The sequence below is a fragment of the uncultured Phascolarctobacterium sp. genome, from assembly GCF_937920985.1.
Lineage (GTDB): Bacteria > Bacillota > Negativicutes > Acidaminococcales > Acidaminococcaceae > Phascolarctobacterium_A.
Genome location: NZ_CALDXR010000004.1, coordinates 1 through 50,470, shown reverse-complemented (window position 1 = coordinate 50,470; position 50,470 = coordinate 1). Strand labels below are relative to the sequence as shown.

The following is a 50,470-nucleotide window of genomic DNA, read 5'->3' as shown; positions in this document are numbered from 1 at the left end:
GCGTAGTGGACTTTCACCACCTAGTTATCGCCCATGCTGGGCGCACCAGCAAAAAAATTGTGCGGTCGTAAAAAGCCGCACAATTTTTCTTTGCTCAATTTCTTTAGAAGCCAGCTGAGTTTTTGCACTATTATGCCTTACCTTTAATAATTTCACCCCATCCTACCCAAATTTTCCCTTTCGGGTGGGGCGCTGACACTCTTTTTGCGCTATAATGAAGGCAAGATAAGGAAGGGAGATGTTCCTATGTTTAAAGAAAACGACGAATGTTGTGCTATACAATGCGAAAAATGCGGCGGCACCATGTATTCCGACGCTGCCAGCACCAGCTTCATCTGCTCCTTCTGCGGCAGCAAGGAGCCTTGGCCGAACAGCGAAAATATTCTTGATAGCGAAATCAAGTATCGCCATAAGCCTGTAGAAGTTGTCAACGGTCTGGTAAAGCTGGGCCACGTATACTTTATGGAGCCTTTGCCCGAAATGCTCAAAAACGATACTCAAAGCATCGAAGATAAGCTGGGCGTTTTCAGCGCCCTCAGCACCAAGACTTACGAAGAAAGCCACACTATCAAGCTGCCCTGCCCGCTCTGCGGTGCCGATGTTACCGGCGAATCCACGCAGACTATTTTTACCTGCGAATACTGCGGTCACCGTCTGACGCAGGAAGAACTAAAGGCCGGCGGCTACAACAAGGACCAGCTCATCGGCGCAGGCTCCCGCAGCTACCCCTCCATCGCCCTGCCCTTCAAGCTCACTAAGGAGCAGGCCTTCGGCAGAGCACAGCTGCTGATGAAGCGTGAGCCGATGTCCTTCAAGGGTGCGGAAAAGGCCATCAAGGAAAAATTTACCGCCTTTTATACTCCCTATACACTTGCGGACCTGCGCGTCAAAGCGCAAATCTCCAGCAACAAGGGGGACTGCGAAATTTATCAGGAAGTTTTGAACTGGGTATATCCGCAAACCTACGTCTTTGACGAAAACGCCATCGATATGGTTGCTCCCTGGAACTTTGATGAGTTCGCCCCCTTCGACCCGGTATTTTTGGAGGGCGACGTGCATATCACCACCCGCAGCAACCTTTTCCCGGTGCAAAAATATCTTGACCGCATGATTAATGAGCAGCTTTGCAATAAGCTCTGCGAAAATTACGGCTTAAAGGATGTTAAGATTGAAAAATGGGCACGCAATCTCCGCAAGCATTCAGCTGACATCATGCTGCCGATTTATTATGTTGACTATACCGACAACAGCGCCGGCGAACGCTTCGTCATCGTAGTCAACGGTCAGACCGGCGCTGCCAGCGCCCGCTTCGTCAACAGCAAGGACAAGGTACGCAGCCTGCAGCTTCCCGCCAACAGCAAGCTGCCGCGCTTTGCAGAAACAACGCTGCGCACACCGCCGATGATTGTGCGTTACGTAAAGCCCAAATTTCTGCATGAGGTAATCCCGCCGGAAAAGGGCTTCAAAAAGAGCCTCTTCCAAATGCTCAAATTCTGGTAGAAAACGGGTTATTTTGTGTATAATTGTTGTAAAGCATAGAGTGTCTGGTCTCCTTTGTAGATTATGTTGTTTTGGTCGATAATATTTTACTACAATTCCAACACTTATTTATAGAACCTAAAAATCCCCTGACGCCAGCTTCATAGCAAGCATCAGGGGAAATTCCGGCAGCTCAGAAGAAACCGAGCTAACATCCGCTCTTAATAATTTATCGTATGAATTTCAAAATAAGCCTGCGGGTTTTTACAAATCGGGCAAACCTCCGGAGCCTTCGTACCTACAACGATATGTCCGCACTTGCGACACTCCCAAATTCTTACCTCGCTCTTAGCAAATACCTGCTGTGCCTCTACGTTGTGCAGCAACGCACGATAACGCTCCTCATGACGCTTCTCAATAGCTGCTACGCCACGGAACTGCTCTGCCAGCTCATAGAAGCCTTCGGCATCTGCCTCTTGGGCCATACGCACATACATATCCGTCCATTCGTGGTTCTCTCCCTCAGCAGCGTGCAGCAGATTTGCCGCAGTATCGCCAAGCTCGCCCAAAGCCTTAAACCATAGCTGTGCATGCTCCTTTTCGTTCTCTGCTGTCTGCAAGAACAAAGCAGCAATCTGCTCAAAGCCTGCTTCCTGCGCTACTTTAGCAAAATAAGTATACTTATTACGAGCCATAGACTCGCCAGCAAAGGCCTCTAACAGATTCTTCTCCGACTTTGTGCCAGCATAAGGATTCTTTGCCTTGTCGCCAGGAGTATCCTCGATTTTTACAAACTTATCTGCACCCTGCTTACAGATTGGGCAGACAAAATCAGCAGGCAGCTCCTCGCCTTCGTAGATATAACCACAAATTGAACATTTCCACTTCGACATTTTCTTTCTCGCTCCTTTTGTTAAATCTGCGCTGCGGTCCTGATACGTAGTATGCAGCATTGCTTCAGCCAGCTCGCTCAATGGTGCATCATAAAACTCCTTATAAAGCTGCTGAATTTCTTTATTTTCGTGAGACAGGTGTAGCTCCATTTCTGCATCCCGCTCATAAAGACCTTCGATACGGGCCTTGCGTGCTGCGTCAGCATCATAGGCAAAATCCTTCGGCTGCCCGCCGCCGCCGATGCAGCCGCCCGGACAGGTCATAACCTCTATAAAATGATATTTTTCAATGCCACCAGCTATAAGCTTGCGGACGTTTTCCGTTCCGTGAACCACTGCCACATTGATAACCCTGCCTGCTATATCCACGCTGGCCTCACGCAATCCATCATAGCCACGCACTGGCTCGAGCTTGAGTATTTCCTTAGGTGGCTGCTCACCCGTAAGATAAGCATAAGCAGTCCTGAGAGCTGCCTCCATCACGCCGCCTGTATTGCCAAAAATAACACCTGCACCAGAGGCCTCGCCCATAAATTTATCAAAATCGCTGTCCTCCAGGCTGGTAAAATCAATGCCTGCTTCCTTCGCCCACAGTGCCAGCTCCCTCGTCGTGATGACATTATCCATATCCCGCAATTCAGCTATACCCAACTTCTGCCCGGCAGCGTTCATTTTCTCACGGCGAATCTCAAATTTTTTCGCCGTGCAGGGAGTTAAGGCGACATTAACAATCTTCCTCGGATCAATGCCCATTTTCTGTGCGAAATAGGTTTTAATCGTCGGTCCCTGCATCCCTATCGGACTTTTAGCTGTAGAAACATGCGGCAGGAGCTCAGGGTAATAGGTTTCTGCAAACTTCACCCACGCCGGACAGCAGCTTGTAAACTGCGGCAGCGGCTTGTCAGTTTCACCTTTAATACGGGCAAGAAGCTCGCTTGCTTCCTCAACAATTGTTAAATCAGCCGCAAAGTTCGTATCCAGCACATAATCAACGCCCAGAGCACGCAAAAGCGCAACCATCTTCCCCTGCACGAACGCCCCCTTAGGCAGGCCGAATTCCTCGCCCAAAGCCACGCGTACAGAAGGTGACGTACTGACAATGACGATTTTGTCCTTATCCTGCACGGCAGCCTTAACCTCTGGATATTCATATACCTCGGTGATGCTGCCAACAGGGCAGACATTAGCACACTGACCGCAGTGAATACAGATAGCTCTGTCTCCGGTCTGCTCCAGCGCATAGGTTCCCAACACACCAACAGGACTTGTGCAGACATTACTGCACTGACCGCATTTGATGCACAATGACTCATTACGGACAATACTGGGATTATCCACTTCAATAGGCACCCTCACGGAAGTTGATAAATGCTTGCTCACAATATCATCTCCTCCAATATGAAATTTTAACAGCGCTCCCTTGACCTTTTATAAAGCACTATTATATCGTTTACATTATAACTCATTCCCAGCGTCTGTCAACAACTTATATTAATAAAAAATAATTTTACTTTAAAGGAAACTTTTCTCTAAAGCTCACTTCACCAGCCCCATCAGCGCCTAGAAAACCTGCGGCATGACCAGCGCTGGCAGCATATTCAGCAACTTGCATTCACGCAACTGCCAAACACATAAGCCTGAGCTCATGAGAAAAATGCATACTTGTCCATTCTATACGTCCCACGCTATCGCCTCCCCGTAACTAGGCATAAATCAGCTTTGCTGTCAGCAGCCTGCAGCTGCCCGCCAACAGCAAGCTGCCGCGCTTTGCCGAAACAACGCTGCGCACACCGCCGATGATTGTGCGCTATGTTAAACCCAAATTCCTGCATGAGGTAATTCCGCCGGAGAAGGGCTTCAAAAAGAGTCTTTTCCAGATGCTTAAATTCTGGTAAAAATCCGGCTATAGCCGGAGCATAATAAGCCACCTCCTTGTACAAAAAAGCAGAGAGCTGTGTTTCACGTGAAACACGGCTCTCTGCTTTTATCGTTACTGCAGGAAGCTTCCTGCCTTATCTTTTTTAGAACAGGGGCTTGCTGTTGCCACCCTTCGGCTTCTTCTGGTTCTTGATGCGCAGGCTGACGATAACCTCATCGCCCTCTACCGTCTGCTCCATGTTAACGGGAATACCAACGTCCTTAATAGCGTTGACAACCTGCTTAATACTGTTCAGGTAGATGCGGACGTCGTTGACAATTACCATGCGGCGGCGTTTTTCCTGCTGCTTGTCATCAAGCAGCTTGCTGATATATTCTTCAGTCTGGCGCACACTGTAGTTCTTGGCCACAATAACCTCCAGCACCTCCAGACGCTTGGCATCATCATCCAGCTTCAGCAAGGCGCGTGCATGACGCTCGCTCAGGCCGGCATCCACCAACACCTTGCGTACAGCAGGCGACAGGCGCAGCAAACGCAGCTTGTTGGCGATGGTGGACTGCTTCTTGCCTACGCGCGCAGCCATAGCCTCCTGCGTCAGGTGGAACTGCTCCATCAGCTGTTCGTAGCCCTCTGCCTCCTCCAGAAAATGCAGGTCCTCACGCTGCAGGTTTTCAATCAGCGCAATCTCTGCAATCTGCTGCGTAGTATAATCGCTGATAATCACCGGTACCTCCGTCAGCTTCGCCATACGGGAAGCACGCAGGCGGCGCTCACCGGCAATCAGCAGATAACGACCGTCCTCTGTCGGGGATACCAAAAGAGGCTGCAGCACGCCATATTGGGCGATGGAAGCAGATAGCTCCTCTAAGGCTGCCTCGTCAAAGCTTTTGCGTGGCTGATACGGGTTAGGGAAAATCTGCCCGATAGGCACCTTCACAACCTTCACCTCATTTACGGCCTTACGCTCACCAATAATACCGCAATCTGTATCTAATACCGAAAATCCATCATCTACTAACATTTGCTTCCCCCTATCTAGCGCCTAAGGGCTGTTTTTCCGGCGTACCTGCCTTACGCGGGTACTGCGCCGGTGTTGTTTTGATTTTAGCTATCTTTATTATAGCACGTCCATCGTCAAGACCGGGTAATTTTACAGGCTCTGCACTAATAATTTTGCCGCCGAGAATTTTTACCGCAGCCTCACCCTCGGTAATTTCCTCAGCAAACTTGCTGCCCTTCAGGGCGATAAACTGACCACCCTTTTTGGCCAGCGGCAGGCAATATTCGCTCAGCACGCTCAAACGTGCCACCGCGCGCGCCGTTACATAATCATATTTTTCGCGATGCTTTTTATCGCGACCGGCATCTTCCGCACGCAAATGCTCACAACGGATGCCCTTCAGCCCCAGCTCCTCAATCACCTGCTGCAAAAAGCGCAGGCGCTTGCCCAGGGAATCAATCAGTGTCACCTTCAGCTCGGGGCAATAAATTTTCAGCGGTACACCGGGAAAGCCCGCGCCCGTGCCCACGTCTGCCAGGGTTTTGCCGGCCATCTCCGCCTCGTAGGCCAGCAGGCTGTCTACCATATGCTTTACGGCAACCTCCTCAGGCTCGGTAATCGCGGTAAGGTTCATCACCTTATTGGTTTCCACCAGCAGCTCGTAATAACGGCTGAACTGCTCCAGCTGCAGCGGCGTAAAGCTCAAACCGGCCTCCGCACCCTTTTCGGCTAAAATTTCTGCAAAGGTCATTCTTCCTGCTCCTTTCGGCGTTTCAGCTCCAGCGCAATCATCAGCACACTGATGTCAGCAGGCGAAACACCGCTGATACGCGATGCCTGACCGATATTCGCCGGACGTACCTTGTCCAGCTTTTCAGCGGCCTCGCTGGAAAGCTCCTTAATCGCACGATAATCTATATCATCAGGCAGGCGCTTGTTTTCCAGCTTCATAAAGCGCTCAACCTCCTGACGCTGTTTCGTAATATAGCCCTCATACTTAGCGAAAATCTCGGCCTGCTCCGCTACCTGCGGTGCCAGCTCCGGCAAGTCAAATGCCTGCTGCAGCTTGCTGTAGGTAACCTCCTTGCGGCGCAGCAAATCCAAAAGATTGCTGCCGCTGCGCAGCGGCGCCGTACCCATAGCCTCCAGCTTAGCATTGTTTTCCGCACTGGGAGAAATATTCTGCTTGCCCAGCTCGCTCACCGTGCGCTCCAGCGCACTGCGCTTTTCGGTGAAAATGCCGTAGCGCTTATCATCAACAAGACCAATAGCCCTGCCCTTTTCCGTCAAGCGCAAATCCGCATTATCCTGACGCAGCAGCAGGCGGTATTCCGCACGCGAGGTCATCATTCTGTAAGGCTCGGACGTGCCCTTGGTAACAAGGTCATCAATCAGCACGCCGATATACGCCTCATCACGGCGCAGCACCAGCGGCTCGCGTCCGTTAATCTTCATCATCGCATTGATCCCTGCCATCAGACCTTGGGCAGCAGCCTCCTCGTAGCCGCTGGTGCCATTGGACTGACCGGCACTAAACAAGCCGCTGATGGCCTTATGCTCCAAAGACGGACGCAGCTGCAGCGGATCAAGGCAATCATAATCTATGGCATAGCCTGCACGCATCATCTTGCAATGCTCCAGACCGGGAATCGTCTGCATAAACTGCAGCTGAATATGCGCCGGCAAAGAAGAGCTCATGCCCTGTACATACATTTCATTGGTGCTGCGTCCCTCAGGCTCAATAAACAGCTGATGACGCTCCTTATTGGCAAAGCGCACAATCTTAGATTCGATAGACGGGCAGTAACGCGGGCCGACACCCTCAATCATACCATTATACATACCGGATAAATGCAGGTTATCGCGGATAATCTTATGTGTAGCCTCATTCGTATAAGTCAGGTAGCAGGGCACCTGCTCACGCGTTTTGATATCGCTGATAAAGGAGAAATTGCGCACCTCCTCATCGCCATACTGCGGCTCCATCTTGCTGTAATCAAGACTGCGGGCATCAATACGCGCCGGCGTACCGGTTTTGAAGCGCATCAGCTCCACGCCGTTCTCCAGCAGCGAAGCAGACAGCTTCTGCGCACTGCGCAGACCGTTCGGACCGCATTCATAATTAACCTGGCCGTAAACAATACGGCCGCGCAGATAAGTACCGGTAGCCAGAATAACGCACTTCGCCTCGAAAACCTCGCCCGTTTCGGCCTCCACGCCAACAACCGCACCGTTTTCCACCAGCAGCTTATCAATCATCAGCTGCTTCAGCTCCAGATTCTCCTGATTCTCAACAATCTTTTTCATCAAAGTGTGATAAAAAGGCTTATCCTCCTGACCGCGCAGAGCATGCACGGCATAGCCCTTACCGGTATTCAAAAGACGCATCTGGATACACGCCAAATCCGCACTGATACCCATCTGGCCGCCCAAAGCATCAAGCTCACGCACCAGATGTCCCTTAGCAGGACCGCCGATAGACGGATTGCACGGCATCAGCGCCACATTATCCAGAGACAGCGTCGCCAGCAGCGTCTTGCCGCCCAGGCGGGCAGCAGCCAGCGCCGCCTCCACGCCTGCGTGGCCGGCACCAACCACAATTACATCAAATGTATCTGTAATATAACTCATCTTAATAGACCTCTTAAAAATATATGTATTAGTGAACGCACAACAAAATTTTTCATTGCAGAGCGATACGTTAATTGCAACGCACAACCCACTTCAGCCTCGCCTCGCTACGCTCGGCACCTTCCCCAAGGGGCAGGCAAGAGGGTTCATAGAACACAATTAGCTGAAAGCCCGAACTAGCAATTAATATATCAACAACCCTCAGTCATCGCCTACGGCGATGCCAGCTCCATTGCAGGGAACATATAAAAGGCTAGTAGTTGACACCAACTTAAGCAATTAACATATCGTGTAAGGAATAGCAATTTTAGCAAATGAGTGTCTGGTACCATAGAAGTGTCGCAACTGTTTGAGCGCTAAGCCAACTACTTTAGCATTATTTCTTTGCATAGCGCGAGTTTTGCGGCACTTCGTCCTGGTTCCACACGAAATTTGCGTTGTGCCCTATGGCACGGGAAAATTGCTTCTGACTGGAACGATATTTAATTGCGGCGCACAACCCCTCTCCGTCATCGCTTCGCGATGCCACCTCTCCCCAAGAAGAGGCCAGAAGAAAGCTTAAAGCAAAAGACATGTTAACTGCAAAATGAAACAACCCTCAGTCATCGCCTACGGCGATGCCAGCTCCCTTGCAGGGAGCATATAGAAAGTTAGAGTTTCAATATATCATTATATCTTCCCTGAAAGGGAAGGTGGCTGCGAGCTTCAGCGAGCAGACGGAAGGGTTGCGTCGCTTCCCCCTACTTACCGATACAGAACCTCTCAAAAATCTCATTGATAATCTCATCCTGCACCGTATCACCCGTAATCTCCCCTAACAGGTCAATCGCCGAGCGCACATCAATCACAATACAATCATACGGCAAATAATCCTGCGCCGCAACCTCCGCATCCTGCAAACCAGCCAGCGCCTCACGCAGCAAACGCTCCTGACGCGCATTCTGAATATACGCACCATCATCAAGCGTACCCTTACTGCCATAAACATAACTCTTCAGCCAGGCAGTAAACGCCTCAATACCAACAAGAGTCTTGGCAGAAAGCGTCATCACCTTATCAGCACCAAAACGCTCACGCAGCTGCACCAAATCAACCTGCTGCGGCAAATCGCTCTTATTCACAATCACCACACAGGGCTTCCCGGCCGCAGCCTCTAAAATCGCCTCATCCTCAGCCGTCAGGCCCTCGCTGCCATCAATCACGCAGATAACCAGCTCCGAATCCGCCAACAGCTGGCGGCTCTTCTCCACGCCGATTTTCTCCACAAAATCCTCGGTAGCACGAATGCCTGCAGTATCCGCCAGCACCAGCGGCACACCATCAAGCAGCAGCTGTTCCTCAATAACATCACGCGTCGTACCGGCGTACTGCGAAACAATCGCGCGCTCCTCCCGCAGTAAAGCGTTCAGCAGACTAGACTTACCCACGTTCGGACGTCCCACAATAGCAGTACGCAAGCCCTCGCGCAAAATCTTGCCCGTATGCGCATGCGCCAGCAAATGCTCAATGCCGCTGCACACAGTAGTCAAGCTCTCCTGCACCCTGCCATAGGTAACATCCTCGATATCCTCCTCCGGATAATCAATCACAGCCTCCAGATTAACAACCACATCCACAAGCTGCTTACGCAAACTGCGCAGCTCACCTGCCAGCTGGCCCTGCTGCTGACGCGCAGCCAGCTTCAGGCTCGTCTCACTGCGCGAACGGATAATATCCATAACCGCCTCAGCCTGCGTCAGGTCAATCCTGCCATTCAAAAACGCGCGCTTCGTAAACTCGCCAGCCTCTGCCGGACGCGCACCGGCAGCAAAAGTCAGCTGCAGAATCTTCTGCAGCGGCTGCACACCGCCGTGGCACTGGATTTCCACCACATCCTCCGCCGTATAGGAACGGGGAGCACGCATATACACCGCCAGCACCTCATCTACCAGGCTGCCGTCCACATCATAAACATGGCCATAAGCAAGCGTATTCACCGGATATGCACCCAGCGCCCTGCCCGAAGCCGCCTTAAACAAGGACTCTCCCACTGCCAGCGCCTCAGGTCCGCTAATACGCACAATACCTACAGCACCCTCGCCAAGAGCCGTAGTAACAGCACTAATTGTATCCTCAGCCATATGACACCCCTTCTTTTATCTGTACCGCACAAAAAGCTCAGTACGGAAAAAAGGCTGCCGCAAATAAGCCTCTAATTAACTTAACGCGACAGCCTTGCTTTATATTTTATTTTTTCAGCTCGATAACCACATGACGATAAGGCTCATCGCCCTCGCTCAGAGTAGTAACACGACGGTCACCCTGAAGTGCCATATGGATAATCTTGCGCTCGTGCGGATTCATAGGCTCCAGGGCTACGCGCTCACCGGTACGTTTAACCTTATCTGCCAGACGTGCAGCCAGGCGGTTAAGAGTCTCAATACGGCGGTCACGGTAATCCTCCACATCAATGATTACACGCACACGCTCGTTGCTGTTCTTATTAGCAACAAGATTAGTCAGGTATTGCAAGCTGTCTAAGGTCTGTCCATGCTTGCCGATTAAAATACCCATATCATCACCATGCAGGCGGAAGGTAACGCTGCCGTCATTTTTGTTGATGAATTTTTCCATAGCAACCTCAATATGCATAGCATTGAAGATTTTCTGCAAAAATTCCTTAGCAGCAGCAACTGCCTCATCACTTACATTGTATTTACGCGGTTCGCGGTTCTGACGTTCGCGGCGCTCGCTCTTCAAAGCATTCAGCGCTGCAATAGCATCATCCACTGCGTCATCCTTAGCATCTGCAGCCTTCTTCTTGAAGTCTTCAGCAGCTACAGCAGCATCAGCCTTCACAGCATCTGCCTTTTTAGCCAGAGCACCGGCAGCAACAGCAGCGGCCTCCTTCACTGCAGCTACAGCGTCAGCAGCAGCCTCGCTTACTGTTTTCTCAGCAACGGGTGCAGCCTCTGCAGGTTTTTCTTCAACTGCAGGCTTAACGCTTACGCGTACACGGGCATCCTTACGGCCAAAGCCTAAAAAGCCCTTCTTTGCTTCTTCTAATACTTCAACAACAGCCTCATCAGCTGTAACATTCAGTTCTGCCAAAGCTGCTGCAACAGCTTCGTCCACACTCTTACCGGTCTTTTCAACAAAAGCCATCTTTACCAACTCCTATACGCTTACACGTTATTTAGCCGCAGCTCTGTTCATAATAGACTGCTGTGCAATCTGCATAATATTCATTACAACCCAATACAGAACCAGGCCTGCAGGGAAGGTCAAGCTGATATAACCGATGAACAACGGCATGAAGTACATCATCATCTTGTTCTGTGCACCACCGCCGCTTGCCGGCATAGTCTGCTTAGTCTGAATAAAGGTAGTCAATGCGGAAAGCACCGGCAGAACATAGGTCGGATCTGCCTTGGAAATATCAGCCAGCCATAAAAAGCTGGTAATGAGTTCCGGATGTGCTGCATAGTTGTAATCACGGATACCGTAGAAAATACCAATCATGATCGGCATCTGGATGAGCAGAGGCAGGCAGCCTGCCAGCGGATTAACGCCTTCGCTCTTATATAAATTAGCTAGCTCCATATTCAGGCGCTGTTTATCATCCTTATATTTTTCCTGCAAAGCCTTCATCTTCGGCTGAATTTCCATCATAGCCTTAGTTGACTGAATCTGCTTTTGAGTCAGCGGATACATAATCAGCTTAATAATAATGGTCATTAACACAATAGCCAGGCCAAGGTTCGGTATACCAATGCTCTCAGTAAAGTTATAGAGCACAGTTAACACCTGTTGTACGATATTAGCGAGAAAATCCAAGATATCACTCCTTAATAAACAAAGTGTTATAGCTTAATAGTATGCTTACGGCACCGGGTCATAGCCACCGGGATGAAAGGGATGGCATTTAGCAATACGCTTAATCGCCAGCCAGGTACCCTTCACCGGTCCCTTCTTCTGAATCGCTTCAATAGCATACGCTGAACATGTAGGATAAAACCTGCAGGTCGGCGGTTTCAGCGGTGATATAAAAATCTGATAGAATCTTATACACAAAATCAGTAACCTGCTCATAGCCTTCTATCCTTATTACTGCAGCAGAGCTGCCCTTTTTGCCAGTCTTAAAAATACACGCTCAAAAGTCTTGTAGTCAGCCTTTGTCAGCTTCTTGCGAGCCACCCAAACTATATGATAGCCCTTTTTGAGTTCTGCCTTATGCATGCGGAATACCTCACGCATCATACGCTTAACACGATTGCGCACCACAGCGCAGCCAAGCTTTTTGCCCACTGCCAAACCAATTTTTATATCCTCGCCCTGTTCCGGAAGAATATAAAAAACCGACATAGCGTCAACAACAGTGCGTCCTTTAACATAGACAAGCTGGAAACTTTTCTTCGATTTAAGTCGATTTAATTTTTTTAAAGTAAACTTTTTCTTTTGCATCAAATGCACACCTGCCCGCATGGAAAAAATAGGCCACTTGCGCGGCCTATTTTATAATGTTATGCAGACAATTTCTTTCTGCCTCTAGCACGTCTTCTTTTGAGAACTTGACGACCGCCCAAAGTTTTCATTCTTTCTCTGAAACCATGAGTTCTTTTTCTTCTGAGATTGTTAGGTTGAAAAGTACGCTTCATTCAGTATTCCCTCCTTATCCACCGCAAAATTTTATCAATTTCTAATGTATGTGAATATTGATAGCTGTTATTTGTTATACCAACGCGGCTGTAACGCGCTTTTTCAGCACCTGCAGCACCACGCAAGGTATTACTAACTTATTATATGGGAAAATAAAAACTTCGTCAAGTAAAAACCGCTATTTTTCTGCCAACTGCGAAATTTTTCTTGGGAAATTTGCGAAGTTATCCACAGTCTGCTAAAATATATATGGAAATTTAGCTTCTCTTGTAATTTAACCGGCGCTTACACGCCCTTCCGCGGGCAATGCAGGCTGTCGTTTTTATTTTTCTAATTTTAGCGAGAAAGGATGTATCTATATGAATTCCTATGATTTAGCGGAAATCTGGGTCAGATGTAAGGACAAATTAAAGGAATCCTTTAATGAAAAGGTTTTTAACGTCTGGATAAAACCTATTATGCCGTTAGAGGTGACAGATACCTACTACAAAGTAGCTGTCAAAAACGATTTCTTTAAAACTATGCTGGAGGAAAACTACGCTCAGGTTATCGAAGGCGTCCTTGCAGGCATTATGAGCAAAAACATCAAGCTCATCATCGAAACCATGGACAACGGCAGCAGCGACAATTCTCCGGCCGAAGAGCTGCCCGCTATACCTGCCAAGCGTGAACAGCAGCAGCTGTTTAACGAAAACACCTCTGTGCAGCAGCCCGATGAAAGCAACCTGAACCCTAAATACGTTTTTGAAACCTTTGTCATCGGCAACTCCAACCGCTTTGCCCACGCAGCAGCGCAGGCAGTAGCCAATGACCCGGCGCACGCCTACAATCCTCTCTTCCTTTATGGCGGCGTTGGTCTGGGAAAAACACATCTGATGCACGCTATCGGCAACCGCATCAAGCAGAATAATCCCAGCATGAAGGTACTGTACACCTCCAGTGAAAAATTCACCAACGAAATCATCAACTCTATTCAGAACAAAACCACGGAAGCCTTCCGTCAGAAATATCGCAATATCGACTGTCTGATTATCGACGATATCCAGTTTCTGAAGGGAAAGGAGCAGACGCAGGTAGAATTCTTCCATACATTTAATGCACTGAAGGATGCCGATAAGCAGATCATCATCTCCAGTGACCGTCCCCCCCGCGAAATTGAAACGCTGGAAGACCGCCTGCGTTCCCGTTTTGACCAGGGACTGACAGCTGACATCCAGACACCTGACCTGGAAACACGTATGGCCATCCTGCGTACCAAGGCAGCATCCGACAATATCACCCTGCCTACCGATGTCATCACCCTGCTGGCAACCAACATCGCCACCAACATCCGTGAAATCGAAGGCGCCTACAACAAAATAGTAGCATATACCTCCCTGATGCATATGCCCATCACTGTAGAAACTGCGCAAAAGGTTCTCGCAGACATGGGCAACGATATCAAACTCAAAAGCAAAACCATCACCTTTGAAGGCATCATCAAGGTTATTGCTGACCACTACAATGTAAAGCAGGATGAGCTGTTCAATAAGAAGCGTACCCAGAACATTGCCTTCCCGCGTCAGGTAGCTATGTATCTTTGCCGTGAACTGGCTGATTTATCTTATCCGCGTATCGGTGAACTCTTTGGCGGACGTGACCATACCACCGTTATCCATGCTTATGAAAAAATCAGCAAATGCAAAAACAGCAGCCTCGCCTTCCAAAACGAGCTGCAGGAAATCATAGAAATCTTACGGCAATAACAGTAAAAAAGTTATCCACAAAAACTGTTGATAACTTGCCCCTAAACTGTGCATAACTTTGGGGCACCAGTTGATAAAATTTTTCCCTGTAGATTGTGTGTATATTATTTCCCGGTTATCAACAGCTTTATATACATGGGAAATAACCCATCACGACTGAGCTTGCGGTACTTTTCCACATAACTAACAGGCTCTACTACTACGTCGACTACTTTTTATATATTATAACAGTATTAAAAAACCAAGGAGGACTGTGAACAAATGATAATTTCCTGTAATACCAACAGCTTAAATAAAGCCATCCAGACAGTTCAAAGAGCAATTATTTCCAAGCCAAGCACACCTATCTTTTCCGGTATTCATGTAATCGCATCAGCTGACAAGCTGGAAATACAAGCTATGGATTTAAACATGGCTATTTCCTGCACCATTGATGCTGAAATCAGCGAACCGGGGGAAATAGTTGTTTCTGCCAAGCATTTTGCTGACCTTATCCGTAAATTGCCCGGTGAAAGCCTGACTATCAGCAAAAATGCTGAAAAGCATGCTATTAAAGTAAGCTCCGGTAAATCTGAATATCAGCTCTTCTTAATGAATGAAGATGATTATCCTAAATTTCCCACCTTTGATGCAGACAGAACCATTGCACTTGATGACAGCATGATTAAGGAGCTGATTAAAAAGACGATCTTCTCCTGTTCTACTGATGAAGCAAGACCTCTGTTTACCGGTATCCTCGTAGAGGCTAAAGACGGCAAAATTACCTTTGTCGGCACCAATACCCATCGTCTGGCTATCAAATCTCTGCCTTATGAGGGAAATGAAGCTATCAGCATGATTATCCCTTCCAAGGTACTGACGGAAATTTCCCGTAATCTGACCGGCGAAGTACCGCAGCAGGTAATTATTTCCCTGCTCAATAACCAGATTATGGTTGTAATTGATAACGTTGTTATCGTTTCCCGCCTGATTGAAGGCCAGTTCCCGGATTACCGTCGTGTTATCCCGCCTAAATTCGCTCTGACCAGCAAGGTCAACATTAAAGAGCTGGCAGGCGCTGTTGAACGCGTGGCACTCTTCTCTACTGACGGAGACTACAGCATTATAAAAATGAGCGTAGCTGCTGAGGAAATTACTATTACCAGCAGCAGCCCGGATGTTGGTACCGGCCTGGAGGTTGTTGCCTGCCAGACTGTTGGTGACCCGCTGAATGTTGCCTTTAATGCTAAGTATATCCTGGATATTCTGAAGAACCTGGAAGCAGAAGAAGCAGTTTTATCCATGAATACCTCTCTCAGCCCTGTTTGCGTTACCTGCGCTGAAGAGCCTGATTATACCTATATCGTTACTCCGGTACGCGTTGTTTTCTAAGGAGCGGCTATTATGCAAAAAGAAACTGTAGAAATCAGAACAGAATTCATTACTATGGATAAGCTGCTGAAGTTTTCCGGTGTTGCTGATACCGGAGGCCAGGCATTTATGATGGTTGAAGATGGCGTTGTCCGCCTGAACGGCCAGCTGGTAACGGAAAAACGCAAAAAGGTACATCCTGGCGATGTAGTTAATATTGATGACCAGATAGAGCTGACCGTTGCTAAAGAAGCTTAATGAAAATCAATAGTCTTTATGCGGTTAATTTCCGCAATTATGGAAGCTGCCAGCTGCAGCTTCCTGCTATGATTAATGTTTTTTACGGGCAAAACGCCCAGGGAAAGACTAATCTGCTGGAGGCTATCTTTTATGGTGCCTTCGGTATGTCGCACCGTACCTCGGCTGAAGAGGAAATGCTGAAAATGGGTACGGAAGCGATGGCTGTAGGCGTAGAATATGCCAGCTTCAGCGGCAGTCACGAGGTAAAAATCAAAAAATACCGTCAGCATGAGCGTTGGCATAAGGAAATACTGCTTGACGGTGCGCGCGTGCGTCCTAAGGAGCATTATGGCGCGCTGAATGCAGTGATGTTTTCGCCGGAGGATTTGCAGCTGGTCAAGGGTGAGCCTGCCTTAAGACGTCGCTTCTTTGATATGCAGATTGCGCAGACTGATGCTGTTTACTACGATCTGCTGCTGAAGTATAACCGCGTGCTGCTGCAGCGCAACCGTCTTTTAAAGGAGCTGCGTGATAACGGTGGCAGTGCTGAGGTGCTGCAGCCTTGGAACGAGGAATTTATTCGTCTGGCAGCAGCTATTGTACGCAGGCGTTTGGCAGCGCTGGCAAAGCTGCAGGCTATTGCCGGCGAGATTTACTCTTCGATTACGCAGGGCAGCGAAATGCTGCAGGTGCGTTATGAGCAGAAGGCCAACAACAGCGAGCTGCTTTATCCGCAGTCTGCTGCGGAAGCCACAGAGGATTTTTATCGCGACAGGTTGCTGGAGCGTCAGCGCATCGATATTCTGCGCGGCAATACAGGCATCGGCCCCCACCGCGACGATTTGCAGCTTTTGCTCAATGGTCTGTCCCTGCGCTCCTTCGGCTCCCAGGGACAGCAGCGCAGCGGTGCCCTGGCACTGAAGCTGTCGCAGCTGCAGTATGTCAAAAACGAGCTGGGCGAATTCCCCGTCCTGCTATTAGATGACGTTATGAGCGAGCTTGATAACAGTCGCCGCTCCCAGCTGCTGCTGTTTATCGACGGCAGAGTGCAGACCTTTATCACAGTAAATGACCGCGAGCTGATACCGGAGCTTGCAGGCAATGCTTATTTTAAAATTTCCGGTGGCTGTATAAGCGAGGCCTGATTATGTATGCTGAAAATTTAGAGGCTACGGAGGAGGTTATCCGCCGTCTGTTTGACCCGCGCCGCACCTATAAAGATGTTTATATTTCGCCGAAAATCAAAATGGCTTATCTGCAGCATTATCTGGAAAGCAGATGGAGCGAGATTGTGGGCGAAAACCTGGCGCGCAGCTGTGCGATTGAAAAAATCAGCGGCAACGAGCTTTATGTGCGTACGGCCAACAGTATGCTGGCTAATGAGCTGTATATGATGCAGCAGCTGTTCCTGCAAAAAATCAACTCCTTTTTGCTGGGACGTGTGCTGATAAAAAAGGTTTACTTTCATACCGGCAGCTTTTTCAAAAAGCAGGAGCAAAAGGCCAAGGAGGCCGAGCCACCTGCCCCGCCTGCGGAATATACAAAATGCCCTGTCTGTGGTGCCCAAATGCGCAAGGGACTGGCAATGTGCAGCATCTGTGAGCGCGAGCAGCGCGAGGAGCTGCGCAGCAAGCTGGCGGAGCTGCTGCGGATTCAGCCCTGGCTGAAGTATGAAGATTGTCTGGCCTACTACAAATGTGATAAAATATTATTTACGGCTGTAAAGGAAAGCCTGCAAAGCTACTACTTTGAGCGTGTACGCTGCGGCTTTGCCGATAAGAAGGAAAGTTTGCTGGCGGTAATGTTTCTGCTGGAGAAGCAGCCGGAGGAAATTACCTTAGCTTTATATGAAAATGCTTTAACTTATTTAAGGAGGGATCAGGGTGTATCTGCATTTGGGAGTAGATTACATGGTAAAAAATAGTGAGATTATCGCTATTTTTAATTTGAATCACCCTCAGTCACTGGTTTATGACGATTTCGTCAAGAAGTATGGCTCACGCTATAAGGTGGTTGATGCTTCCGGCGGCGAAGGCTATTATAGCTGTGTTCTGACCGGTGATACGATGTATTTGTCCTCGATTTCTTCGGTGACTTTGAAAAAACGCGCTGAATCAGGTTTTCTGGACGGCGCTGTCTATACTAATCTAGAAATTTTAAAACGGAGGTAAATATGACCCAGGAAATTGATATTGAAGAAGCTACAGCGGTCAAGGGCAATTATAACGCTGAACAGATTCACGTGTTAGAAGGCCTGGAGGCTGTACGCAAAAGACCTGCTATGTATATCGGCAGTACGTCCTCCCGCGGTCTGCACCATCTGGTGTATGAGGTTGTGGACAACAGTATTGACGAGGCTTTGGCCGGTTACTGCAGTGATATCAAGGTAATTATCCATAAGGATAACAGTATTACAGTTGTCGATAACGGCCGTGGTATCCCCGTGGATATGATGAAAAAGGAAAAGAAGCCTGCTGTTGAGGTTATCATGACGGTGCTGCATGCCGGTGGTAAGTTCGGTGACGGCGGCTACAAGGTTTCCGGCGGCCTGCATGGTGTAGGTGTTACCTGCGTTAACGCTTTGAGTGAGCATATGGAGGTTGAGGTTCGCCGCGGCGGTAAATGCTACGGTATTGAATTCAAGCAGGGCAAGACCTCTAAAAAGCTTTATGAAAAGGGCGATTGCGATGTTACCGGTACTACGGTGCATTTCAAGCCGGATGCTACTATCTTTACGGAAACTGAATACAGCTATGATACCCTGCGTCTGCGTATTCGTGAGCTGGCCTTTTTGAATAAGGGCATTACCATTTCTCTGACTGATGAGCGTGCCGAGGATAAGAGTGAAACATTCCATTTTGCCGGCGGTATTATCGAATATGTCGAATTTATGGATAAGGACAAGGATAAGATTAATCCGAAGCCGATTTATCTGGAGGGCGAAAAGAACGCTGTTATCGTTGAGGTTGCTATGCAGTACTGTGATACCTACAGCGAGAACATTTTCACCTATGTCAACAACATCAACACTGAGGAAGGCGGTACTCATCTGAGCGGCTTCCGTAAAGCGTTGACACGTACAATTAATGCTTATGCGCGCAAGGCTAACCTGCTCAAGGAAAATGAAGATGCGCTGAGTGGTGATGATGTACGTGAGGGCCTGACTGCAGTTTTGAGCCTGAAAGTACAGAACCCGCAGTTCGAAAGTCAGACCAAAATTAAGCTGGGCAACAGTGAGGTTATGCCAATCGTAGATAACCTGGTTGGCGATACCCTGGCCGAGTTTATGGAGGAAAATCCGCAGGTTGCCAAAAAGCTGGTGGAAAAGGCTATTATTGCTGCACGCGCCCGTCTGGCAGCGCGTAAGGCACGTGAGCTGACACGCCGTAAGAACGCTATGGATTTGGGCGGTCTTCCCGGCAAGCTGGCTGACTGCAAGAGCCGTAATGTTGAGGATACCGAGATTTATCTGGTCGAAGGTGATTCCGCAGGCGGCAGCGCTAAGCAAGGTCGTAATAGTGACTTCCAGGCTATTTTGCCGCTGCGTGGTAAAATCCTCAATGTAGAAAAGGCACGTCTTGATAAGGTGCTGAGCAGTGAAGAAATCCGCAATATGATTACCGCCTTCGGCTGTGGTATCGGCGATGATTTCAATCTGGAGAAGGCACGTTATGGCAAGATTATTATTATGACAGATGCCGACGTCGACGGTGCGCATATCCGTACGCTGCTGTTGACCTTCTTCTACCGTTATATGCAGCCCCTGATTAAGGAAGGCCATGTGTTTATTGCACAGCCGCCGCTGTATTTAATCCGTAAAAACCAGAAGCAGCATTACTACGCTTACAGCGATGAAGAATTGAAGCAAATCCTCGACGAGGTTGGCCGCGATACTAACCCGTATGTACAGCGCTACAAAGGCTTAGGCGAGATGAACCCCGGCCAGCTGTGGGAAACAACTATGGATCCTGCTGCACGTACTATTCTGCAGGTTCATCTGGAGGACGCTGCTGAAGCAGACCGCATTTTCTCTATCCTGATGGGCGATAAGGTTGAGCCGCGTCGTCAGTTTATCGAGGATAATGCGAAGAAGGTTCGTAACCTGGACCTGTAAGCAGGCTTGTAGCATAAAAAGAGGTGCTTTAAATGGTTAAAATTAAAAAAGGACTTTCTGATGCAGATATGCTGAAGGGCTTCAGCGAGGAGCTGACCTTTGAAAATGGCATGTATGCTGATGAAAAGGTTAAGCAAAGCAAATTAAAGGGTGCTAAGGCACCTGCAAAAAAAGAGCTGCTGCTGCCGGAGAATGCACAGGAGCGCCTGAACCGTTTTCTTTTGGAAATCAGCATGGAATGGCTGAAGAACAAGAATGGTGATTGCACATGGAAGGTTCTCAAGGAAAACGGCCAAATTGTGATTAAGCCTGTCGCTGTAGCGAAAAAATAATGGCTGGCAAGCTTTTTGTACTGCCTGAGCTGGAGCTGCGCATGATGTTTCACGTGAAACATCACGCTGCTGCACTCTCTCCTACTGACACTTTGTTGGTGGTTGCTGGCGGACGCGGACCTAAACTAGAGTGGCTGCACAGTGTCAGTGACGGCAAGAAAATTTACTGCGCCGACCGCGGTGCTGAGTATTGCTTCGCAGCTGGCTGTGTGCCGACGGAGCTGTTTGGCGACTGCGACAGCTCATCGCAGGCTGTTTATCAGCAGGCACGCGCTGCAGGTACTGTAGTGCACAGTTTTAATCCTGCAAAGGATGATACTGACTTACAGCTTTTACTGCATAATTTGCCTGAGGGAGACATTCTTGCTACCGGCATTTGGGGCGGGCGCTTCGACCATTTATACAGCAACGTCTATACGCTGCTGGGTGTAAAAAAGCAACGTGGTTGTCAGGTGATGTTGGCAGATGATAAGGAATTTATGCTGCTGCTGACAGCAGGCGAAAGCGTAAAGCTGAAGCTGCAGGCTGCAGCCGAAGCTGTTTCGTTGCTGCCCTTAAGCGAAAGCACGACAGTAGATTTTACCGGCGTGCGCTGGCCGCTGCAGCAGGCAACGCTGCGCCAGCTCTACCCCTACGCTATCAGCAATGAAGTTAATGCTGATGCCGAAAAAATCTGCTGCACCTGTCATAGCGGCGCTTTAGGCTTGTATATCCGTTGGGCGGAAGGCAGTAAATAGGTAAAAGTGAATAGTGTATAGTGTGCAGTGAATAGTTAAAAGTTAAAAGTGTATAGTGAATAGTGAATAGTTAAGGCGTGCATTCTGATATTGGAAACAATGAACTCCATTCTCTTAAAACTAACCACTAATAACTGACAACTAATCACTAGTCACCGAAATGAGGGGAATTTTTTGGAAACTTTTGTGGCGAATTTAGATACGACGACAGTTATCTTCCTGATTATCTCAGGCTTTATAGCTTCGTTTATTGATTCAACAGTTGGCGGCGGCGGTTTAATTTCCACCCCTGCCCTCTTGAGCCTGGGCTTGCCTGTTCCCTATGCCTTGGGAACAAACAAGCTGGCAGCCTCTATCGGCTGCTTCACCAGTGTGCTCTCCTTTTGGCGCGCCGGTAAAATAAAAAAGGCAGCCTTTACGCTGATGCCGCTTTCGTTTATTGGTTCAGCCTTAGGTGCTTATGTAGTTTACCTGCTGCCGGAGCAGCTGATGAAAAATATCATCGTCGTGCTTTTGGTTGCTGTTGCTGTTTATACCTATCGCCGTAAGGATTGGGGCGATGCCGGTACGATAGAAAAGCTTGGTATGCAGGCTTTAATCGGTGCTATTGTCATGGCGTTTGCCATGGGCTTTTATGATGGCTTCTTCGGTCCCGGTACAGGCTCCTTCCTGATTTTTGGCTTTTTGTATTTGGGCTATGACTTTGTAACGGCTGCCGGTAATGCCAAGGCGTTGAATTTTGCCAGCGGCGTGGGTGCGTTGGTATCCTTCGCTGTCAGCGGCACGATTATCTGGAGCTATGGCCTGATTATGGCTGCGGCGATGATTGCCGGTGCTGTTGTCGGTACCCGCCTGGCGATTAAAAAGGGCGCTTCCTATGTGCGCCCCTTGTATTTGTTGGTTACTACCCTGCTGATTGGCAAGCAGGTTTATGAGATATTATTAAAATAACCTGTGCTGAGGCACTCTGCCCTATTTAACAGGTTGTGATATTGTTTTTTGTAAAGGAAAGGTGATAAAGTGGATTTAGAGAATACCACTGGTAAAGTTCTTCCCGTATACATCGAAGAGGAAATGCAAAAATCCTATATCGATTATGCGATGAGCGTTATCATCCAACGTGCTTTACCTGATGTCCGCGATGGTCTGAAGCCTGTACATCGCCGTATTTTATACGCAATGCAGGAAGCAGGCATGACTCCGACGAAGCCCTATAAAAAATCCGCTCGTATCGTCGGTGACGTTTTAGGTAAATATCACCCTCATGGTGATAGTTCCGTATATGATGCAATCGTGCGCCTGGCGCAGGATTTCTCTACCCGCTATCTGATGGTAGACGGCCATGGTAACTTCGGCAGTATTGACGGCGACAGTCCGGCAGCAATGCGTTATACCGAGGTACGTATGGCTAAAATTGCTGAGGCAATGCTTGAGGATATCGAAAAGGATACAGTTGATTTTGTACCTAACTATGATGAATCCTTAAAAGAGCCAAGCGTACTTCCTTCTAAGGTCCCTGCTCTGCTGATTAACGGCAGTGCCGGTATCGCAGTAGGTATGGCTACTAACATTCCGCCGCACAATCTGTGTGAGGTTGTTAATGGCCTGGTTATGCTGATTGATAACCCTGATGTAGAAATTCCGCAGCTGATGACAGCTATCAAAGGCCCTGACTTCCCGACCGGTGCCTGCATTTTGGGCAATGAAGGCATCACCAGCGCTTATAACACCGGCCGCGGCGTTGTAAAAATTCGTGCTAAAGCTGAGATCGTGCCTGCTAACAAGGGCAAGCACCATATAGTTATTACCGAAATCCCCTACCAGGTTAACAAAGCTAACCTGATTAAGGATATTGCTAACCTGGCTAAGGATGGCGTAATCGAAGGTATTACCAAGGTTGATGACTTCTCCAGCCTTAAAGACGGCATGAAGATTGTTGTTGAGCTGAAGAGTGATGCTGTTCCTGACGTTGTTCTGAACCGTCTGTACAAGCATACCGCCCTGCAAAGCTCCTTTGGTATCATTATGCTGGCGCTGGTTAACGGTCAGCCGCGTGTCCTGAACCTCAAGCAGGTTCTGGAATACTATCTGGAGCACCAGAAGGACGTTATTACCAGACGTACCCGCTACGAGCTGGGCAAGGCCAAGGACAGAGCTCACATCTTAGAGGGCTTGAAGATTGCCCTGGATAATATTGATGCTGTAATCAGCACCATCCGCGGCAGCGCAACAGCAGAAATTGCCCGCACCGCTTTGATGGAAAACTTTAAACTGAGCCAACGTCAGGCACAGGCTATTCTGGATATGCGTCTACAGCGCCTGACCGGCCTGGAGCGCAAGAAGATTGACGAAGAATATGCCGACCTGCTGGAAACTATTGACTGGCTGGAAAGCGTGTTGGCAGATGAGCATAAGGTTATGAACATTATCAAGGAAGACCTGCAGGAAATGAAGAAGCGTTTCGGTGACGAGCGTCGTACCGAAATTTCCATCGACAGCTCCGAAATGGATATCGAGGATCTGATTGCCGAAGAGGATATCGTTGTAACCATCAGCCATCAGGGCTACATTAAACGCCAGACTCTCGACAACTTCCGTAGCCAAAAACGCGGTGGCGTAGGCAAAACCGGCGGCAGCGGCAAGAAGATTGATGATTCGGCAGAGCATCTCTTCCTCTCCACTACTCATCATAACATTCTCTTCTTTACCAACCGTGGCCGTGTATATCGCCAGAAGGGCTATGAAATCCCCGAAGCAAGCCGCACAGCTAAGGGCACAGCTATTATCAATCTGCTGGCACTGATGCCTGGTGAAAAGATTACGGCTGTTATTCCGGTGAAGGAATTCAGAGAAGAGCAGTACATGTTTATGGCTACCAATAAGGGTACCGTCAAGAAAATCAACCTTAAGGATCTGGAAAGCGTCCGCAAAAACGGCATGATTGCTATTAATCTGGACGATGATGAGGATCTGATCGGTGTTGAACTGACTGACGGCAACAGCGAAATCATCCTGGCAACCCGCAACGGTATTGCTATCCGCTTTGATGAGCAGGATGTACGCACCATGGGACGCACTGCACATGGCGTAAAGGGTATTTCCCTCAACTATGGCGATGAGGTTGTAGCTATGGACAGCGTTTCCGATGAGGATTCCGAGGTGCTGACGGCAACTGAATTCGGCATGGGCAAGCGTACCGAGGTTAAGGAATACCGTAAGCAGACTCGCGGCGGCAAGGGTATCATCAATATGAAGATTACCGAAAAAACTGGTCTGGTAATCGGCATGAAGGTTATTAACCCGGATCAGGAAATCATGATGATTACCGCGGCCGGTCTGATTATCCGTACCGATGTGGACCAGATTTCCCAATATGGCCGTAATACCCAGGGCGTAAAGCTGATGACCTTGAACGATGATGACAAGGTTGTTTCTCTGGCAGCAATCCATCATGAAGAGGATGCTGAATAAATTAGTTTATTTGTTTTAACGTATATGTTTTCTAGAAAATGAAGAGCTTTAATGATTCATTAACAGGTAAATATTTGCGTATTGCCCTCCCCGCTGCGTTGGAGGGCATTTTTATGACCTTTCTGGCTGCGGCAGATTTGATTATGGTAGGCGTATTAGGGGCTAAGGCCATAGCGGCGGTAAGTATTTTTCTGCCGCTGCGCCTGGTACTGCTGACAGTATCGCGCTCAATGGCATCAGCAGTTACGATTCTGACAGCGAATAAATTCGGTTCCGGACAATATTCCGCCATTAAGGTTTTGCTGCGCCAAAGCTTTACTGTCAGCAGTGTTCTGCTTGTAGTGTTGCATCTGCTTTTCTATGGATTTTTTGAGAAGCTGGTGGTGTTGATGGGTGCGCAGAGCGATTATCTGGAGCTGGCGCTGGCTTACGGCAATATTGCCGTAGCTGCAGTACTGCTAAACTCACTGTCACTCTTGCTGCAGGGAACCTTGTTGGGTGTAGGCCGGACAAGCGCTATTATGAAAAGTAATATTGTCGGCAATGTGGTGAATATCGTCTGCAATTATTTTCTCATTACCGGCTTCGGCAGTTTTGACGGCTGGGGTGTGCGTGGCGCGGCAATCAGCACGATTATCGGCTCTCTGTGTACTCTTGGTATCACCGTCTGGATTATGAAGCAAGAGGGCTTTTTCAGTGATGGACTGCTGCAGCTGCCGGATAAAATCTTCTGGCGGGAATTTATGCCGGTATTCGGCGGTGTTTTCAGTGAGCTTGGTGCGGAACGCATCGGTATGCTGGCTTATGGCTGGATGACTGCGCGTCTTGGTACTCTGCCCTATGCAGTACACAGCATTTGCTATAATATCTGCGATTTTTCTTATGATTTTATCTTCGGCTTCGGCAAGGCTAATATGGTGCTGGCCGGGCAGATGCGCGGTGCCGCTGATTATGTAACATGGAAGCGCTGCCGCAGTATAGGCTTTAAATGGGGCCTGGGGCTTTCCGTTGCCTCTTTTATTATTCTGTATGCCGCACGCGTGCCCATTTTCAGTGTTTATTCACAGGATGCGCAGGCGCTTGCTCTCAGTGAAACGGTAATGTTCTGGGTGGCAGCCGTTTGCATACCGCAGGGGCATACGATTATCACGGCAGGCATATTGCGTGGCAGCGGTCAGACTACTGCCGTTGCCGTCTATTCCTTTGTGCTGATTACCGTTTTGCGTCCATTGATGACAGCCTTCTTTATCTATTATTGCAAGCTAGGGATTGTGGGCGCTTGGGTACCGATGTTTTTGGACCAGTCGCTGCGCAGTCTGTGCTTTACCTGGAAGGTTATGCGGATACGCGGGCTTAAGGATTTAATAAAATAAATATGCCGTATAAAAAGCAAAACAGCTTCTGCATCGCAGAAGCTGCTTTTGTCGTATAAATATATAAAATTACTTTGTTGCAAGGTTGCAGCAGGCTATAGTGCTTACTCTGCAAAGCTAGTTCCCAGCTCTTTTTCTGCCAGACGGATGAAGGCACGGATTGCCTCCTCCAGCTGTGGCTGCGGCGTATCCTCTTCCTTGCAGTGAGAAATACCGGGATCAGATTGAGCGAACATCATTACCGAAGGTACAACAGCATTCAGAGGCACGGCATCATGCAGCGGTGCGGAATACATGCTGTGTCTTGCACCTGTTTCCTCCTTTACGGCAGCGTTGCAGTCCTCTACCAGCTGCTCATCAAACAGTATCGGTTCAGCATGCCAGATAGGCTCAAATTCTACAGTGAGCTTACCCTCCTTTGCATGCTTCTGCGCCGCAGCCTTGGCTTCTGCAACTATCGTTTGCATTGTTTCCGGCTTAATGCTGCGCTGGTCCAGCGAAATGCGGCAATAGCCAGGAGAAATAGTAGTCAGGTCAGGCTTGACCTCGATATTGCCGACAGTGCAATAGGAATCATATTTAAGAGCGATTTCACGTAAATCAAGGGTGGTCTGTGCTGCCGCGATAAAGGCATCCTGACGCAGGGCAACCGGCGAACCGCAATGGCCCTGCTGTCCGCGGAAGGTGATGTACTGGCGGTTGCACCCGCAGACGCCGTAAACGCAGGCTACGCTTTTTTTGGCTAAAGCCAGCAGCGGTGCCTGCTCGATGTGCAGCTCCAGGTAAGCTTTGACTGGCAGCTTGGCAAAGGCTGTGTGTGCCTCCCCTATTCTGTTGGCATCAAGGCCGTATTCCTGCCAGACATCGCTGAAGCTGCGGCCGTTTTCCTGATGGATTAAGGGCAGCACATCCTTGCTTGTGACAATGCCGCTGACAGCACTGCTGCCAAGACAGCTTTTACCGAAGGCTACACCCTCTTCATCTGCCCAACCGACAACGTAAAGAGTTTTGGCAGGCTTTTTATCTGCCAGACTGTAGGCACCGATACCCATGCCTGCTACAACGCCTAAAGCGCCGTCCAGCCAGCCTCCGTTTGGTACGGAATCGAGATGGCTGCCGATAACAATACACTCCTCGCTGGCGCCGGCAAATTTGGCCCAGCTGTTGCCTGCAGCATCTGTCCAAACCTCGGCACCTGCAGCCTGCATCTTTTGGGAAAACCATTCCGTTGCTTTCTTGAATGTCGGTGTCCAGGCGATGCGCTGTGCTCCGTCTATATCAGAGGTTAAGGCTGCCAGCTCCTTGAGATCGGCAACAATGTTTTTGGCTATTTGTTCACGTTTCATATAATGCTCCCTTCCTGCTTCATTAGGCTTTTGTATAGCGGCAAAAGCGTAAAAAAACAAGTTTATTATATTTTATTATAGCTTTAAAACAAATTTGTTCCGCTGTTTTATCTGCTCCGATAAGAGCGTTACAGCAAACAAGCATAGGATAGCTTATCTGCATTATATACAAATCGGCGTCAATTTACAAGACGGAATAATGAACCTGCAAAAGTATAGCGAAAATAAAAACAAGCTGCTGCCTTCACTTTTGCTACAAAGAAGGCAGCAGTTTTTCAGTTACATCGTGTAAAGAATGGAATTAATAAATTTAATTTAATTCATGAACAGCTTGCTTCAGCTGCTCAAGTCCCTGTAATAATAGCGCGCGGGGGCAGGCAACGTTGATACGTTCAAAGGCTTCTCTCTCTTTGCCGAAGATACCGCCGCCGTCAAGCCAAAGGTGTGCTTTATGCCAGAGCCACTGCTTGCGTTCGGCAGCTGTAAGGCCTAAGGCACTGCAATCAAGCCAAATCAGATATGTCCCATCAGGCCAGAGCAGCTTAATCTGCGGCAGGTTCTGCTTCAGATAAGCATCAACAAATTTAATGTTATCTTCGATATAAGTCTTTGCCTGTTTTAGCCAATCTTCGCCATAAGTGTAGGCCGCCTGGCAGGCAACGAGTCCCATGGTATTTACCTGGCTGTAGCCTGCTGCTGCCACTTGCTTGCGGAAGCGGTGGCGTAAAATTTTGTTGGGAATGAAGATGTTGGATACCTGTAGGCCGGCAATGTTGAAGGTTTTGCTGGGTGCAGTGCAGATTACACAATTTTGCTCGTACTGTTCACCCAAACTTGCAAAAACCGTCTGAGAGTTATTTCCCCAGACGAAATCGCCGTGAATTTCATCACTTACGGTAATTACACCATGCTTAAGGCAGATATCGCCCACTTTTTGCAGCTCGTCGCGTGTCCAGACACGGCCTACGGGGTTATGCGGTGAGCATAAAAGCATCAGCTTAACATTATTGGCGATGATTTTTTCTTCCAAATCGGCAAAGTCCATTTCATAATGATCGTTTTTCAGAATGAGCGGTGAATTAATCAGCTTGCGCTCATTATCCTCAATAATCTCGCTGAAAGGATAATAAACCGGCTGCTGTACAAGTACGCCCTCACCTTTTTTAGTGAAGGCCTTCACTGCCATCGCAAGGGCAAAAACTATGCCGGGAGTTTTGGTGAGCCATTCGGATTCAGGGCTCCAGTTGAAATGCTTAGTATACCAGTCGCGGACAGCCTGAAAATATGCTTCTGTACTTTCACTATAGCCGAAGATGGCATGTTGGCAGCGTTCAACAAGTGCTTCCTGTATTTCCCGGGCAATAGGAAAATCCATATCTGCTACCCAAAAAGGTAAGACGTCTGCCGGACGACCACGCTGGATGGCAAAATCATATTTTAGGCAGTCTGTATTACGTCTGTCGATTATCTTGTCAAAATCATATTTAGTCATAAACTATCACCAAACTTTATTTTCATAAATTATTTTACTGCAGCAAAGGCCTGTGCCAAATCGTCAATCAGATCCTGCGTTGCTTCGATGCCTGTAGAGAAGCGCAGCAGACAATCCGTAATCCCCTTTTCGGCACATTCTTCGGCAGTAAGGTCGGTATGCGTCTGGCGAATCGGATAGGTTATCAGGCTTTCCGTACCGCCAAGGCTTTCGGCAAATTTAATGAGCTTGACGCCCTCAAGAATTTGGCGTGCCGTTTCCGCGTTGTCGACAGCAAAGGAAATCATGCCGCCGAAGCCGGTGGTCTGCGCTTTGTTGATTGCATAACCGGGATGATTTTCCAGACCGGGATATAAAACGTATTGTACACGCGGTTGCTCCTGCAGCCATTTGGCAATGGCAAAAGCATTTTTCTGGTGCTGCTCCATACGCAGCGGCAGAGTTTTGATACCGCGGATAACGAGCCAGGCATCAAGTGCTCCCAGACAGGCACCGGTTGTTTTATAAATCAGACGCAGCTTGTCGGCGATAACAGGATCCTTGACCACGGTAAAGCCTACGAGTACATCGTTGTGACCGCAAAGATATTTTGTTCCGCTATGGATAACGATATCAGCGCCAAGGTCCAGCGGTCTTTGAAAATATGGTGTCAGAAAGGTATTGTCGACGATAACCAAAAAGTTATTTTCATGGGCGATTTTACTGATAGCACGCAAATCACTGATTTCCATTGTGGGGTTGGTCGGTGTTTCCAAAAAGATGGCTTTAGTGTTGGGCTTAATGGCAGCCTTGATTTCTTCCAGCTTAGAAGTATGCACAGAGGTGAACTCTACATCGTTTTTGGCGTTAAGGTTGCGGAACAGACGGAAGGAGCCGCCGTAGAGATCGTTGCCGGTGATGATATGGTCGCCGGGCGCGAACAGATTCATAACCGCATCAACTGCAGCCATGCCGGAGGAAAAAGCCAAGGCATCGACACCGTTTTCCAATGCTGCTAAAAGCTGTTCTAGGCGTGCACGTGTCGGGTTGGATTCACGTGTATAGTTAAAGCCTGTGGTGTCCCCCAACTTGGGGTGTGCAAAGGTTGAGGAAAGATAAATTGCCGGGGTAATGCTGCCGGTTGCGTCAGCTGCGCCGATTTCATGAATACATTTTGTTGCAAATTCCATAGTGTCATCTTCTCCTTTCAAGGTCAGGCGGCAAGATACCGGATATTGCATCAGAACTGCAGCAAGCAGTTTTATGCACGTTACTGCATTTTTTCTCCTCCGGAATCTTCTCACCTGTTGAGCGTGATATTGTCAAATTTTTTATTCGTGAAACAAAATCAACAAGCAATGCTTGTGTGATGTTTGCTTGATAATTTACACGATAAAACCTAGCTTGTCAATAGGTAAATTTACAGCTTTTGTTATGTTTTTGGGCGCTATAATGAAGAAATGTAAAATAAAAAATTATATTTATTTTATTCTTCGCTATTAGCAAACTATATAGCCAAGTGATTTTTGTAACATCGTTTACAAATCTACTAAAATACTAGGCTTTTTGAAATTTTTTTCGTTTTTTTGTTGACAGATGCTTTGACAAGTTGTATATTTTTACTCACAAGTTCATATACGAGCGATGAAAAGAAGAGTACGCAAGGAGTACTGCCACAGAGAGCTTCCGTTTGGTGCAAGGAAGTGCAGGAGATTTTGCCGAAGATGGTCTTGGAGCTGATTGGCTGAAGCGCAAGTTTAGGTCGTCCGGGTGCACCCGTTACAGTGCTGAAGTATTAATGGCTTAAGGCCAGCGTACTTGAGGAGGCTGCTATCGTGAGGTAGCAGTGAAATTGGGTGGTACCACGAAGTTTGCTTTCGTCCCTTACTGCATAATGAAAATGCGGTATGGATAAACGAAGGCTTTTTTTATTTTAGTTTTACAAAGGAGACGATGAATTATGTTGAAAAAATTATTGGTTATTGCGTTATCTGTAGTGGCATTGGCAGCAGCAGGCTGCGGCGGCGGTGATAAACAGGCTCAAACAACGATTAAGGTTGGTGCTACCGCCGGTCCCCATGCCGAGGTTGTGGAGGCTGCGGCCAAGGAAGCGGCCAAAAGTGGCCTGAAGGTACAGGTTGTGGAGTTCTCTGATTACGTTACTCCGGATAAGGCTTTGGCGGATGGTGAGCTGGATTTGGTAAGCTACCAGCATAAGCCCTTCCTGGATAATTTCAACAAGACGAACAAGACTGACCTTGTACCCATCGGCAATGCTATTTTAATGCGCATGGGCATTTACAGTGATAAGGTGCATGATGTGAAGGATATTCCGGATGGTGCAACGATTGCTATTCCTAATGACCCGACAAACGGCGGCCGTGGTCTGTTGCTTTTGCAGCGCGCCGGTCTGTTAAAATTAAAAGATGGTGTGGGCATGAAGGCTACGCCGAAGGATGTTGTCGATAATCCTAAGCATCTGAAATTTAAGGAGCTGGAGGCAGCACAGCTGCCGCGCAGCCTGGCTGATGTAGATGCTGCTGCTATTACCATGAACTATGTAATGAGCGGTGGCCTGGATGTTAAAAAGCAGAATATCTTCCTTGAGCCTAAGGACGAACCGCTGGCTGTAATGATTATTGCTGCCCGTAACAAAGACAAGGATAAAGAAGCTTATAAAGCATTTGTGAAGGCTTACCAGTCTGAGGCTGTGAAGAAGTTTATTGCCGATAAATATAAAGGAACTATTGAACCTGCATTTTAATGTAGAAAATAAAAATATATAGAAAAGCTCCCCTTAATATCAGCTGCAGCAAATGTACAGTATATTAAGGGGAGTTTTTATTAATCGGTATAGTTTGCAGTTATTATTTTTTATTGTTTTCTTTCATACGGAAGCAGAAGGTGCAATGACCATCCGCATACATGATATGGTCATGCACACATTCCATATTTTCGTTATAGCCTTCTGCGATAGCAGGATCGATATTTTCGCAATAAATGCGTCCGTATTTTTCTTCACCTGCATCCATCCAGGTTTTGGCAAATACGCAGCGGTGAAAATCCTGGTGAATACCGTCTTGCTTATAAACAGTATCGTAACCGAATTCTTCGCTGCGGCCCATATCGTAGTTATCCAGATAATTTTCCAGTGTATTTTCTTTGCCGTTGGCTTTGGCGCGGGCAGCAATGTCCTTGCCTCGTTCAATACCAAATTCTTTAACGCTGTCCTCTAAGACCTTCAGGCCTTTTTCGCCAAATTCTTTTTCCAGATTTTTGGCGGTAATAGAAAACATCCTGGCAAATAAAACAAACATGGAAACCGGTTCTTTAACTTCTTCTTGCATTTTAATAATCCCTCACTTGTTTTGCATTGGACTATATACGGAAACCTATATAGCTCATATGCATTATACAAAAAAGTCGTAAATCATACAAGACGAAATTGCAAATTTAAAAACGACAATATCGTGAAAAAGAAAATCTCGTTACTTGCGCAAGGAAGCAACGAGATTAGTACAAGGTTTATTTCTGCATACCGATTAAACCGCCGACCTGATCGGCAATCTGCTTCAGGTCATGCACCAAATTTTTTTCCAGACGGGGCATGGCACTGGCAAAGACAGTGACGCTGACAGTGCCGATGAGGTCTTTATTTAAATCAAAAATCGGTACAGCGATACTGCCGACATCAAGATTAAATTCTTCTTTTTCTACAGAATAGCCTTTAACCGTAATTTCATCGAGCTGTTTTTGCAGCTCCTGTTTATTTTTTAAGGTATACGGAGTATAGGGCTTAAATTCAATATCGTCCAGATAATCAGGGCGTGCGGGAAGCAGTACATGCTTTAAAAGCAGCTTGCCGGATGAGGTAACGTATTCCGGCAGAGGCGTATATTCGGACAAGGTGATGTAATAAGAGGTGCTGACGGGATAAGCACAATAAATCGTGACAATTTCATCCTGATTGACAATCTGCAGGCTGGCAGTTATATGATACTTTTCTGCCAACGCATTCATCAGCGGTTTACAGAGAATGATATAAGAACGGATTTGGCTTTGGATAATGCCTGCTTTGCTCAGAAAAAAGCTGCCCAAGCGGTAATGGTTGGTGTTATGGTCTAAAAGCAGCAGATTGTTTGCTACCATTGTATTGATAAGTCCACGGGCTGTGTTGACGTTCAGTTTTGTTTTGGCGCTGATTTCATTGATGCTTATTTCAGGGTTGCTGTTGGTGAAGCAGTTGAGAATATCAATAGCACGCTGGACTGATTGAATTAGCTTTGGTGTAGTAGTAGTCATGATAATGCTCCTTCGATATCTTCGATACATTAAATATATTATAACATATATTTAGACTGACAATGAAGAGCTGGAGAGCCGTTTTTATAATACATTATTTTTGATTGGCGCAGACTATTTCAGCGTCTGACTGAAGAAAATATCTGAAAATGTGATTTGTGGAAATGTTTTACATTAATAGTACAAAAAAATCTTGACAGAGCTGCTGTAAAGTGATATAAGAAATAATATCAGACGATAATATAAAAAGAAAAACGATAATGTAAAGCGAAACACGTCTGATATATTTATTTTTTTGAGGGGGCATTACAAATGCAAAAGGAAACAAAGGGTGCTGGAGCACCGCGTCACTTTACTTTTAAAGAAAAATTAGCTGCTTTGGGACCCGGTTTTTTAATCTGCGGTTCCTTTATCGGTCCCGGTACTGTAACAAGCTCTACCAGAGCCGGTGCAGGTTATGGCTATGAATTATTATGGTGCATAGTCTTTTCCGTAATTGCCGTTATTGTTACACAAGGTATGGCAGCACGTTTAGGTGTAGTAACTCAAAAGGATTTGGCTGAAACCTTGCAGATTGCTTTTGATGACCGTCCGCTGCTCAGAAAATTCCTTGTAGGTCTGGTTGCCGTGGCTATCGCTGTAGGCGGCTTTGCTTATATGGGTGGTGACTTGACGGGTACTGCTTTGGGTGTCAGCGCATTGACCGGCGTTTCGACACATATCATCGCACCTATTTGGGGCCTGTGCATTATGGTGCTTTTGAGCTTTGCCGGTGATGCTTTGAAATATCTGGAAAAGCTTTTGGCTGTCTGCGTTGTAGTTATGTGCATTGTTTTTCTGATTACAATGCTTGTTGTACAACCGAACCTTGGCGAATTGTTTGGTGGTCTTGTACCGCACATTCCCGAAGGTTCTTTAATGACCTGCCTGGCTTTGATTGGTACTACCGTTGTTCCTTATAACATGTTTTTACATGCTGCCAGCGCCAAACGCACCTGGCATAGCGCCGAGGAACTGCCGTTGGTTGCCTTTGGTACTAACATTCCGATGATTATCGGCGGCATTGTAACCGGTGCAATTTTGATTACTTCCGCTGCCGTTATGCAGGGCATGACCGTAAAAAATGCTATGGATATGGCAGTTCAGCTGCAGCCCACTCTTGGTGATTTTGCTCAGCCGTTTATGGCTGTTGGCCTGGTTGCTGCCGGTGTTTCCAGTGCTGTCTGCACACCGATGGGCGTATCCTATGTACTTGCAGGCTTGTGGGGCTGGAAAACTGACAGAAGCGATAAACGCTTTGTTATTACTAATGCAGCAGTTCTTGTAACCGGTATTGTTATCTCTGCTTTCGGCTTTAATCCGATTGCGCTGATTATGACGGCACAGGCTGTTAACGGTATCGTTCTGCCTGTAGTTGTAGGCGTAACGGTTTATCTTACCTGCAGCAAGAAAATCATGGGTGAATTTACTAACAGTACTCTGCAAACCGCATTAGGCTGGATAATCTTCTTAATCAGCTTATATCTTGGTCTGAGCAGCGTTATCAGCCTGTTCTGATCTTATGTATAAAATAGTGAATTTTTGACTAGGAAAGAAGGATATTTTAATGAAAGACAGTAGACCTACTATCTATGACCCTAATTTTTTACCGACTAATATTTATAGTGGTGTTCCGACATTTTTGAATCTGCCTGTATTGGAAAACAAGGAAGATTTAAATAAGGTTGATGTTGCTGTTATGGGTGTGCCTTGGGAAGGCGGCTGCACCATTGGCGGCTATTCCTCCTGCACTGACGGTCCTAAATCCATTCGTACTGCTTCTATTCGTTATACCGGCTATCTGCCTGATTTTGATATTGACTCCTTTGAACATCTGACCGGTGGTGATTATGGCGATGTTGCTGTACAAAATGGTAACTACGAGTTCACCTTCGCACAGATTCGTGAAAGATATGGCGAGTTGCTGGATGCAAAGTGTGTGCCTATCGTTTTAGGCGGTGACCATGGTATCGCTTATCCTCTGATCAGCGAAATGGCAAAACGCCATCCGAAAAAAGTAGGCGTGCTGCACTTTGATGCTCATCTGGATAACTACGATAACTTCGGTGATGACAAATACTCTCGTTGCTCTCCGTTCTTCCAACTGTACAATGACCCCAATATGGATGCAACCAAGATTGCTCATATTGGTATTCGCGGACCGCGTAACCATCAGCAGGAATACAGAAATGCCCAAAAATACGGTGCTACCGTTATTCCCTGCCGCGAGATTAAAGAAGAAGGCTGGAAGGCCGCTATTAAAAAAGCTTTGGCTGTAGTTTCCAAGGATACGGAAGTAATTTATATTACTATCTGTGCCGATGCTCTGGATGCTGCTTATATGCCGCAAGGCCCGCAAGATATGGGTGGTCTGACCAGCTATGAATTGCTGAGCATGGTGCATGAGGCAGCTCTTGCCGGTGCCTGCTCTCTGGATTTCGTAGAGATTTATCCGGAAAACGGCACTCTGCAGACAGCATCTCACGTTGGCTGCTGGCTGGCGCTGTACTTCCTTAACGGTGTTGCTGAACGTCGTATGAAACTGGAAAATAAATAATTTTAAATACAAGAAGAGCAGTCTGTGTAGATGCAGACTGCTCTTTTGTCATAGTGAAGCCTTTTTGTGGCCTATATTTTGATAATAGTTTTTCGACTACTACTAGATAAAATACGTATATCAAGAAGTTTTTAGAGTAGTAACTCAAACTTCCTACTTAGTATTACATGAAAATAGAAAAATATCAACAATTTCTTGAAAAATATTTCCATGTACAATATAATAGACATTTTGTATAATATAATGCACAAATGAAAGGCTTAGACATTTTTTATATTACTCTAATAGCAAAGGAGTGAGGCTGCAGGTCTTTTTTGCTTGTGCGCACAGTATCTCTTTTTATGTTTAGGAAGGTCTACGCTTGTTTTAATTGCTAAAGCTGTATGGATATGCTAAAATGAATGTATTGCAAGGAGATGATTATTTTGATGTATCTATTTTAACATTAGATGATAATACTGAAATAGTACATTCAGAAATGCGTAATGACGGAATAGTAAAAGTTTATTTAGAGGTAAATGATGAAAAAACAAGATTATAAATTAGAAATTTATAAATTACTGGATTTAGAACTGGATGATTCTTCATTAGATACGAAAATTCAATTTGTAAAAAAGGTTTTGATTGACTATCAGAAAGATCATGAAGATCAATATGATGTTTCTAATAAAGGAAAACCATGGACTGACGAACAATTAAAAATTATTTTATCTGATGCACCTACTAAAGAGAATTGTGCAAAATATGCTGTATTGTTTAAAAGAGGTTATGGGAGTATAGAGCAAATTTATCGATGGGCCGCTACACTAATAAACAGTTTGGAAGGAAAAGGACGAAGTAACGATTCTTTTGTTTTACAGATAAAAAAAGTCGCTAGGCAAATAGGACTTAGAGGTTAATATTTATTAACTCAAACTTCCCCCACCGAAAATCAGCTTAATTCTTTGAAAACTGCATATTTCAGAAGATAAAAAAGGCGTAAAGCCTCAAAACTTGGTACAATAAAGTGCAACAAACAATCAACCAAGGAGGTTTACGCCATGTCTATTGTTTCACGTAATTCGACTAATGAAAAGAATATTTCTCGCTCTATTGCTAATTTTATTTCAGCTTATGGGATTATCAGACTGTTAGCAAAATGCGGATGTACTAAAATCAAAGGTGTATCTGCCAAGGTGCTGTTTACCTATATCCTTACTAATTGAGATTGTAATACTGGCTATGAATAAAAGAGTGTACTAAGTCGCAAAATAGCTTAGTACACTCTTTGTAATATATACGATATACTTCTTACCACCCTACACCAATCCAGGGGCCGTGGTGATGTCTGCCTCCGATGCCGATACCTATGCCAATCGGGAAGTTCCAGCCACCTCTGCGGCTTTGCTTTTCGCGTTCAATCTTCATGAACCACAGGCGATAGATTTTACCGCCGTTTTCCAGCTTTTTCGGCGTATCTTTATCTGTAATAATCTTATAGCCGTTGAAGTTGGCGTTGGAGCTTTCGTAATCGCTGAGCATTTTGTTCATCTGCGCAAAGGTTGCCTTGTTATTGGTATATAAGCGCAGCATTTCGGTATTGGGCATGGTTAAAATCAACTGCTTGCGCAAAGAGCGGTCGGCAGCCAGACCTTGGTAAACTTCTACTCTGTCTTCTTTGATTTTTACATATAGCAGGTCGTCGCTATCGCCTGCCTGCAATCGTTCATTCATTACTGCCGCGCTGATGGTTTCCACCGGTTTGATTGCGTCAGCATCATCTGCAGCCTTAGTTTTATCTGCGGCGAGTGCCAGCGCACTGCAGCAGCACATCAGTAAGCAGGTTAACAGTAAAAGCAGCTTGCGCATAATTCTCACTCCTTTGGAAGCTGATGGGAAAATTCTACATAAAAGACTTATATAATCCTCAAGAATATGGTATCATATTTACGTAAATTTGTTAACTGAACTTTAGGTGATATCTGAGGAACAGTGGATATTGAAATACGAGGAGATTATATGAAGAAAAATAACCTGATTTGGATAATTATCTGTAATATCCTGGGAGCACTGCTTTTGGGAAGCTGGCTGGCAAGCACCCCCACCGCCGGCTATCACGGACCGTGGCTTGCACTGGACCAAGGTGTCTTTTATTTCTTTAACCAGAAGCTGGCGCAGGGAACGGCCTTTACTTATTTTACAGCCTTTGTTAATCTGCGTGCCTTTGATGTGGTGGCGTTCGTTGCGATGCTGGCGATTTTTTACAGCTATTACCGCAAAAGCAATGTTGAAGGCAAGCGCTGGCTGTTCTGTATCGGCGTTGCCATGCTGGTAAGTGCGGTAATCATTAAGCAGTTTGATAAGCTGCTGCCGATTGACCGTGCGAGTGCATCCGTTTATTTTGACCAGCTGTATCATAATGTAAACTGGGTTAGCCAGCTGAGCGGCTGGCCTGCCAAGGATCGTTCCGGCAGCAGCTTCCCCGGTGATCATGGCATGATGCTGTTGATATTTGCTGTGTATATGTGGAAATATATCGGCAAGGACGCTTTTATTAAAGCACTGGCTGCATTTATTATTTTCTCTCTGCCCCGTATTATGGGCGGTGCGCATTGGTTTACCGATGTTTTTGTAGGCTCTGTTTCTTTTGTTCTGCTTGTTTTAAGCTGGATTCTGCTGACACCGCTTTCAGATATCTTTATCGGCTGGCTGGAGAAAAAGCTGCCGCTGAGATGGTTTGTGAAAAAGAGAGAATGAGTTTTAAAGCCGCTGCCTGCTCTTCCCTTTTGTATGTGGAAGTTTTGGTGGTGGCTTATTTAATAGATGAGGAAGGGGGAAATCATGACGCAGGCTGATGAGCTGGAATTTCAAAGGGAGCTTGAGCTATTGAGGAAAGATGGATTAAAGGATAATCCGTTGCGTAAGGAATATGAGACGAAGGTGGCAGAGCTGGCGGTGCTGGCGAAGAAACTGCTGGCGCAGGGAGTTAGCGAAGAATGTGCTGCGCGTACATTGCATCATAAGTGTCGCAAGCTGGGCGTGCAGTATAAGCACGCAGCTCCGCCACTTTTGCAGGAGTATATTTATTATGCGATGGCGCAAAAGTATGGCGACCCACTGGGTCTGTCCTTTGAGGACTTGTGCAAAAAGCAAAGCTATGCGGAGATAATTGCTTCGTCCTCCCGTCCTATTGCAGATTTGGATAAGAGGCTGACGGTTGAAGGGTTTAGAGAGTGGTTTAAAATATTAAAAAAATAGAGAAAATAAAGCTTGAAATCCGTATGCTAATAGAACTATATAGAGATGCTGATTTTATAGAAAAAAAGAAAAATAAATAGCAAACAATGCTTGAGAAAATTTGTTCACTGTGATATACTGGGAGAAAATAGGTATAAAAAAATTCCCAGAGGTGCAATATAATGAAGCAAATACATTTAAGATTAGATGATAACCAATATAAAGAAGTTGCAGAATATGCGAAAATGGCAGGTATGACTGTACAGGATTCTGTTTCAACAGCTATTTATATTATGCTTAGCAAGCAGAAAAAGAAGAAATACACGCATAAATTTACTTTTATTGATTTATTTGCTGGTATTGGTGGAATGAGGCTAGCTTTTGAAGAAGCTGGCGGGGAATGTGTATATTCTAACGAATGGAATAAATTCAGCCAGCAGACATATATGGCAAATTTTGGCGATATGCCAGATGGAGATATTACTCAGGTTAATGCAGATGATATACTAGACCACGATATTCTTGTAGCTGGTTTTCCTTGTCAGCCTTTTTCTATTGCTGGTATATCTAAGAAGAACAGTCTAGGTCGTGCTACTGGTTTTGCGGATAAAACACAGGGAACGCTTTTTTTTGATGTTTGCCGCATATTAGAAGCTAAAAGGCCAAAAGCTTTTATGCTGGAAAATGTAAAAAATTTATGCAGTCATGATAAAGGGAAAACATTTAAAGTTATTACGGAATCATTAAATGAACTTGGCTATGAAGTATTTTATAAGGTTATTGACGGGCAGTTGTTTGTTCCGCAGCATCGAGAGCGTATAATTATAGTCGGATTTGATAGAGAACGTTATGGAAGTTATTTTGATTTTGAATTTGATATAATTCCTAAAGAACCTAAGCCTGTTATGGCTGATATTTTAGAAAAGAATGTTGACGATAAATATACGTTGTCGGATAAATTGTGGACATATTTACAAAATTATGCAGCTAAACATAGGGCTGCAGGTAATGGCTTCGGTTATGGAATAGCGCCACTTGAAGGTGTTTCCAGAACTTTGAGTGCAAGATATTATAAAGATGGTTCTGAGGTTTTAATTGAACAAGACGGGAAAAATCCTCGCAAGCTTACACCTAGAGAATGCGCCCGATTACAGGGATTCCCAGACAGCTTTGTAATCCCTGTTTCAGATACACAGGCTTATAGGCAGTTTGGTAATTCTGTTGTAGTACCGCTTATGGCGGCTATTGCAAAACTGGTAGTCAAAAAGTTAGAAGAATTGAAAGTTACCAATGGAGTAAACGGATATAGGGAGGTTGTGTAAATGCAAAATACCGTACAAAAAGCCATAAAAGCCGTATCAGATGGCGCAAAAGCTTTTTGCAAATTTTTATCAGCAAATGACACTGGTGAAACTGGTGGACACCAAGCGGGAATTTACATAGCTAAGCCTGCAATTCTTATATTATTTGACAAAGCATGTGAGCGCGGCACTAATTGTGAAAGATGGGTAAAAATACATTGGTATGATTATAAAACGATAGATACAAGATTTATTTATTATGGCAGTAAAACACGTGATGAGTATCGCATAACTAATTTTGGTAAAGGTTTTCCTTTTTTAAAGCCAGAATATACAGGAGCACTGTTTGTTTTAGTACAATCTAAGGCATCAAAGGAAGATTATGAAGGCTTTATTCTTAATACTGAAGATGATATTAATGAATTTCTTGAAGCATTTAATCTTACGCCTGCAGAAACAAATAACCTTATAGTTACGAATAATGTAGACTTAGATATTAGGGAAAAACAGGAGATATATGGATTTATTTCATATTTGCAGGCTGATTTTCCTAATTCTGAAATTATGTCAGCTAAAGCAAGAGATATCCAGAATGCTGTTTATGATCATATTGAATATGTTGTTTCTAATCCAGACCAGAAGCTATTGGACTGGACTAACATGGAATATAAACTTTTCAGAGCTTTAGAACATGTGCGCTATGGAGAAGCTATTAGAAACGGTTTTAATGATGTTGAGGATTTTATCACGCTTGCTAACCAAGTGTTAAATCGCAGAAAAAGCAGAGCAGGAAAAAGCTTTGAACATCATTTAGCTTCACTTTTTGATGGTAATGCTATTCAATATACAGCGCAGGCTATCACAGAGGGACATAAGAAGCCAGACTTTATTTTCCCGTCAGAAGAAGCTTATCATGATACTAGTTTTAGTGTAGAGAACATAATTAGCTTAGCAGCTAAAACAACCTGTAAAGACAGATGGAGACAGGTACTTAATGAGGCTGACAGACTTCGTGATAAAAATAAATTTCTTTGCACTATGCAGCAAGGCATAACATCTGCACAGATGGACGAAATGCAGAGTGAAAAAGTTATTCTGGTAGTGCCGAAACTATATATTAAAACATATCCTAAAGATAAACAGGATAGAATATGGACGATAAAGAAGTTTATTGATTATGTTAAAGAAAAAGAATCTATCTGATAAAGTTAGCGAAAATCATGGATGTACTCACCAAAGAACAGCGCCACAAGAATATGGTCGCCATAAAAAGCAAGGATACAAAAATAGAAGTTACTCTGCGCCTTGCCTTATGGCATAGTGGCATACGCTATCGTAAAAATTACAAGGTTCTTGACTGCCGTCCTGATATTGTGCTGACAAAATATAAAATCGCTATCTTTTGCGACGGCGATTTCTGGCATGGCAAGACCTTTGAACGCTATGACGTCACGACAAACACTAAATACTGGCATGAGAAAATACGCCGTAACATGGAACGCGACCTCGAGAATACTATTGAGCTGCGTGATAATGGCTGGATGGTACTGCGTTTTTGGGAGACGGATATTAAAAAGCATCTTGAAAACTGCGTGGCAGAAGTGTTGAGAATTATACGCTTCAGAAAAAAATATTGAAAGTATATTTTTTGAAGGAACTATGATAAAATTTAGGTAAACTGGGGGTGGAAGAATATAATTTAACCCTATTTTATACTATCGTTAGGAGCTTAGTGAGTTGGAATTAGAGGTATATTCATTTTTCTCGGGATTAGGATTACTAGATTTAGGCTTTGAAAAAGCTGGATTTAATATTGTATTTGTAAATGAATATAACCAGACTTTTTTAGAAGCGTATCAATATGCTAGAAGAAATAGCAAACATATTCCTGCTTATGGATATAGCTCTTGTGATGTTAAGAAATATTTATCTGATGATGAGTGGGAGAAAACATTTCCTGAGTATAATCAGCGGCAGGATAAGTTAGTAGGATTTATTGGTGGACCGCCTTGCCCTGATTTTTCTATAGCTGGAAAAAATCAAGGGAAAGATGGAAAAAATGGACAGTTAACTTCTGTTTATATAAGTTTAATTGTAAAAAGGCAACCTGATTTTTTTGTGTTTGAAAATGTTAAGGGTTTGTATCGTACTCAGAAACATAGAGATTTTTATGATAAAATGAAGAGAAAATTGTATCGCAATGGATATTCATTATTTGATTCTATAGAAAATGCTTTGGAATATGGTGTTCCGCAAAATAGAGATAGACTTATATTGGTTGGTTTTAAAAGAAAAACTTTTGGTAAGAAAATTGATTTTCAATTAGGAGTACATAAAAAATATAAGTTAGAAAATATAAAAAAAGTATCTTGGCCTACTATGACACCGTTTAAAATTAATAGTAAATCAATAGCTCCATCGAATATTATACGAGAATTAACGATTGAATATTGGTTTAATAAAAATGATGTACAAAAACATATAAACAATAAAGATGTTTTCGGTGTAAGAACAAAAGAAAAATTTTATGAAATTAAAGAAGGTGATTTAAGAGGAAAGTCATTTAAAAGATTACATAGATGGAGGTTCTCACCAACTGCTGCATACGGACATAATGAAGTACACCTTCATCCATATTTGCCTCGAAGAATTAGTGTTGCTGAAGCATTAGCTATTCAATCAGTAAATAAGAAATTTGTAGTAAAAACAGATATTTCACTATCAGATAAATTCAAAATGGTAGGAAATGGAGTTCCTTTTTTACTTGCAAAAGGTATAGCTTTTGATATATTAAGCTATATATTAAAATACGAAAGGACGAATAAACATGAGTGAATATTATGATATGCAAAATGATGATAGTTCAGTAGTATCTTACGACATTAGTATTATTCCTAATGATTTCAATGTATTAACAATTAATTCTCTTATTGAATCCAATATAATATCAATGCCTGCATTTCAAAGAAATTATGTATGGGATAAAAAGAGAGCCTCAAGATTTATTGAGTCATTAATATTAGGCTTACCTGTGCCCCAAATTTTTTTATATCAGCTAGAAAGAAATCGTTATAGTATTATTGATGGACAGCAAAGATTATTAACAATTTATTTTTTTATAAAACAACGGTTTCCAAAATCTGGTAAACGAGCTTTTTTGAGAAAAGAATTTGAAAAAGAAGGTAAACTTACGGAAGAAATTTTAAATGATAATCAAATTTTTCAAGACTTTAAGTTACAATTCACTAAATTAGAAACTGGAGAAAATCATCCGTTGAATAACCAAATGTATAATACATTAGATGCGGATAAAAAGAACTCACTTGATTTGATGCCTATAAGATGTATGGCTATTAGGCAAAATAAACCAGAGGATAATGGCGCTATGTATGAAATTTTTAATAGATTAAATACAGGAGGGATTAATTTATCTCCTCAAGAAATAAGGGGATGTATATATGAGTCTAAATTCTATAAGTTGATATATAAGCTAAATACAACTAATGAGTGGAGAAAGCTTATAGGAAAGGTTGAGGAAGATGATAAATTTAGAGATGTTGAAATTCTTTTGAGATCATTTGCATTTTATTATGACTCTGGCGATTATAGTGGGTCGATGATTAAATTTTTGAATAAATTTTCTAGGAATGCTATGCTATTCAAGGATAAAGAGATAAAAATGTTTGAAAATGTTTTTTATAAATTTATAGAAGCATGTAGTGATATTAATCCGAAAAGTTTTTTAAATAATAATGGAAGTTTTAACGTATCTTTATTTGATAGTGTATTTACTGTAGTATCGAAAAAAATAGATAGTAATATAGAAAAAATTAAAATTACACAAAGTGCATTTGACAGGTTAAGAAGGGATTCCCAATTTAAAGAAGCTATTACACATAGCACTTCCCATGTTGATAGTGTTAAATCTCGGTTAGATTTAGCAGAAAAATATTTGTTTGAAACAAAGTAGTCTCGTGAATGAGGTATTGACATGAAAAATGAATGCATTGATGGGCAATATAGAGAAATAAGAGAATTATATGACTATCTTATGCAAAATAAAGAAGTAAGTTTTGCTATGGATGTACAGGAACATTATAAAAAGATTTTATTATTGTCTGCTGCCAGTTTGTTTGAATCACAGATTTCTAAGATTATATTGGATTATTCGTCATATGTTTCTAGTGGAGATGAGCGAATTGTGCAATTAATAAAGTCAAAAGTTATAGAACGTCAATACCATACGTTGTTTGACTGGAAGACTAACAATAGTAATGTATTTTGGAAATTGTATGGAGAAGAAACAAAAAATAAAGTTAGAAAGGAAATTGATAATAATATTGAATTAAAAAAAGCGGAAGGCAATTTCATGGATTTAGGGAAAAGAAGAAATTTATTAGTACATGAAAATTTTTCTGAATATAATATAAATATAACCGTCGATGAAATATATAAAGAATACAATTCAGCATGTACATTTATTGAATATATAAGAAAAGTATTGCTTTCTCCCAAGAAATAATGTTTTAATTTAATACTAATTTTTAGAATATACACATTTAGTTTAAATTTACAACTTTAAATATATTGCTAAATATTGGATATGCGATAACACGAAAAACAAAAGATTTTTGATTAATATACATATCATCTCTTTTGTAATATATAAACAATAAATTTAGCCAAAATATCAATAAGAAATAAATATATGGAAGTTGATGTAAGTGTAAATGTACGCATGAAACCAGAATTAAAAAGACAATTTAAGAAATTTTGTGCAGATATGGGATTATCTATGACGGAAGCTGTTAATTTACTTGCTCAAAGAGCAATTAGCGAATATAAAAATCCTGAATTAACTAAAGAAGACAATACTCTTATGATTGATGAGATTAAGGCATTGGTCAGCAAGTTAGTAAAAAATATAAAGCAGAATATACAATTCTTTTTGGTTCCTATGCTCGTGGTGAAGCCACTGAAGAATCTGAGATAGATATAATTATTATTGGTGGTAAGTCTTTTAGCGCACTTGATGTTCTTGCTTTTGGAGAAGAACTGAGAGAGCTAACAGGAAAAAAGTAGATGCTTTTGAATTACGTGAAGTTGAGAAAAATACTGAGTTCTATCAAAATATTTTACGTGAAGGAGTTAGGATAGAATGAAGAAAACGGATAAATAGAATGCTGTGGGACTGGCATTGTCCCATGCTGGCCTTTTTTTATTTTTATTTTCCTTAAACTCTTCTTTTTTTGTAACATATGTGATAGAATTATCTTGTATTATGAGAAAATTCAGCGAGGAAGTGACGGAATGGAATTTGTAAAATCTGCTGATGTAGTCGTTATTGGTGGCGGCATTGTAGGTACTGCTGTATTGCGCGAGCTTTCCAAGTATGACCTGAAATGCGTTCTGCTGGAAAAAGAGCCGGACATCGCTATCGGCACTACTAAAGCTAACAGTGCAATTCTTCATGCTGGCTTTGACGCTCCTACCGGCAGCCTCAAAGCTATTACCAACGTTCGTGGCAACGCTCTGTACCACGAGCTGCAAAACGAACTGGACCTGGATATTAAATGGACCGGTTCCCTGGTTGCTGCAACCACCGACGAGGAAATGCAGACTCTGCAGGAGCTGCTGCAACGCGGTAAAAAGAACGGCGTTGAAGGCCTGCAAATCCTGTCTAAAGAAGAAGTTCTTGAGCAGGAGCCTAACCTGACCACTGTCAAGGGTGCTCTGTGGGCTCCGAGTGCCGGCGTATGCTGGCCGTTCGGTGCTGCTATTGCTTTCGCTCAATGCGCTGTACAAAACGGTGCAGAAGTTATCCGCGACTGCAAGGTACTGGGCTTCGTTAAGGAAGACGGCAAAATTACCGGTGTAGAAACCAATAAAGGCACTATTGCTGCTAAATATGTAGTTAATGCTGCCGGTGTTTATGCTGACGAAATCGCTAAGCTGGCCGGTGATGACACCTTCACCATCACTCCGCGTAAGGGCGAATATATTCTGTTTGATAAGACTGCTTGCAGCAGCCTGGTTTACGGCGTGGTATTCCCCACCCCGACTAAAAAATCCAAAGGTATTCTTGTTTGCACCACTACCCACGGCAACACCTTCATCGGTCCTAACGCTAACGAGCAGGATTCCAAAGAGGATAAGGCTGTTACCACTGCCGGCATGAATGAAATCATTGCTTCTGCCAAGAAGCTGATTCCGAACCTGCCGATGGGCGCAGCTATTACCGAATTTGCCGGCCTGCGTGCTGTTTCCAGCACTGGTGACTTCGTACTCGGTCCTTCTGAAAAGGTTGAAGGTCTGTATAATGCTGCCGGTATGCAATCTCCCGGTCTGACCGCAGCTCCTGCTGTAGGTGAGCTGATTGCCAACGAAATTGCCCGTGTAAGCGGCGCTGCCAAGAAGGCTGACTTCAAGGCTGCTCTGCCGAAGCATAAAGCATTCAACTATATGACTGCTGATGAAAAGGCTGCTAAGATTGCCGAAGACAATCTGTACGGCCGCGTAATCTGCCGTTGCGAAACTGTTACTGAGGGTGAAATTGTAGAAGCAATCAACTCTCCTGTTGGCGCACGCACTGTTGACGGTGTAAAACGCCGTACCCGTGCAGGCATGGGCCGTTGCCAGGGTGGCTTCTGTGGTCCGCGTGTTACCCAGATTCTGGCACGCGAGCTGAACATTTCTGTTCCTGAAGTATTAAAAGAACGTACTGATTCCAATATGTTCTACGAAAAATATTCTGCAGATGGCGGGGAGGAATAATAATGAACCAATTATATGATGTAATTATTGTTGGCGGTGGCCCTGCCGGTCTGTCTGCTGCTTACAGCGCATGGCAGAATGGTGCTAAAAAAATCGTTGTTATCGAGCGTGACCGCGAACTCGGCGGTATTCTGCAACAGTGCATCCACAATGGCTTCGGTCTGCATCACTTCAAGGAAGAGCTGACTGGCCCCGGCTATGCACATCGCTGCATCGAGCTCGTTGCTGATAAACCTGAAATCGAAACCCTGGTTGATACCATGGTATTAGATGTACAAAACAATAAAACCGTTATTGCCGTTAATCCGGAAAAAGGCTTACTGAAGCTGGAAGGCAAAACTGTTATCCTGACCATGGGCTGCCGTGAGCGTACCCGTGGCGCTATCCGTATTCCGGGCGAGCGTCCCGCAGGCGTATTCACTGCCGGTGCTGCTCAGCGTATGGTTAATATGGAAGGCTATCTGCCGGGTCACAAAATCGTTATCCTCGGCAGCGGCGACATCGGCCTGATTATGGCCCGCCGTATGAGCCTGGAAGGCTGCAAGGTTCAGGCTTGCCTGGAAATCTGCCCATTCTCCAACGGTCTTACACGTAATATCGTTCAATGCCTGAACGACTATGATATTCCTCTGTACCTCTCCCACACCATCGTTGCTATTCATGGTGAGGAGCGCGTAACCGGTATCACCGTTGCTAAGGTTGACGAGCGCATGACTCCGATTCCGGGTACTGAATTTGATATCGAGTGCGATACCGTACTGCTGTCTGTAGGTCTGATTCCTGAGAACGAGCTGTCCCGCGGCCTTGATCTGGAAATGAACCCGCTGACCAACGGTCCTGTTGTTGACCAGCATCGTGAAACCAGCTTAGACGGTTTCTTTGCTGCCGGCAACGTAGTACACGTACATGACCTGGTTGACTTTGTATCCGAAGAAGCTGAAATCGCAGGTAAATATGCTGCACTCAAGGCTCAGGAGAAAATGGCAACCGAAAACCGTACCGTAACCGTAAAGGCTATTGACGGCGTACGTACCTGCGTACCGCAGAAGCTGACCATGCCTGCAGAAATTCCTGCAGACGAGAAGGTTAAGCTGTTCATGCGTGTTGCTGCACCGCACCGCAAAGTTAAGCTGGAGGTTAAGAGCGGCGACAATGTTCTGCTGAGCCGTCCTCTGCCCGTAGCAAAGCCCAGTGAAATGATTGCCGTAGAAATTCCGGCTGCAAAATTTGCCCAGATCGGTGACGAAGTTACCGTAGGTCTGGTGCTGTAAGGAGGGTATAAAATGGCTGTTGAAACTCGTGTTATGAACTGCATTATGTGCCCTATGGGCTGCGAGATGACTGTTACCATTGAAAATGGCGCAGTTACCAATGTTACCGGCAATACCTGCCCGCGTGGCGCTAAATATGCTAACGATGAAGTTACTGCTCCGAAGCGTATGCTGACCTCTACAGTTGCTGTAGAAGGCGGTATGCTGCCTTTGCTGCCCGTAGTATCCGCTAACGTACTGCCGAAGGAACGCATCCTGGACTGCGCACGCTTCCTGCGTAGCGTAAAGGTTACCGCTCCGATTAAAACCGGTGACGTTGTAGTTAAGGATATTCTCGGTCTTGGTGTAGATATTATCGCCAGCCGTGATATGTAATCAGCTGAGGATTACTTGTTACATATAATATAGTAAAAATTGAAAGAGCTGCAGTTGCACTACCCTGCGTAGTGTAAAACTGCAGCTCTTTTTTGTATGAGTAATGAGTATGAAAGGAGTATGTTAATTTAGGTGTTTTTGGCAATTACCGCACCGAGTACAGCACCGATGATGAAGCTGGTGGTAGCTTTTTTGTTGCTGTCTTTTTTCGTTACGTAATTGTCGTTCTTATGACGCTTGTCGTAGCGGTCATGTCTGTCATAACGATCGTGCTTGTCGTAGCGGTCGTGTCTGTCATAACGGTCATGCTTGTCGTAGCGGTCGTGTCTGTCATAGCGGTCGGAATGACGCGGTGGCGGAGCATCGTGCCTTTCGTGGGCGGATGCTACGCTTGCCAGCGGCAGAGAAAGCACCATGGCAGCCATAGCAATTGCTGTGGTTTTCTTCATATACTTGGTTAATGTTGTCATCATATTGGCACCTTCTTTCTAATAGTGGTTGTTTACCTTTGTTGCTTTTATTATAAAGGCAGTATATGGCGAAATTATGACGATTTTGCCTGTTTTATAAAAAATAAGCAGAAAAAATTGTAAAGACTTTAGCATTTTACTTATGTGGATATGAAAAAAGTGCTTTATTTACTTGGTTAATACGCAAGCAGAAGATTTTAGGTTATTATAATAGTAGTTATTAATCAACCCCCTTCCCCATCAGTCGGCAAAGGAGGCTGTAGCATGAAGGCTGTCACCTATCTCAGACAATTTCTTTCGTTAAAATCCCTTAGCCTTATTATAGGCGGCTCTCTGGTATATTCTATAGGGTTTAATATGTTCATTTTGCCATGTAATCTTTATAATGGTGGTTTTTTAGGAATAGCCCAGCTGCTGGGATATTTTATGAGAAATGTCCTGGGGCTGAGCTTTGTTACCGACAACTATATCGGCATTATCTATTTTCTCCTGAATATACCCCTGATGATTATGGCTATACGCAAGTTCGGCAAGGACTTCTTAGTGAAATCTGCTGTCTGCATCACCAGCTACAGCGTGTTGCTGAGCGTTGTACCTGTTGCGCAATATAATTATCTGCCTGATACGATTACTGCTTGTCTGGCAGGCGGTATTTTATGCGGACTGGGCTGCGGCATGACGCTGATGAGCAAGGGCAGTGGCGGCGGTGAGGGCATCCTGGGACTGCTGTTGATGCATCGGTATCACAATATGAGTGTAGGCAAGGTCTTCAATATTATTAATATCTTTGTCTTTGGCAGTTGTATTCTATTATATGATGTTGCGGCGGCAGTCTACTCCATCTTCTTTGCCGTAATTACTTCCGTGGTTCTGGATAAGGCTTATCTGCCAAGTATTACAGTAACGATGATTATAATTACTAAAATAGATTTGGTAGAAGAGGTTATTTTTGCTGCAGTGCATCGCGGTGTAACAAAAATAAAGGGCATAGGTGCCTATAGCGGTGAGGATACTAATGTGCTGCTGACCGTTGTTTCTAAGGTTGAGTCGATGAAATTACGTCATTTGCTGGAAGAATGTGATCCGAATATCTTTATTATTGAATACGAAAATGTCTCGGTGATAGGAAATTTTGAAAAAAGATTATAGAAATTTTTGCTGAAAAAGGAGGTTTTTGAGGGTATTTTTAAGGATGTTTCGTAGATTTTTGAAGAAATTTTAGAAGTTTTTTAGAGCCTTCAAAGCGTGTATACATGATACTTTATTTGTCCACGAACCCAAGTGTTTCACTAAAAAATCCTAAAAAAGTTGTAAAAAAGGTGTTGACATTACCTTGCCCACGTGGTATTATATACAAGTCGCCGGGATACAGCGACAAACACAAAGAACAAAGTTGCGAACAAACGCAACGAACTGAACCTTGAAAACTGAACATTGAACCTAGAAAAAAGCGAATGTGCGGGTCG

Annotated in this window: 50 protein-coding genes and 1 other annotated feature; of the genes, 33 read left to right on the top strand and 17 right to left on the bottom strand. The window is 44.9% G+C overall.

Translation table 11 applies throughout. From position 1 onward, the window contains the following. Positions 1 to 246 precede the first annotated feature (246 nt). On the top strand, positions 247 to 1,500 hold the full coding sequence (locus Q0612_RS00575) for a hypothetical protein (RefSeq protein WP_298879399.1): 1,254 nt from the start codon (positions 247 to 249) through the stop codon (positions 1,498 to 1,500). Between the two features lie 200 nt (positions 1,501 to 1,700). Here Q0612_RS00575 and rbr read toward each other — a convergent pair whose 3' ends face one another. The 10 genes from rbr to rpmH all read right to left on the bottom strand — a co-directional run bounded on the left by rbr (position 1,701) and on the right by rpmH (position 12,519). Continuing rightward, on the bottom strand, positions 1,701 to 3,752 hold the full coding sequence (gene rbr, locus Q0612_RS11885) for a rubrerythrin (RefSeq protein WP_367181669.1): 2,052 nt from the start codon (positions 3,750 to 3,752) through the stop codon (positions 1,701 to 1,703). Between the two features lie 641 nt (positions 3,753 to 4,393). Further along, complete coding sequence (locus Q0612_RS00560; RefSeq protein WP_021721203.1) at positions 4,394 to 5,272, bottom strand: ParB/RepB/Spo0J family partition protein; 879 nt, start codon at positions 5,270 to 5,272, stop codon at positions 4,394 to 4,396. Between the two features lie 10 nt (positions 5,273 to 5,282). Further along, complete coding sequence (gene rsmG, locus Q0612_RS00555) at positions 5,283 to 6,002, bottom strand: 16S rRNA (guanine(527)-N(7))-methyltransferase RsmG (protein WP_021721202.1); 720 nt, start codon at positions 6,000 to 6,002, stop codon at positions 5,283 to 5,285. Then, on the bottom strand, positions 5,999 to 7,882 hold the full coding sequence (gene mnmG / locus Q0612_RS00550; protein WP_298879390.1) for a tRNA uridine-5-carboxymethylaminomethyl(34) synthesis enzyme MnmG: 1,884 nt from the start codon (positions 7,880 to 7,882) through the stop codon (positions 5,999 to 6,001). The genes rsmG and mnmG overlap by 4 nt, the downstream gene beginning before the upstream one ends. A 740-nt stretch (positions 7,883 to 8,622) precedes the next feature. After that, on the bottom strand, positions 8,623 to 10,002 hold the full coding sequence (gene mnmE / locus Q0612_RS00545; RefSeq protein ID WP_298879387.1) for a tRNA uridine-5-carboxymethylaminomethyl(34) synthesis GTPase MnmE: 1,380 nt from the start codon (positions 10,000 to 10,002) through the stop codon (positions 8,623 to 8,625). 106 nt (positions 10,003 to 10,108) lie between these two features. Continuing rightward, the gene (gene jag / locus Q0612_RS00540) at positions 10,109 to 11,026 is read right to left on the bottom strand and encodes an RNA-binding cell elongation regulator Jag/EloR (RefSeq protein ID WP_298879384.1); all 918 of its coding nucleotides are present in this window, start codon (positions 11,024 to 11,026) and stop codon (positions 10,109 to 10,111) included. 27 nt (positions 11,027 to 11,053) lie between these two features. After that, positions 11,054 to 11,698 carry a YidC/Oxa1 family membrane protein insertase gene (locus Q0612_RS00535; protein WP_021720085.1) on the bottom strand — a complete coding sequence of 215 codons (645 nt, stop codon included), beginning with the start codon at positions 11,696 to 11,698 and terminating at the stop codon, positions 11,054 to 11,056. A 45-nt stretch (positions 11,699 to 11,743) separates the two neighbouring features. Further along, complete coding sequence (gene yidD / locus Q0612_RS00530) at positions 11,744 to 11,953, bottom strand: membrane protein insertion efficiency factor YidD (protein ID WP_044484312.1); 210 nt, start codon at positions 11,951 to 11,953, stop codon at positions 11,744 to 11,746. 15 nt (positions 11,954 to 11,968) lie between these two features. Beyond that, on the bottom strand, positions 11,969 to 12,325 hold the full coding sequence (rnpA, locus tag Q0612_RS00525; RefSeq protein WP_293695196.1) for a ribonuclease P protein component: 357 nt from the start codon (positions 12,323 to 12,325) through the stop codon (positions 11,969 to 11,971). Between the two features lie 59 nt (positions 12,326 to 12,384). Further along, positions 12,385 to 12,519: a 50S ribosomal protein L34 gene (gene rpmH / locus Q0612_RS00520; protein WP_021718820.1), complete on the bottom strand. Its 135-nt coding sequence runs from the start codon at positions 12,517 to 12,519 to the stop codon at positions 12,385 to 12,387. 360 nt (positions 12,520 to 12,879) lie between these two features. Here rpmH and dnaA point away from each other — a divergent pair, with 360 nt between their 5' ends. The 12 genes from dnaA (at position 12,880) to Q0612_RS00460 (ending at position 25,882) form a co-directional block, all read left to right on the top strand. Continuing rightward, positions 12,880 to 14,265, top strand: coding sequence for a chromosomal replication initiator protein DnaA (gene dnaA, locus Q0612_RS00515; protein WP_021720088.1), 1,386 nt, complete (start codon positions 12,880 to 12,882; stop codon positions 14,263 to 14,265). A gap of 261 nt (positions 14,266 to 14,526) precedes the next feature. Beyond that, positions 14,527 to 15,636, top strand: a complete 1,110-nt coding sequence (gene dnaN, locus Q0612_RS00510; protein ID WP_298879379.1) for a DNA polymerase III subunit beta — start codon at positions 14,527 to 14,529, stop codon at positions 15,634 to 15,636. Between the two features lie 12 nt (positions 15,637 to 15,648). Next, positions 15,649 to 15,873, top strand: coding sequence for an RNA-binding S4 domain-containing protein (locus Q0612_RS00505; protein WP_021720090.1), 225 nt, complete (start codon positions 15,649 to 15,651; stop codon positions 15,871 to 15,873). Continuing rightward, complete coding sequence (gene recF / locus Q0612_RS00500; RefSeq protein ID WP_293829872.1) at positions 15,873 to 17,000, top strand: DNA replication/repair protein RecF; 1,128 nt, start codon at positions 15,873 to 15,875, stop codon at positions 16,998 to 17,000. Before Q0612_RS00505 ends, recF begins: the two co-directional genes overlap by 1 nt. 2 nt (positions 17,001 to 17,002) lie before the next feature. Beyond that, positions 17,003 to 17,779, top strand: coding sequence for a DUF721 domain-containing protein (locus tag Q0612_RS00495; protein WP_298879376.1), 777 nt, complete (start codon positions 17,003 to 17,005; stop codon positions 17,777 to 17,779). Beyond that, positions 17,766 to 18,026 (top strand): extracellular matrix regulator RemB, encoded by a 261-nt coding sequence (remB, locus tag Q0612_RS00490; RefSeq protein ID WP_298879373.1) that lies wholly within the window; start codon positions 17,766 to 17,768, stop codon positions 18,024 to 18,026. The genes Q0612_RS00495 and remB overlap by 14 nt, the downstream gene beginning before the upstream one ends. A 2-nt stretch (positions 18,027 to 18,028) precedes the next feature. Then, positions 18,029 to 19,969: a DNA topoisomerase (ATP-hydrolyzing) subunit B gene (gene gyrB, locus Q0612_RS00485; RefSeq protein ID WP_298879370.1), complete on the top strand. Its 1,941-nt coding sequence runs from the start codon at positions 18,029 to 18,031 to the stop codon at positions 19,967 to 19,969. A gap of 32 nt (positions 19,970 to 20,001) precedes the next feature. After that, a complete protein-coding gene (locus Q0612_RS00480) occupies positions 20,002 to 20,301 on the top strand; it encodes a hypothetical protein (RefSeq protein WP_293829866.1) in 300 nt (99 codons plus the stop codon). Beyond that, on the top strand, positions 20,301 to 21,038 hold the full coding sequence (locus tag Q0612_RS00475) for a thiamine diphosphokinase (RefSeq protein ID WP_298879366.1): 738 nt from the start codon (positions 20,301 to 20,303) through the stop codon (positions 21,036 to 21,038). The genes Q0612_RS00480 and Q0612_RS00475 overlap by 1 nt, the downstream gene beginning before the upstream one ends. A 174-nt stretch (positions 21,039 to 21,212) precedes the next feature. Beyond that, on the top strand, positions 21,213 to 21,989 hold the full coding sequence (locus Q0612_RS00470; protein WP_293829862.1) for a TSUP family transporter: 777 nt from the start codon (positions 21,213 to 21,215) through the stop codon (positions 21,987 to 21,989). A gap of 69 nt (positions 21,990 to 22,058) precedes the next feature. Beyond that, complete coding sequence (gene gyrA, locus Q0612_RS00465) at positions 22,059 to 24,509, top strand: DNA gyrase subunit A (RefSeq protein ID WP_298879362.1); 2,451 nt, start codon at positions 22,059 to 22,061, stop codon at positions 24,507 to 24,509. 38 nt (positions 24,510 to 24,547) lie between these two features. Beyond that, positions 24,548 to 25,882, top strand: a complete 1,335-nt coding sequence (locus Q0612_RS00460; RefSeq protein WP_298879358.1) for an MATE family efflux transporter — start codon at positions 24,548 to 24,550, stop codon at positions 25,880 to 25,882. A gap of 104 nt (positions 25,883 to 25,986) precedes the next feature. On the opposite strand, the gene Q0612_RS00455 is transcribed toward Q0612_RS00460, so the two are convergent. From Q0612_RS00455 to Q0612_RS00445, 3 genes are all read right to left on the bottom strand, one after another. Further along, positions 25,987 to 27,228 carry a hydantoinase/carbamoylase family amidase gene (locus Q0612_RS00455; RefSeq protein WP_298879355.1) on the bottom strand — a complete coding sequence of 414 codons (1,242 nt, stop codon included), beginning with the start codon at positions 27,226 to 27,228 and terminating at the stop codon, positions 25,987 to 25,989. A gap of 310 nt (positions 27,229 to 27,538) precedes the next feature. Next, positions 27,539 to 28,720 carry a MalY/PatB family protein gene (locus Q0612_RS00450; RefSeq protein WP_298879352.1) on the bottom strand — a complete coding sequence of 394 codons (1,182 nt, stop codon included), beginning with the start codon at positions 28,718 to 28,720 and terminating at the stop codon, positions 27,539 to 27,541. Between the two features lie 29 nt (positions 28,721 to 28,749). Further along, the gene (locus Q0612_RS00445) at positions 28,750 to 29,889 is read right to left on the bottom strand and encodes a PLP-dependent aspartate aminotransferase family protein (RefSeq protein WP_298879349.1); all 1,140 of its coding nucleotides are present in this window, start codon (positions 29,887 to 29,889) and stop codon (positions 28,750 to 28,752) included. Between the two features lie 445 nt (positions 29,890 to 30,334). Next, positions 30,335 to 30,587 (top strand) — a binding site (T-box leader). 72 nt (positions 30,588 to 30,659) lie between these two features. Between Q0612_RS00445 and Q0612_RS00440 the strand changes: the two genes are divergently transcribed. Then, positions 30,660 to 31,463, top strand: coding sequence for a MetQ/NlpA family ABC transporter substrate-binding protein (locus Q0612_RS00440; protein WP_021720103.1), 804 nt, complete (start codon positions 30,660 to 30,662; stop codon positions 31,461 to 31,463). A gap of 103 nt (positions 31,464 to 31,566) precedes the next feature. Here Q0612_RS00440 and Q0612_RS00435 read toward each other — a convergent pair whose 3' ends face one another. Together Q0612_RS00435 and Q0612_RS00430 are read right to left on the bottom strand one after the other, a co-directional pair. Beyond that, entirely contained in the window at positions 31,567 to 32,046 is a 480-nt protein-coding gene (locus Q0612_RS00435; protein ID WP_293692806.1) for an L-2-amino-thiazoline-4-carboxylic acid hydrolase, read from the bottom strand. A 178-nt stretch (positions 32,047 to 32,224) separates the two neighbouring features. Beyond that, positions 32,225 to 33,001 (bottom strand): IclR family transcriptional regulator, encoded by a 777-nt coding sequence (locus Q0612_RS00430; protein ID WP_298879345.1) that lies wholly within the window; start codon positions 32,999 to 33,001, stop codon positions 32,225 to 32,227. Between the two features lie 312 nt (positions 33,002 to 33,313). Here Q0612_RS00430 and Q0612_RS00425 point away from each other — a divergent pair, with 312 nt between their 5' ends. From Q0612_RS00425 to Q0612_RS00405, 5 genes are all read left to right on the top strand, one after another. After that, positions 33,314 to 34,558 (top strand): Nramp family divalent metal transporter, encoded by a 1,245-nt coding sequence (locus tag Q0612_RS00425; RefSeq protein WP_298879342.1) that lies wholly within the window; start codon positions 33,314 to 33,316, stop codon positions 34,556 to 34,558. 49 nt (positions 34,559 to 34,607) lie between these two features. Continuing rightward, on the top strand, positions 34,608 to 35,597 hold the full coding sequence (locus Q0612_RS00420) for an agmatinase family protein (protein WP_298879339.1): 990 nt from the start codon (positions 34,608 to 34,610) through the stop codon (positions 35,595 to 35,597). 397 nt (positions 35,598 to 35,994) lie between these two features. Further along, entirely contained in the window at positions 35,995 to 36,138 is a 144-nt protein-coding gene (locus Q0612_RS00415) for a hypothetical protein (RefSeq protein WP_293692810.1), read from the top strand. Next, the gene (locus Q0612_RS00410; protein WP_298879335.1) at positions 36,119 to 36,496 is read left to right on the top strand and encodes a hypothetical protein; all 378 of its coding nucleotides are present in this window, start codon (positions 36,119 to 36,121) and stop codon (positions 36,494 to 36,496) included. Before Q0612_RS00415 ends, Q0612_RS00410 begins: the two co-directional genes overlap by 20 nt. 141 nt (positions 36,497 to 36,637) lie before the next feature. Next, positions 36,638 to 36,802 (top strand): hypothetical protein, encoded by a 165-nt coding sequence (locus tag Q0612_RS00405; RefSeq protein ID WP_298879332.1) that lies wholly within the window; start codon positions 36,638 to 36,640, stop codon positions 36,800 to 36,802. A gap of 85 nt (positions 36,803 to 36,887) precedes the next feature. On the opposite strand, the gene Q0612_RS00400 is transcribed toward Q0612_RS00405, so the two are convergent. Continuing rightward, on the bottom strand, positions 36,888 to 37,445 hold the full coding sequence (locus Q0612_RS00400; RefSeq protein WP_298879329.1) for a hypothetical protein: 558 nt from the start codon (positions 37,443 to 37,445) through the stop codon (positions 36,888 to 36,890). A 150-nt stretch (positions 37,446 to 37,595) separates the two neighbouring features. Between Q0612_RS00400 and Q0612_RS00395 the strand changes: the two genes are divergently transcribed. From Q0612_RS00395 to Q0612_RS00340, 13 genes are all read left to right on the top strand, one after another. Next, positions 37,596 to 38,333 carry a phosphatase PAP2 family protein gene (locus Q0612_RS00395; RefSeq protein WP_298879326.1) on the top strand — a complete coding sequence of 246 codons (738 nt, stop codon included), beginning with the start codon at positions 37,596 to 37,598 and terminating at the stop codon, positions 38,331 to 38,333. 84 nt (positions 38,334 to 38,417) lie between these two features. Further along, positions 38,418 to 38,834, top strand: coding sequence for a hypothetical protein (locus tag Q0612_RS00390; RefSeq protein ID WP_298879323.1), 417 nt, complete (start codon positions 38,418 to 38,420; stop codon positions 38,832 to 38,834). Between the two features lie 158 nt (positions 38,835 to 38,992). Then, positions 38,993 to 40,135 (top strand): DNA (cytosine-5-)-methyltransferase, encoded by a 1,143-nt coding sequence (gene dcm / locus Q0612_RS00385; protein WP_367181671.1) that lies wholly within the window; start codon positions 38,993 to 38,995, stop codon positions 40,133 to 40,135. Then, on the top strand, positions 40,136 to 41,317 hold the full coding sequence (locus tag Q0612_RS00380) for a type II restriction endonuclease (RefSeq protein ID WP_298879318.1): 1,182 nt from the start codon (positions 40,136 to 40,138) through the stop codon (positions 41,315 to 41,317). It begins immediately after the preceding gene. A gap of 17 nt (positions 41,318 to 41,334) precedes the next feature. Beyond that, positions 41,335 to 41,751, top strand: coding sequence for a very short patch repair endonuclease (locus Q0612_RS00375; protein WP_298879315.1), 417 nt, complete (start codon positions 41,335 to 41,337; stop codon positions 41,749 to 41,751). 100 nt (positions 41,752 to 41,851) lie between these two features. Continuing rightward, on the top strand, positions 41,852 to 42,949 hold the full coding sequence (locus Q0612_RS00370; RefSeq protein ID WP_298879312.1) for a DNA cytosine methyltransferase: 1,098 nt from the start codon (positions 41,852 to 41,854) through the stop codon (positions 42,947 to 42,949). Beyond that, positions 42,942 to 44,084, top strand: a complete 1,143-nt coding sequence (locus Q0612_RS00365) for a DUF262 domain-containing protein (RefSeq protein ID WP_298879306.1) — start codon at positions 42,942 to 42,944, stop codon at positions 44,082 to 44,084. Before Q0612_RS00370 ends, Q0612_RS00365 begins: the two co-directional genes overlap by 8 nt. 21 nt (positions 44,085 to 44,105) lie before the next feature. Further along, a complete protein-coding gene (locus Q0612_RS00360; protein ID WP_298879303.1) occupies positions 44,106 to 44,636 on the top strand; it encodes a HEPN domain-containing protein in 531 nt (176 codons plus the stop codon). Positions 44,637 to 44,822: 186 nt separating this feature from the next. Beyond that, the gene (locus Q0612_RS00355; protein WP_298879300.1) at positions 44,823 to 45,107 is read left to right on the top strand and encodes a type II toxin-antitoxin system RelB/DinJ family antitoxin; all 285 of its coding nucleotides are present in this window, start codon (positions 44,823 to 44,825) and stop codon (positions 45,105 to 45,107) included. Further along, on the top strand, positions 45,056 to 45,196 hold the full coding sequence (locus tag Q0612_RS11880) for a nucleotidyltransferase domain-containing protein (protein WP_367181670.1): 141 nt from the start codon (positions 45,056 to 45,058) through the stop codon (positions 45,194 to 45,196). The genes Q0612_RS00355 and Q0612_RS11880 overlap by 52 nt, the downstream gene beginning before the upstream one ends. Before the next feature lie 228 nt (positions 45,197 to 45,424). Beyond that, a complete protein-coding gene (locus tag Q0612_RS00350) occupies positions 45,425 to 46,888 on the top strand; it encodes an NAD(P)/FAD-dependent oxidoreductase (RefSeq protein ID WP_040565033.1) in 1,464 nt (487 codons plus the stop codon). 2 nt (positions 46,889 to 46,890) lie between these two features. Next, the gene (locus Q0612_RS00345) at positions 46,891 to 48,159 is read left to right on the top strand and encodes an NAD(P)/FAD-dependent oxidoreductase (RefSeq protein ID WP_009145285.1); all 1,269 of its coding nucleotides are present in this window, start codon (positions 46,891 to 46,893) and stop codon (positions 48,157 to 48,159) included. Positions 48,160 to 48,171: 12 nt separating this feature from the next. Further along, positions 48,172 to 48,534: a DUF1667 domain-containing protein gene (locus Q0612_RS00340; RefSeq protein WP_009145284.1), complete on the top strand. Its 363-nt coding sequence runs from the start codon at positions 48,172 to 48,174 to the stop codon at positions 48,532 to 48,534. A gap of 128 nt (positions 48,535 to 48,662) precedes the next feature. Here the strand turns inward: Q0612_RS00340 and Q0612_RS00335 are convergent, their stop codons facing one another. Further along, positions 48,663 to 49,007 (bottom strand): hypothetical protein, encoded by a 345-nt coding sequence (locus Q0612_RS00335; RefSeq protein ID WP_298879289.1) that lies wholly within the window; start codon positions 49,005 to 49,007, stop codon positions 48,663 to 48,665. Positions 49,008 to 49,268: 261 nt separating this feature from the next. Here Q0612_RS00335 and Q0612_RS00330 point away from each other — a divergent pair, with 261 nt between their 5' ends. Next, positions 49,269 to 50,153 (top strand): YitT family protein, encoded by an 885-nt coding sequence (locus tag Q0612_RS00330; protein ID WP_298879286.1) that lies wholly within the window; start codon positions 49,269 to 49,271, stop codon positions 50,151 to 50,153. Positions 50,154 to 50,470: the final 317 nt, after the last annotated feature.

Excerpts from the sequence above, each read along its gene's own strand:
- Q0612_RS00575 (WP_298879399.1), top strand. The coding sequence starts at position 247 with ATGTTTAAAGAAAACGACGAATGTTGTGCTATACAATGCGAAAAATGC.
- Q0612_RS00560 (WP_021721203.1), bottom strand. The coding sequence starts at position 5,272 with ATGTTAGTAGATGATGGATTTTCGGTATTAGATACAGATTGCGGTATT.
- rsmG (WP_021721202.1), bottom strand. The coding sequence starts at position 6,002 with ATGACCTTTGCAGAAATTTTAGCCGAAAAGGGTGCGGAGGCCGGTTTG.
- mnmG (WP_298879390.1), bottom strand. The coding sequence starts at position 7,882 with ATGAGTTATATTACAGATACATTTGATGTAATTGTGGTTGGTGCCGGC.
- mnmE (WP_298879387.1), bottom strand. The coding sequence starts at position 10,002 with ATGGCTGAGGATACAATTAGTGCTGTTACTACGGCTCTTGGCGAGGGT.
- jag (WP_298879384.1), bottom strand. The coding sequence starts at position 11,026 with ATGGCTTTTGTTGAAAAGACCGGTAAGAGTGTGGACGAAGCTGTTGCA.
- yidD (WP_044484312.1), bottom strand. The coding sequence starts at position 11,953 with ATGAGCAGGTTACTGATTTTGTGTATAAGATTCTATCAGATTTTTATA.
- rnpA (WP_293695196.1), bottom strand. The coding sequence starts at position 12,325 with ATGCAAAAGAAAAAGTTTACTTTAAAAAAATTAAATCGACTTAAATCG.
- rpmH (WP_021718820.1), bottom strand. The coding sequence starts at position 12,519 with ATGAAGCGTACTTTTCAACCTAACAATCTCAGAAGAAAAAGAACTCAT.
- dnaA (WP_021720088.1), top strand. The coding sequence starts at position 12,880 with ATGAATTCCTATGATTTAGCGGAAATCTGGGTCAGATGTAAGGACAAA.
- dnaN (WP_298879379.1), top strand. The coding sequence starts at position 14,527 with ATGATAATTTCCTGTAATACCAACAGCTTAAATAAAGCCATCCAGACA.
- Q0612_RS00505 (WP_021720090.1), top strand. The coding sequence starts at position 15,649 with ATGCAAAAAGAAACTGTAGAAATCAGAACAGAATTCATTACTATGGAT.
- recF (WP_293829872.1), top strand. The coding sequence starts at position 15,873 with ATGAAAATCAATAGTCTTTATGCGGTTAATTTCCGCAATTATGGAAGC.
- Q0612_RS00495 (WP_298879376.1), top strand. The coding sequence starts at position 17,003 with ATGTATGCTGAAAATTTAGAGGCTACGGAGGAGGTTATCCGCCGTCTG.
- remB (WP_298879373.1), top strand. The coding sequence starts at position 17,766 with ATGGTAAAAAATAGTGAGATTATCGCTATTTTTAATTTGAATCACCCT.
- gyrB (WP_298879370.1), top strand. The coding sequence starts at position 18,029 with ATGACCCAGGAAATTGATATTGAAGAAGCTACAGCGGTCAAGGGCAAT.
- Q0612_RS00480 (WP_293829866.1), top strand. The coding sequence starts at position 20,002 with ATGGTTAAAATTAAAAAAGGACTTTCTGATGCAGATATGCTGAAGGGC.
- Q0612_RS00475 (WP_298879366.1), top strand. The coding sequence starts at position 20,301 with ATGGCTGGCAAGCTTTTTGTACTGCCTGAGCTGGAGCTGCGCATGATG.
- Q0612_RS00460 (WP_298879358.1), top strand. The coding sequence starts at position 24,548 with ATGAAGAGCTTTAATGATTCATTAACAGGTAAATATTTGCGTATTGCC.
- Q0612_RS00455 (WP_298879355.1), bottom strand. The coding sequence starts at position 27,228 with ATGAAACGTGAACAAATAGCCAAAAACATTGTTGCCGATCTCAAGGAG.
- Q0612_RS00450 (WP_298879352.1), bottom strand. The coding sequence starts at position 28,720 with ATGACTAAATATGATTTTGACAAGATAATCGACAGACGTAATACAGAC.
- Q0612_RS00445 (WP_298879349.1), bottom strand. The coding sequence starts at position 29,889 with ATGGAATTTGCAACAAAATGTATTCATGAAATCGGCGCAGCTGACGCA.
- Q0612_RS00440 (WP_021720103.1), top strand. The coding sequence starts at position 30,660 with ATGTTGAAAAAATTATTGGTTATTGCGTTATCTGTAGTGGCATTGGCA.
- Q0612_RS00435 (WP_293692806.1), bottom strand. The coding sequence starts at position 32,046 with ATGCAAGAAGAAGTTAAAGAACCGGTTTCCATGTTTGTTTTATTTGCC.
- Q0612_RS00430 (WP_298879345.1), bottom strand. The coding sequence starts at position 33,001 with ATGACTACTACTACACCAAAGCTAATTCAATCAGTCCAGCGTGCTATT.
- Q0612_RS00425 (WP_298879342.1), top strand. The coding sequence starts at position 33,314 with ATGCAAAAGGAAACAAAGGGTGCTGGAGCACCGCGTCACTTTACTTTT.
- Q0612_RS00420 (WP_298879339.1), top strand. The coding sequence starts at position 34,608 with ATGAAAGACAGTAGACCTACTATCTATGACCCTAATTTTTTACCGACT.
- Q0612_RS00415 (WP_293692810.1), top strand. The coding sequence starts at position 35,995 with ATGAATGTATTGCAAGGAGATGATTATTTTGATGTATCTATTTTAACA.
- Q0612_RS00410 (WP_298879335.1), top strand. The coding sequence starts at position 36,119 with ATGAAAAAACAAGATTATAAATTAGAAATTTATAAATTACTGGATTTA.
- Q0612_RS00405 (WP_298879332.1), top strand. The coding sequence starts at position 36,638 with ATGTCTATTGTTTCACGTAATTCGACTAATGAAAAGAATATTTCTCGC.
- Q0612_RS00400 (WP_298879329.1), bottom strand. The coding sequence starts at position 37,445 with ATGCGCAAGCTGCTTTTACTGTTAACCTGCTTACTGATGTGCTGCTGC.
- Q0612_RS00395 (WP_298879326.1), top strand. The coding sequence starts at position 37,596 with ATGAAGAAAAATAACCTGATTTGGATAATTATCTGTAATATCCTGGGA.
- Q0612_RS00390 (WP_298879323.1), top strand. The coding sequence starts at position 38,418 with ATGACGCAGGCTGATGAGCTGGAATTTCAAAGGGAGCTTGAGCTATTG.
- Q0612_RS00380 (WP_298879318.1), top strand. The coding sequence starts at position 40,136 with ATGCAAAATACCGTACAAAAAGCCATAAAAGCCGTATCAGATGGCGCA.
- Q0612_RS00375 (WP_298879315.1), top strand. The coding sequence starts at position 41,335 with ATGGATGTACTCACCAAAGAACAGCGCCACAAGAATATGGTCGCCATA.
- Q0612_RS00365 (WP_298879306.1), top strand. The coding sequence starts at position 42,942 with ATGAGTGAATATTATGATATGCAAAATGATGATAGTTCAGTAGTATCT.
- Q0612_RS00360 (WP_298879303.1), top strand. The coding sequence starts at position 44,106 with ATGAAAAATGAATGCATTGATGGGCAATATAGAGAAATAAGAGAATTA.
- Q0612_RS00355 (WP_298879300.1), top strand. The coding sequence starts at position 44,823 with ATGGAAGTTGATGTAAGTGTAAATGTACGCATGAAACCAGAATTAAAA.
- Q0612_RS00350 (WP_040565033.1), top strand. The coding sequence starts at position 45,425 with ATGGAATTTGTAAAATCTGCTGATGTAGTCGTTATTGGTGGCGGCATT.
- Q0612_RS00345 (WP_009145285.1), top strand. The coding sequence starts at position 46,891 with ATGAACCAATTATATGATGTAATTATTGTTGGCGGTGGCCCTGCCGGT.
- Q0612_RS00340 (WP_009145284.1), top strand. The coding sequence starts at position 48,172 with ATGGCTGTTGAAACTCGTGTTATGAACTGCATTATGTGCCCTATGGGC.
- Q0612_RS00335 (WP_298879289.1), bottom strand. The coding sequence starts at position 49,007 with ATGATGACAACATTAACCAAGTATATGAAGAAAACCACAGCAATTGCT.
- Q0612_RS00330 (WP_298879286.1), top strand. The coding sequence starts at position 49,269 with ATGAAGGCTGTCACCTATCTCAGACAATTTCTTTCGTTAAAATCCCTT.